This is a genomic window from Providencia sp. PROV261, assembly GCF_028477945.1.
Lineage (GTDB): Bacteria > Pseudomonadota > Gammaproteobacteria > Enterobacterales > Enterobacteriaceae > Providencia > Providencia stuartii.
The window spans coordinates 115343-173013 of sequence record NZ_JAMPMC010000003.1; the positions used below are offsets into that span (position 1 = coordinate 115343).

Here is a 57671-nt window from a genome sequence, read left to right on the forward strand (position 1 = left end):
CCACTGCGACTGTTTGAAAAGCCTCTTTTTTATCTTCCGTGAAAAAAAAGAATGCGATACCAATCGCAATTAAAATAACCAGTAAAGAAACCAGCCACTTCTTACGTGAATTTGCTCTCATTCAATCTATACCTATACCAATAAAGAGAGGGCTACGCCCCCTCATAAAATTTACCTATTTAGCCGAGCATTCGTGAATAATTTAGTAAGCTTTACCTCTTGCTAACCAAGCTACCCGAGAAAACATATTTTTGAGTTGTGATGGGATAGAATCTGGCCCTAATTCTGCTGCTCGATTGACAATAGCGATAGCAAGATCAGGTTTGGATGTTTTGGAAATTGCTTTAATAATCACACGTCGAGTCGAAACTTTCGCGTTATCCGGTATCCCTGATATCTCATGATAAAGATGTTTAAATCCTTCGCGATATAAAAAATGCTCCATATCCGGTGCCGGCAATCGAGTTAATCGGTCTCGTTCCGTGTCATGCATTTTTTCAGCGTAACTCAGCGCGGTGGCGGCATACTTCTTACCAGCCTCATCGCCATCAACAAGTGTATGCCATTCTATACCCATTTTGCTGGCAAACTTTAACAAAGGCTTAAGACCGCTTTGTGCAAACTCAATCACTTTGATGCCTTCTGTTTCAAAGTAATAGTTACACTGCCGCGCTAACTCATTCATTAACCAAATTTCAGTCTCGCCTTCAACCAATAACCAACAACGCGCAAACATCGCTGATGGCCGGTTAAAGCGGATGTGAAAGGAGATTTTCCGAATTTCCTCCGCAGATAGCTCATTCTCACCTAAGCGATAAGCCGAAACTTTGCCGGAATCGCGCACCAAGCGGCAAAGATTTTCAATCGGCACTTGCGACAGAAGCTCCCCGGAGTTCGTTGTGGTCAAGCGTTGTAAAGAAAAGAGATTGAGTAGACCCCAAGCAATCGACAACATAATTGGATGCAGGCGTGTTTCGGGGTCTTCTACAATAACCAAAGGGCGTGCATATTTATCGAGTTGGATATTGCCTTTTGACTGCAATAAAGAAGAAAACATGCCTAAGATAATTAAACGGATATTACGCTGATTTGGTTTTGCAATAATACGGCTAATATTATCTAAAGCATGCCAGCCTCTTTTGCGTGGTTCAAACTTAATTGCTGCTTTATGCTCTTGAAACAGATGGTTACTTTGCCCCGCAAAATAATGACTGAGCAGTTGCTGCATCGCATCCACCCCTTCAACCAACTCCTCGTCGCTCAAGCGTTGCGGATTATTGATTAATGCACGAGTCAGCTCTTCCATTCGCGAGTTAAAAATATCGCGTACCTCTTTTTCACCCGCAACAATCGTCTCAGTATTTAATGTGCGCAAAAAACGGGCATCACGCAAACGGATCACTGGATATAAGCGAATAATTTCTTTGATATATTTACCGACATTATCCAATGACAACTTATTTCCCCCTGCATTGAGGAAACTGCGGTCAACGCTAATGCTGCCGTCTTCTTTTAGTTCAGCACTAACGCGGTAAAAGATATGCTTAAGATCATCACCGTTATCGACCCAAACGGAGGTAAGATTACGAAAGCGAAATGAGCGATGTCGGCCTGGGCGGTTTTCACAAAATTTCAACACTATCTGCAATGAGCGAAATCGAGAGGCATCATCCCCTGTTGGATGATGAAAATCATGCTTATTAAATTGGTAATTTTCTTGTTCAGGCGAAAGTAAAATCGTCAGTGCATCCAAAAGGCTCGACTTTCCCCATGAGTTTTCACCAATTAACACCGTATTATTATTTAAAGCTAATGAGAGCCGGTTAATCCCTCTAAAACCGTAGATTTCCACTCGTTCCAGATACATACACCCTCTCCTTGCTATTAATCTATTTTTAGAGCTTACCTCTTAACTGCTGGTATGACTATAAGACAGCTCGAAAATTAAATATATTTTTACACTCAATAACTAAAGTTGTATTTCGGCAACAGACGCGGCTGGCTCGTCCGTAAAGCCACTTGACGACGTATCAACGGCAGATAACAATAGAGCTGACTAAGTTGAGCCTCCATTTATAGTGTTATAAAATAGTTAAATTTTATTTTTTAGTCTTTTTATCCTATTTTTTAGCCATAACTGGAGAAAAAGACGCTATCTTAGAACCATCTGCCAGACTGATAAAACAGCAAATAAATGAAATTAATATCAAATATAATAATTAATATATAACCCCTTGTTAATGGGATAATTATAAGGATGCAAAATGTATTCAGGACTACTCATTATTTTACTACCGTTAACGCTAGGTTATCTTATCCCTATAAAAAATAAAAAGATTTTAGATATTATACATCGAGCGTTAAATTCAATGGTTTATATCATTCTCTTTTTAATGGGGATTACACTCGCTTTACTTGAAAACTTAAGTGTTCACCTATTTTCAATTTTAATCTACGCACTCACATTCTTTGGTTGTATATTTTCACTTAACCTTATCTCACTACTGCTATTAGATAAGTTAGATCCTTGGAAAATCCCTAAGCATAAACAAGAAAAGCCTCCATCACGTTTAAAAATGGTATTTGAATCATTGCAACTGTGTGGTGTGCTATTGATTGGTTTCTTAGTTGGCTTAACTGGATTTGATTTCCTGCACTATGCCGATAAAGGCAGCCAAATTGCGTTAATGATGTTACTGCTTCTTGTCGGCCTGCAACTTCGCAATAGTGGCATGAGTATTAAACAAATCTTAGTTAACCGCCGAGGAACCACAATCGCCTTTGTGATGGCAATCAGCGCGCTAGCTGGTGGCGCAATTGCCGCATTATTACTAGGTTTACCCGTAAAAATGGGGCTAGCATTGGCCTCTGGGTTTGGCTGGTACTCATTAACAGGGATTGTATTAACCGATGCCTATGGCCCTGTCATGGGGAGCGCCGCGTTCTTTAATGACCTCGCTCGTGAACTCGCTGCGATTATGTTGATCCCTTTAATTATTAACCGCTACCGCTCAACCGCATTAGGTATTTGCGGCTCAACATCAATGGATTTTACCCTCCCAGTCCTCCAGCGAAGTGGTGGCGTCTCTATCGTACCGGCCGCTATTGTGCATGGTTTCGTGCTCAGCCTCGTTACCCCGATCTTAATGGCATTTTTCACTTAGCTATATTTCACTCACAGATTGCCACTTATTTATAACATGATAGATAAGTGGCAAGTCCTAAAATGACTATAATTAACAGCACTTTACATAAGTAGAATTTCAGTCACAATAGCGACAGATGAGAGTGAAACAGGAAACCAAGATGAACGAAAAGCAACGTGTTTTAGTATTGGGCGCCAGTGGCTATATTGGGCAAAATTTAATCCCCGAATTAATTAAGCAAGGCTATCAAGTGACAGCCGCTGCTAGGCGGGTGGATTGGATGCTCTCACAAGGCTGGCAAGATACACAATGTGTTTATGTTGATCTGCAAGACCCTGAAACACTCAAAGACGTGATGAAGGAGATCGATATTGTCTATTTCCTCGTTCATAGCATGGCTGATCATGCCAACCTGATTGAACGTGAGCGCACGGCGGCCCGCCATGTTCAGCAAGCGCTTGATCAATCGAATGTTAAGCATGTTATTTATCTCAGTTCACTACAACATGGTCACAGCTATTCTCAACATTTGATCTCTCGTCGATTAACAGGGGAGATTTTACGTGAGAGTCAGGTGCCAGTCACAGAGATCCGCTCAGCAATCATCGTTGGCTCAGGATCGGCGGCTTTTGAGATCATGCGTGATATGGTTTACAACCTCGCTATCTTAACCCCACCGCGTTGGGTACGTTCAAAGTCTTCACCTATTGCGCTGAGTAACATACTGCATTACTTAACTGAATTAGCAAAACGCCCCGTGACTGAAAGTAAAATTTACGATGCGGGTGGCCCTGAGTACATGAGCTACCAAGAGCTATTCAAGCGCTTTATAAAAATCAGCGGTAAGCGTAGATTGCTGATCCCTATCCCTATTCCTATTAGCATGATCTCCGTCCACTTCATCAGTTTGATCACCTCAGTTCCTCCGGCAATTGCTAAAGAGTTGATCCAAGGATTACAGCATGACCTGCCTGCCGACGATAAAGCCTTACGCGAACTGATCCCACAAACGTTGGTTTCATTTGATGAGGCGGTCAAAACCACCTTAGCTCAAGAAGCCGATGCTATCGACAATGCAGATTGGGGTTATGATCCTGAAGTCAAAAAACGCTGGCGACCGGGTTATGGTTTTTACCCTAAACAGGCCGGTGCCACACTCGGTACTTCGGCAAGTACAGAGTCGCTATGGCATGTTGTGCAGCAAATCGGGGGTAAAAATGGCTATTTTTATGCCAACGCACTTTGGAAAACCCGTGCCATTATGGATGACATGATGTTAAACAAAGTGAAATATGGTCGCCCCGCTCGTGAAGAGCTGCAATTAGGTGATGAAATTGATGGTTGGCGCGTCATTAATTTGGAGCCTAATAAACAGCTTAGCCTGCTCTTTGGGATGAAAGCGCCTGGGCTAGGCCGCCTGACTTTCACCATTCACGATAGCGGTAGCCGCCGTTCAATTGATGTACGTGCATGGTGGCACCCCGCAGGATTTAGTGGGTTGCTCTATTGGTTTGCCATGATGCCTGCCCATCTATTTATTTTTAAAGGCATGGCTAAACGTATTAGTGAATTGGCGTTTGAGCGGGATAAACAACTTGCAGGCAAGTCATCAACTGGGCAACAGCCGCCAAAATGATGATTGCTTAATAACAAAAAACCAAATTTTTATGCATATATTATTGCATAAATATGCTTACGGGATTAATATCTGTGTCAGTTAAACAAGGTATTATTGGTAAGCATGAGCATTCAATTAAAAAATATAAACTGTTTTTACGGCTCTCATCAGGCGCTCTTTGATATCAACTTAGAGTGCCCTGCCGGAGAAACCATGGTATTACTCGGGCCTAGCGGTGCAGGCAAAAGCTCTTTGCTACGTGTACTGAATTTGTTGGAGATGCCACGTTCAGGTGTACTTAACATTGCAGGTCAAAATTTTGATTTTGCCTCAACCCCTGATGCCAAAGCTATCCGTGCATTACGTCAAAATGTCGGAATGGTTTTTCAACAATACAATCTATGGCCTCATCTCACCGTCATGGATAATTTAATTGAAGCGCCGTGCCGAGTTTTAAAGCTGTCACGTCAAGAAGCAAAAGCAAAAGCGGAAAAATTATTAGAACGTTTGCGATTAACACAATTTGCAACGCGTTTCCCTTTGCATTTATCTGGCGGCCAACAGCAACGTGTTGCCATTGCTCGTGCATTGATGATGGAACCACAAGTTCTGCTATTTGATGAACCAACGGCAGCCCTTGACCCCGAGATTACAGCACAAGTCGTCGATATCATTCGCGAGTTGTCTGCAACAGGAATTACACAGGTAATCGTGACTCATGAAGTTGAGATTGCCCGTAAAGCCGCTAGCCGTGTGGTGTATATGGAAAACGGTCATATTGTTGAACAAGGGGATGCCAGCCATTTCACAGCACCTCAAACTGAAGCATTTGCAAATTATCTGTCACACTAATAGATATAGGATTAAGCAATGAAAAAAATTATATTAGCTGCACTACTTGGCGCTGTAACCCTATCTGCAACTGCGGCGGAAAAAGAGACCATCCGTTTTGCAACAGAAGCGACTTATGCCCCATTTGAAATGTTTGACAAAAACAACCAAATCGTGGGTTTTGACGTCGACCTTGCCAATGCGATGTGTGAAAAAATGAATGCAACTTGCACATTCACCCATCAATCTTTCGATAGCTTGATCCCAAGTTTGAAATTCCGTCGTTTTGAAGCATTGATGGCAGGTATTGATATTACGCCTGATCGCCAAAAACAAGTGGACTTCACCGACACTTATTACCCTAATTCGGCTGAGTTTATTGCCATTAAAGAGAAAGTCTCTTCTGTTGATCAGTTAAAAGGGAAAAAAATTGGCGTTCAAAATGGCACAACTCACCAAAAATATATCATGGAACAGCATAAGGATATGACGACCGTTCCTTATGATAACTACCAATCAGCTATCCTTGATCTGCAAAATGGTCGTATTGATGCTGTGTTCGGTGATACTGCTGTTGCTGACGAATGGCTAAAAGCCAAAGGCAACGAAAACTTAGCGCCTGTTGGTGAAAAAGTCACTGATCCACAGTACTTTGGTATCGGCTTAGGTATCGCGGTTCGTAAAGGTAATAAAGAGTTGTTAGATAAAATGAATAAGGCATTGGCAGAAGTAAAAGCTGATGGAACTTATGACGTTATCTATAAAAAATGGTTTGAACAATAATCGATACTGTTAATGAACAATTTTCTTTTTCTAACAAGTGCCGCCGGTATCACCGTCGGCCTTGCTGTTTCTGCTCTCATATTGGGCCTGATCCTCGCCATGTTATTTACGGCATGGGAGTCCGTGCGTTTTAAACCTATCGCTTTTTTAGGAACGTGCTGGGTCACCTTGATCCGCGGTCTACCTGAACTGCTGGTTGTGTTATTTGTCTATTTCGGCACACTGCAACTGATTAATATTTTAGGTGATGGGATAGAGATCAATCTGGGTTTCTGGCAAACCACCTTACAGATTGATCCGAGCATTTTCTTTGCAGACAGCGGTGAGTTTGACTTTACCCCCTTCGCTTGCGGTGTGGTTGCATTAGCCCTTCTCTATGCGTCCTACGCATCACAAACCCTACGCGGCGCCTTAAAAGCGGTGCCTTATGGGCAGTGGGAAGCAGGTTTAGCGCTTGGATTAACCAAACGAACCATATTCTTTCGTTTTATCATGCCACAAATGTGGCGTCATGCGCTGCCCGGCTTGGGCAACCAATGGCTGGTATTACTCAAAGATACCGCACTGGTTTCTTTAATCAGTGTTAATGATCTTATGTTACAGACTAAGACCATTGTTAACCGTACCCATGAACCTTTTACATGGTACGCTATTGTAGGGCTTATCTATCTTGCGATTACCTTATTAAGCCAAGTTATTTTGAAACGAATTGAATTGCGTACAACTCGCTTTGAAAGAGGTGAATCGCAATGATTGATTTAATTCTCGATATTTTACCTGGCTTACCAACGAGCTTATCGTTAACCTTCAGCGCATTATTTGTGGCATTTATATTGGCCGTATTATTTACGCTCATTTTGTCATTAAAAACGCCAATTATTTCGCAAGCCGTCAAAGTCTATATTACCCTATTTACCGGCACACCATTATTGGTGCAGTTCTTCCTGATTTATAATGGCCCTAGCCAATTTAAATCATTACAAAACTATCCTGTACTGTGGGAGTTTATTTCAACGCCTTGGGTATGTGCGATGATTGCATTAGCCCTCAATAGTGCTGCTTACTCAACATTACTCTTTCATGGTGCCGTAAAAGCAATTCCATCTGGGCAATGGCAATCATGCCAAGCATTAGGTATGTCTAAAGCCCAGACCATGCGGATTATTCTTCCCTATGCGTTTAAGCGCTCTTTATCATCTTATTCGAACGAAGTGGTATTAATCTTTAAAAGTACCTCACTCGCCAGTACGATCACGATGATGGATATTATGGGTTACAGTAGCCAAGTATTTGGTCAAAGTTGGGATGTAATGGCATTTGTGGCTGCGGGGATCATCTACCTCGTTGTTAACGCAATTTTGACGATCATCATGCGATTTATTGAACGTCACGCTCTTGCATTTGAGCAAAGGAACTAACCCATTTTATTTTTGAATTTAACCTATCGCAGTCATAAAAGGGCTTATGAAAATAAGCCCTTGAGGCTTGCTGATAAACAGGGATAAAACCCTAGTTTTTCCCTCTTCGTGTTATCAGCAGTCTGTTTGATTCACCATCAGGGCTAGCGTTTTACCGCTTTTAACACTAAAAATGGTGCATAACGGGTATAGCGTTCAAGATCAGGGCGCTCTTTTAGCGCACTAGCAAGCGGTTTAGGCTCTTTCAACCCTTCAAGCGTAAAACCACAATCAAGTAAGATTGAGACATAATTTTCCACCATACGATGGTACTTGATGACGTTCTCCACAAACCACGTTGTGTTCCTGCTTGATTGTTGTTGATAGCAATCAACAGGTAAATAGCGAAAATTACCCCGTATATTCGTGCAGGTATCGGCTTGACCAACCTTAAATATAATTCCAGCTATCAATATAGAGAATGGGATCCCGAAGGGAGATTAACGGATGATGTTCATTGTCTAAATCTAAAACGAAAAACAATTTTGCTTGGCGCTTAGGTTTAGAGGTTCAATATGCCGTTAATGACAATCTGTCAATGGATTTGAGTTACCGCTATCGAAGATGGCTGCACCTTTAAATCCAAAATTAAAGCTCAGTCTAATGATATTTTATTAGGTGTCACCTATCATTTCTAATTAACATTATCCGGCAGCTTATCTTTTAATAAGCTGCTTTAATTATCACACTATTCGATTAATAAAAATGTTCTAAATAATTCGCTAGGTAAGTTGTTTAGTTTTTGACTAATAATGCAATCACTTCGTAGTGCGCAGTATGTGGGAACATATCAAACAACTGCACCTTACTCACAGCATAGCCTTCCAATTGCTCAATATCTTTTGCCATGGTCTGAGCATTACAGCTTGAATATAAAATATAGTTAGGCCGCATAGTCGAAAGATATTCACATAACTCTTTACCTATGCCTCTCCTAGGTGGATTGACTAATACCAATTGAGGAATATTTCCTTTAGCCGTTGCAAACTTCGTTGAATCTAATGCTTGAAACTCAACATGTTGTAGTCCAAGCTCTTGCGCTGATTGCTTGGCACAAGCGATCGCAGGAGCACTAATTTCAATTCCCGTTAACTGAGTTTGCTTTTCCGCACAATGTAAGCCAAATCCGCCAACACCGCAGAAAAGATCCCATAAGCTAGTGATATTAAGCTTTTTAACCCACTCACGCGCTGTTTGATATAACCGAGCAGCCACAACAGGGTTCGTTTGAAAAAAACTGTGCGGCCGTATAAACAGTGGCACTTGATTTAGCTGTTCCCGTAAAACCTGCTGCTCAGTGAGATAAATTTCTTGTTCACCTTCTAATATCGCCATATGGACAGGCTGCAAATTAACCGTGATCACCGCCAATTGGGGTAATTGCTGCTGCAACCACGGTAACGCATTTTTTAGCTGCTCAACTTTTTTTTCTGAACGCAAGACAAATCGCAACAGAAACTCACCCGTATGCTGGCTTTGCGTTAATAATAAGTATTTTAATTCGCCACGTTTACGTTCAATGTTATAAGGCGTTAAACCTGCTCGCGCAATAAAAGGTTTAATGACATCAAAAACGGCTGAAAATGGCTCAGGATAAAGCGGACAATCCGTTAAACTAATTGCCTGCCCTTGTGAATTCACAATGCCCAATATTGGTTTTTCGACACTTCCACTCACCACCATTTTGGCTTTATTACGAAACCCTGATAAAGGGCTGGCAACTGGCGATTGAAATGCGTCGGCAGCCACCATTGGTAATAAAGAAACTAGGTTTTCCTGTTTTAGTTTGAGTTGTTGATCAGCTGGTAGTTCAAGCCATTGACAGGAACGACATTCGCCTGCCTCATATTTCTCACAATGCATAATATAAAAATTTAATGGAGCGTTACGGAAGGGTTATCATCAATATCAAGGTCAACAGTTTCTTCATCAAACTCATCTTGGTTCGAATACAACAAATTATTGCTATAAATTTCAAAAATGATCGATGATATTTGATCTTCTGCTTGCTGTAAGAAATGGCAAAATTGGCGATAAGTCATCCCAGCTTCAAGCGAGAAGGATTGGCTGACGATTAACTTAGGTAAGTTTTCATTATTAATTTCAAGAAAGACTTTGGCTGTCAGTGAGCTAGCGTTGATTTGGCTGATATTGGCCACTAAAGTCACGATCGCCGTTGGCTTAAGCTCCGCCAGAGCGGAAAGGACAAGAACATTATTAATAATGTCGAGTTTGGCATCAAAAATGCCCTCTATATTTTGCATATGCGGCAAATGTAGAGCAGCACAAGAATCACACTCGAAATAAGAGGTTTTGAGTTGATCAAGCCATTCACGAAGCTGTGATATGTCAGGGTAACAAATAGAATCCATGGGTAATAACCTTCTTCAACTCAAATAAAAACTAATAGAATAACACTTACCTAACCAAACCGAATTTTTTTGGCTAGAAAAGCGGATAATTTTCACACATTGGTGGTGAAAACACCAGTAAAACCATGCTCACTCCCCCTTTTTCTCCTCTTTATCATCATCGTCATCTTGCTTTTTCTTTCTTCCCGGCCTAGATGAGTTTTGATTATCAATACCAAGAAAGCTTAATCCATGTATCGCTCGCCAAACAATATTGATAGTGGCTGGTATCAAGCAACCAATCCCAACCATAACAATCGCGACTAAAACATTTTTCTGCATCAATGGCTCAGGTAAGGTCAGATAGCCATTCATCGCAAGTAAGACAACAATAAGCAGTAAAATCCCTACTGCTTCTAAGATGAGAATCGGCTTAGGGAGATCGGATAGCGAACGCATTTCTCGCTGTGGTTTCTTATTCATCAAGTCCCCTTCTAGAACAATAACTATATACCCCCAACCGAATAAACAGCACTACAACGGGGTATTGTTTAGCGATGCAGTATACCCCATATACTAGCGGATTCTGCATCAGAGCTATACTAGCAAAAGGTAAAATCACCATTTATTTCTAGCTTATTGTCTGGCAAATCATTCACCTTATTATTCCCCTCAATAAGTGCACGGTGACAAAGACAAATCAATAAAGCTGCATCTTGAAGTATGACGAGTATGGAGGCATAGTATTGGGCATTGTGGATAAAAAAACTGTGTTAGTCTTATAGGAGATACTATGTACACTGTGATTTTTGGTCGCCCTGGCTGCCCATACTGTGTTCGTGCTAAAGAGTTAGCTGAAAAACTGAAAAATGACCGCGATGACTTTGACTACCGCTACGTCGATATTCAAGCAGAAGGCCTCACCAAAGAAGATCTATCTAAAACAGTCGGTAAAGAAGTGCTGACTGTGCCACAAATTTTTATCGATGAGAAACACATCGGCGGCTGCACTGATTTCGAAGCTTACGCAAAAGAGCACCTCGATCTCTATAAATAAGCAATAATCCCCATGGGCGGCTCAGTCTCTAATCCGAGTCGCTTCCTTTCTCAATTTGTGCTATTTCCTTCCCATTGCTAAAAAATAAAGCAAATTTTTTTTCTCTATGCGAACTTTCTTATTTAGGGGGGGTCTTAATTTATGCCACTGCTTTTCTTTGATGTCCCCATATTGAGGAGCCCGATAGCCAACTTACGTTTTATCGCTATCGGGTTTTTTATTGCTTAACCGTTCTATTCCCCTTGCAATGTCAGAACTATTTTGCGTTCCCCACCATAATTTCGATGTTCACATAGGTAAATTCCTTGCCATGTCCCCATGTTCAGACGTCCTCGACTCACAGGAATAACCAAACTCGCGCCTAAAATACTCGCTTTAAGATGGGCAGGCATATCATCACTTCCTTCATAGTTATGCTGATAATAAGGCTCATCTTCAGGAACAGCATGGTTAAAGAAGCTTTCAAAATCCTGTCTTACCGTATAGTCTGCATTTTCATTGATTGTCAGTGAAGCCGATGTATGTTGAATAAAGATATTCAGCAGCCCAACTTGGATCTGTTTCAACTCAGGAAGCTGTTGTAACAACTCATCGGTCACTAGATGAAACCCTCTGCTTTTTGCTGTTAATCTTATCTCTTTTTGAAACCACATAAGCTATTCCTTTATCGCACCTTAAATTTGTCTTATCGCTATTGAGTAAATCATCAACAAAACGTCAACTTATCGCTCTATTTAAGTAATATTAAGATAAAGGCACTTTACCTGCCATGTAAGAGACTTTACTCTCTCGCTTTATCGTCTTATTTATCACCCATTTTCTGAGGTATACACCCGTGCTGGAACAACTTAATCAAGATCTCTTTAATCTCATTAATGCGGCCCCAGCGTCTGCAAGTGGTACTATCGCACTTGCAACCGTTATCGCTAAACGCTTAATTCTCCTTTTCCCTCTGTTTACTGCGGCATGCTGGTTATGGGGTGCCAAACAGGATATGACCCGCCAAAGAGCATTCGTCTGCAAAACAGCATACGCCTTAGTGATCGGTCTGTTTATTTCATGGTTGATTGGCTTAGTTGCACCTCATGAACGCCCTTTTGTTATGGGAATAGGCACCAATTTCCTTGAGCACGAGCCAACCGCTTCTTTCCCTAGCAATCACGGTACTATCGTCTTTACCTTTGTTTTCGCATTTTTGTTCTGGCTAAGAACATGGGTTGGTTTATTGATGCTCGTTCCCGCTATTGCAATTGCATGGTCACGTATCTATTTAGGCGTCCACTGGCCTTTAGATATGATAGGGGCATTTATCTTGGGTCTTATCGCGTGTGGTTTAGCCCAAATTCTTTGGGGACTTATCGGCCATAAAATCCAAGCCCCGCTCACACATCTTTACCAAATCATATTTTCAGTTCTTATTCGCAAAGGCTGGGTACAACCCTAATTTTTTCATTAATCAGTACTGGCGTTATTTACGCCAGTACTTAAACAATTTAAATTTTGCGTTGAATCAATATTTAGTTTTATTTTTCCATTCTAAAAATGAATAAAAAAGCCTTTTCACCACCAGAATAAACAACATTTAATTAACAAATATTTTGTTACGCTTTTTAATTATTTTTTCCTTCGAAAAATAAGTATTCAACCGCTCTTTAAACCATCTTATTATTCATTAATGTCTTTAGAATAAAAAAACTAAAAAAATAATAATTAATCACTAAGTAAACAACTATAACAAAACAAAATAAACACATTAAAAACAACAAGTTAAATAACTCAAAAACAGTGTATAATTGGTTTTGATTCAATATTAATTTCTGGATTTAATTCATTTTCCTACTACTTCAATAAATCCATTCTATTCATTAATATAATAATATTCCTCCACACAAATATAAATTGACACATAACTACTCTCCATTGGTTATTCTCCGATATTAAAAGCTTCCCTCCCCTTATTAATCTTAAGGTAAATTTCTTAACAATTTTATAAAAATCGAAAAATAATCACGTTAAAGACATTTTTCTCTTTTGAGAGTATGATCACGGTGATTTATACTAAAAATAGGTACATTTGCACCATCAAAAGTGGTTTATCAAATCTACCTACAAAACTAACAAAACTGATTGAAAATAAATTTACTATCAGTTTTATATTTATTTCCAATCAGATTGTTAGGTAGAAACAAAACTGCACATTATATTTGGCGATAATTTGTTCGTACCAAAAGATTAAAACATCAGTGATGGCTTATGCCTTCACCGAGATGCCTATTTTTTGACTTTTATTTCGGAGACTATTATGGATACAACTCGAGTTGGTTCCATCGATAAAACAGCCTCGCAAATTGGAAATGCCCTTGCTTGGCGTAAAACAGATACTGTATGGATGCTTGGTTTATATGGTACAGCTATCGGTGCTGGAGTCTTGTTCCTACCTATTAATGCAGGAATGAGCGGCCTACTTCCCGTCCTGTTGATGTTAGTACTCGCTTTTCCAATGACCTTCTTCGCTCACCGTGGTTTAACACGCTTTGTTCTTTCAGGTTCAAAGCCTGAAGGTGATATCACTGAAGTGGTTGAAGAACATTTTGGACGTACTGCGGGTAACTGGATCACCCTGCTCTATTTCTTTGCAATTTATCCAATCCTCTTGGTGTATGGTGTTTCTATCACCAATAATGTGCACAAATTCCTGACAGAACTCATGGGCTTTACCGCACCACCACGTTGGTTGCTAGCGTTGGTTTTGGTGGGTGGCATCATGGCCATTGTGGCATTCGGTGAAAAATATATTGTTAAAGTGATGAGTATGCTGGTGTTCCCATTTATCGCCGTGCTACTCGCTTTCTCTTTATATATGATCCCCCATTGGAATGGTGCGGTACTTGATACCTTAACCATAGAGGGCATCACAGAAGCGGCAAAACACAGTGGTGGTCAGAGTATCTGGGTAACTATCTGGTTAACCATTCCTGTTATGGTGTTCGCATTCAACCATTCACCTATCATTTCAGCGTTCTCTGTAGCGAAGCGTGAAGAATATGGTGCACAGGCTGAACAAAAATGCTCACGTATCCTCGCATCTGCACACATCTTAATGGTATTCACTGTTATGTTCTTTGTGTTTAGCTGCGTGTTCACCCTGTCTTCGGCAGATTTGGCTCAAGCAAAAAAACTGAACATTAGTATCCTTGACTACTTATCTGGTTACTTTGATCAACCTTTCATCAAATTTGCTGCCGCAATTATCGCTTTCGTTGCTATAATTAAATCATTCCTCGGACACTATTTAGGTGCACGAGAAGGCTTTAATGGCCTCGTTGAGCGCGCTTATCGTGCGAAAGGCAAAACAATTGACGTTCGTAAATTGAATCGTGGTACAGCTATCTTCATGTTAGTCACCACTTGGTTAGTGGCAACATTAAACCCTGGCGTACTGGATATCATCGAAAGTCTAGGTGGCCCAATCATTGCTATCTTACTGTTCTTAATGCCTATGTATGCTATCAGTAAAGTTCCAGCAATGCGTAAGTACTCAGGTAAGTTAAGCAATGCATTTATCGTTATCATGGGTTTGATTGCTATCTCAGCCGCAACTTATAAGTTGTTCTTCTAAGTCAGCCTTTATCGGGAGGCGGGATCCACTCCGGCGGGTATGCCTCCCCTTCTCAAATAAGATGCCGGAAGATACGGCATCACATGCCTAAGAAATTAAGACTTTATATAGGAAGCGCTGAATATGATTAGCGTATTTGATATCTTCAAGATTGGTATTGGTCCATCTAGCTCCCACACCGTCGGCCCGATGAAAGCGGGTAAACAATTTGTTGAGGATTTAATCCAACAAAACCTTCTGACAGCCACCTCACGAATTGCGGTTGATGTCTATGGTTCTTTATCATTGACAGGGAAAGGACACGCAACTGATATCGCGATTATTATGGGTCTCGCTGGTAACTTACCTGATACTGTTGATATTGATGCCATACCCAACTTTATCCGTCACGTTGAGCAAAGTGGTAAATTGCTGTTGGCTCAAGGGCAGCATGAGGTTGACTTCCCCATTGAAGGCGGGATGAATTTCCATTCAACCAATTTACCTTTACATGAAAATGGCATGACCATTAGTGCATTTAATGCCGATAATAACGTGATCTACAAAAAGACCTACTACTCTATCGGTGGGGGTTTTATTGTCGATGAGGAGCATTTTGGTCAATCGACTGAACAATCAGTACAAGTTCCCTATCCCTATAAATATGCAGCAGATTTACAAAAGCATTGTAAAGAGACAGGCCTATCCCTTTCTGCTCTCGTGATGCAAAATGAGTTAGCCATACACAGTAAAGAAGAAATCCATCAATATTTAGCGGCTGTCTGGGATGTCATGAAGGCGGGTATTGAGCGTGGCGTCACCACCGAAGGGTTATTACCGGGGCCACTACGAGTACCTCGTCGTGCCGCAGCATTACGCCGTCAACTTGTGACTAGCGATAATACCAATATTGACCCAATGGCAGTAATTGACTGGATCAATATGTTCGCCTTAGCCGTCAACGAAGAGAATGCTGCGGGAGGCCGTGTTGTCACCGCGCCAACTAATGGCGCATGTGGCATTATCCCTGCCGTTTTAGCTTACTATGACAAATTTATTCGTCCTGTAAATGAGAACTCCTATACTCGCTATTTCTTAGTATCAGGTGTTATCGGCTCATTATACAAAATGAATGCCTCTATCTCTGGTGCAGAAGTTGGTTGCCAAGGTGAGGTCGGTGTCGCTTGTTCAATGGCAGCAGCAGGCCTTGCCGAGTTGATGGGAGGAAGTCCAGAACAAGTTTGTGTAGCAGCAGAAATCGCGATGGAGCATAACCTTGGCTTGACTTGTGACCCTGTTGGCGGACAAGTTCAAGTGCCTTGTATCGAACGTAATGCAATAGCCGCAGTAAAAGCGGTCAACGCGGCACGCATGGCATTACGCCGTGTGAGTGACCCGCGAGTTTGCTTAGATAAGGTTATCGAAACCATGTATGAAACGGGTAAAGATATTAATGCCAAATATCGTGAAACGTCACAAGGTGGTCTAGCAATTAAATTGGCGCATTGTGAATAATTACCCTGTTTTTAATCGACAGTAATGTCACTTTATATGCCTGCTTTTAATATGAGAAATCTTATCATAAAGCAGGCATAGTATGGATGAACAAAAACGTAACTATTTCCCCTTTAAATCCCCAATCGTTTTGACTTAACATACCCGTTCAACTTTGTCGTGTTGTGAGAGAAAAAAGTATAATTGTATCCTCATTACAATATTGAGGATATTCTTTAAAAAAAGAATAAAAATGCATAGTTCTAGGTATCATACATTATTTTCCCTTTTCACAAGAATTTCACCATATTCTTCCGCTTTTATCAAACAGCTAATACATATTTTCTCAGGAATAAAAGGAATATCAGGTAATGAACTTTGTGGGATTGAAGTCCCTAATATTTTCACAACATCAGGTAATTGTCCTTCCCCCCCACCACTTGAAGGTGCCCCAGTACCAAAATTAATCATTTTACTAGATGTAATTCCGCCAGCATCAATCTTAACAAAGTTCCCTGCTGCCTGTAAGGTTAATTCGCCCCCTGCATCAATAACCACTTTTACTCCCGCTTTTAGTTCCTTTCTTTTCTGTTTTTCTTATCCCGAGTTCAGGTTATTTACTTTTACATCCTGTTAAAACTTGACCGCTTCCGTCAGGAAGTCTGAATGAAAGTATCCCTAACCTTTTCATATAACCAATATGAACATCATCTTTATCATAGAACAGTTCATCACCCTCTTTCCCTTTTTTCTCTTCAAGCCTTGGAGTTACATAATCTCCAAGATTCATTCCCTTTACTGTAACTACTCTATTGTCAATCACAATGACGGCTTCTGACAAATTACTAGGGAATTCATATTCATTACCCGTTAGATCCGCAGCACGGTTTATATCCTGATCTATAATACAGACGTATTCTCCATCATACGTTACATCTTTCCCACCGCAGCCAGCCAATGAGACAGCAAAAATTCCTAACACCAACCCCTTTTTCATACATCACCATATTTTAGTTAAGTACGTAAATACTAGGATAGATGCAGGTTTCAGGCAATCATAACCACCCGCAAAGCGGGTGGTTTTATGTTTAAGACGTTAACGCGACTTAAACTGGCTAAAGTCATAAAAAAACAGGAGTCAGCAATATACTGACTCCTGTGTTTCGTTAATTTTATTATGATTACGCGATATCTGATTTAACCAGCATCGATACCGATTGTGCTCTTTGCTTCACCTCATTTACAATGCCGTTTGCAACGCCTTCGATTCTACTCCCCATTGAACTGATTGACTCTCTCAATGTACTTACAACCGTGTCCGCCTTACCATCTACATTAATATTTATCTCATTCTTCATCACCATAGATTGGCTATTGCTATCGCCTGCTTTAATAGTACCTGAGTTTATACCTAGGTTTTCAGCATTACCGCCCGTCACAGCAGGAGCCATTTGCTCTTTAATATCCCCCAATGGATCGGCAGTATTTGAAATTGTCACTGTGGTAGTTTTGCTGCTCGTCGTCACTATAGAATCCGATAGCTCTTCTTTACCTTCATTAGCCAGTGAAGCTATTTGCTCTAAAAGAACTTCCAGTTTTTTACCAAACTCCTGCTGTTTTTGGCTGTATTCTGTTTCCATTTTGGTGATTTTAATATTCAAACGAGAAATGGTTTCTTCTCTTTTTGAAATTAAGGATTGGTTATTTTCTAATTTGTCTTGTGTATCATTAAGTTCTTTTTTCAATGATGCAATCGCTTTATTGAGCTCTTCTTTATTAGCACAATCGTCATTTAATTGCTGCTCTAACTCAGCAATTTTAGATTCCTTATTATGGATATCCGACTGTAATGCTTCAATACGGTCATTTGCTTTAATTATTTTTTTATTGATATCAACAAGTCTCTCTTCAAGTTTATTTTTATCTTCGATAGCTTGTTTTATTTTTATTGCCATCGATTTTATCTCTTGATCTTTATCAGACAATTGAGATACCAAATTATCAATTTTCTCAAGGTCACTACTTATAACTTCATTTAATTTTTTAATTTCCTCATTTTTTTCTTTTAGTAATGTCTCATATCTATCTTTTTCCGATTGAGATAGCGCGCTACCATCAGCTTGCATATCACTGAAACTTTCTTTTATTTTGGCAAAATCGTCTTTCATCGCTTTAAGCTGCTTTTGATTTCCATCATAAGTTTCTACACAGTGCTGTAGTTCCCTGACGGCATCCCCCCCTTTTAAATAAGAGTATTTTGTATTAACCGAACCAAATTCGTTATTCGCTAAACCGCCTTTTAACGTATTTTTGTTTATACCATAATTACTGCTATGACCCCCACCGATATCACCATTGTTTTTACCATGATTAATGGCGGCTCCAGCTTCAATAATATCTTCATTATGGTTATTATTAATTGAGCTACCACCTTTAATTCTACCATTACCTAACCCACCATCGTGAGCTAAGCCACCTTCAATAATGCCTTTATTACGGCCATGATTAGTAGCATCTCCGCCTATTGTCGTGTTCTCACCCAATCCTTGTGTTGTTTGTTTTCTTTCTAGCTGTGCTTTTCTTTCTTCAATTGTCATAGCCATAAATATCATTCTCCGTATTAAATACACTAATTAAATCCATTTATAAATAAAATACTTCATATCGGTTTGGCAATTCCATTGAATAAATTACATTCATAAAAATAATTAAACACCAAACGATTAATATAATTATTGAATTAAAAATAAAATATTGCAATTGAAGTTTATCTGTAAAAAATAATTATAAATTAAGACTAACTCTATTTAAATATTCAAAATTACGATAAGTTAATAATCTTTCATTTGTAAAATAGCGTTTTTCAATCCAAGATTATACCTAAGTGCCTTAAGGCCCTCACATCCTCGTATTATATCGTTCACCCGCCATGCAATTCAGAAACGCAAACTCTTCCTGAACGATGATTCTGTACGTAGAGTGATTTATTTAGTGATTGAGTCGGCCTCTAAAAAATGGAGCATGCTGATCCAATACGGGAAACAAGCATTAAGTCATTTTATTATTGCGTTCGGTAACGGCCCAAACGGCCACATTTAATGAAAGGCGAATACATAGAATGAGTTACAGGGGAGTTGCTGGTGCTGTACTTACAACACCAGCACACCATTCAAAAATAATATGGTGACCGTTGCACACATCTAACAAAAAAGCCTCAGCAATCCAATCGTTAATTGTTCACCATCGGCTAATTGAGCTTTGCAACAGCGCCACCTCAGCGTGCTTTTAATCAGAATTTAACCAAAAATAGCATTCCACCAGCCACTGACCGTTTTTACGATATAGTCCCAAATACGCCCAAAGAAGCCCGCTTCTTCAACTGATTCTTTGACCACGAGTGGACGCTGTTCAACAATTTGATCGTTTAAGATAAAATTGACTGTTCCAACCGCTTGATTTTTAGCCAGTGGTGCTTCAATTGATGGATTCGTCAGCGTATAACTCACTTTCAAATTCTGTAACTGGCCTTTTGGTATCGTGATAGCAGTGTCTTTTTCAACGCCAAGTGCTACCTCTGATTTATCACCAAACCAAACGCGCTGTGTTTGCAATGTTTGATCGGCTTTGATTGGAGTCACCGTTTCAAAGAAACGGAACCCCCATGTCAGTAATTTTTCACTTTCCGAAAAACGTACTCGGTCACTCGGAGCACCAAGCACCACAGAAATCAGACGCATTGGGCCATCCGTCGCGGAAGCAACTAAATTATGCCCTGCCCCACTGGTATGACCCGTTTTCACACCATCAACATTGAGATTTTGGCTCCATAACAGACGGTTACGGTTAGGTTGACGGATTTTGTTAAAAGTAAACTCTTTTTCTTTATGTAAAGCGTACTCATCAGGCACATCACGGATCATCGCTTGGGCTAAAATTGCCATATCACGAGCAGTGCTGTATTGCCCTTCAGAATCTAGGCCATGCACTGTTTTAAAATGGGTATTTTTTAACCCTAACTGCTTCACATATTCATTCATCAAGCTGACGAACGAGTCTTGGCTACCAGCGACATAATCCGCGAGCGCGATACTGGCATCATTCCCTGACTGAATAACGACCCCTTTATTTAGATCCAATACCGAGACACGATCTTTAGGCTTTAAAAACATCAGTGATGAGCCTTTTAGGACGGGATTGCCCGTTGCCCACGCATCTACACCTACCGTGACCATATCCTGTGGCGTGATTTTACCCGCTTTAATTGCTTGACCGACCACATAGCTGGTCATCATTTTCGTCAAACTAGCAGGATCTAAACGCTCATCTGGATTACCTGACGCCAAAATTTTACCGCTGTCGTAGTCCATCAATACAAAAGCTTTTGCATCAACCTGTGGAGCAACCGGTGTTCCTGCCGCGTAAGCAAAATGACTTACCGCAACTAAAAGGCCTAATCCAGTTCCTAGGTATCGCGCCTTTAAGGTGAAAAATTTTTTGTTCATCGGTTACTCCTTTACAAATACTAAAACGGTTAATTCATTATTAATGTAGGGCTTTTTACACAATTAAGCTACACACAACAAATAAAGATTGTTCCCATAATACGATTTCATCTATCTTAATTAGGGTAAACAACGAAACATCAAATCATGGGGAAAACTATGTTAACTGTATGGGGTCGTAAAAACTCATCAAACGTCAAAAAAGTACTTTGGTGCCTTGAAGAATTGAACGTTGCTTATCATCAAAAAGATGTTGGCGGCCCTTTTGGGGGGCTTGATACACCTGAATATAAAAAAATGAATCCAAACAGCACCATTCCAACTTTACAGGATGATGACTTTACCCTGTGGGAATCAAATACCATTTTACGATACCTTACGGAAAAGTTTGATCATTCTCACTTATTGGTCCCACAAAACCTTCAAGAAAAGGCTGCTGCCGACAAATGGTTAGATTGGGGATGTGGAAGTTTGTTCGATAATATCAAACAGATGATGAATAAAATTGTCCGCGTTTCCCCTGACGAACGAGATCCAGAAACAGTACGTACCATTTATCACAATATTGAAAAGTTGCTCAAAATTGCCGATGAAGCCCTAGCGACTCAGCCCTATTTTAGCGGTCAACAATTTGGGATCGCTGATATCGCTATTGCTCCACTGTTTTACCCATGGCACGAAATCGTCACAGAACGCCCTGAATTCCCTCACTTAGAACGTTGGTACTCTCAGTTAACAACCCGTCCTGCTTTCCAAAAAATTGTGATGATCCCGCTTAAATAGTCATCGGCATCTGCATTGGGTTTGGGTATTGATACTCAAACCCAAGTTCTTGACAGATACGTTCACCTTTAACGATTTTCCCTGCGTTTTCTGCCGGTTCAGTGCAAAATTCAGGTGCCTCCAAATTTAATGATTGAGACGCTTGGCGGTAGAAATCCGCGCGTTGAGGATGTTGAGGAGCACATAAATTATAGATATGTCCTCCTTTGGGCTGACTGAGTAATAATAGGATGGCAGCAATCACATCATCCTGATGAACAAGATTAACAGGCTGTGTTGCTCCTTTTAGGGATTTTTTGCCCGCAAGGAAACGCCCTGCGTGACGATTTTCTCCTACCAACCCCGCTAGCCGTAAAATATCCACTGAAATGTTCGGCAGTGCATGAAGCCAGTTTTCAACCTCAATCAAGGCTTGCCCTGACGCGGTTTCTGCATGTCGCTGGCTATTTTCATCAATTTCACCAATCGCATTACCGTAAACAGAAGTCGATGAGGTAAAAATCACACGAGGAATTTGAAAGGTTATTGCCGTATCAACAAGCTGTTCGATGGCGTTGACATAAGCTGATACATTCACTTTTGAAGGCGGTAGTAAAATAATTAACGCCTGAGCCTCTTCCATTAATTGCTGTAAGTCATCACCATCACACACTAATTCGGGAGTGAGCTGCAAATGATAACAATCAATTCCTACAGCACGAGCGGCAGCGATACCATCCGTGGTCGTTTTTGTGCCAGAGACTTCAATCCCCTCAGCCAACAACGCTCTCGCAAGGGGTAACCCTAACCACCCTAATCCAACAATTGCGACCTTTTTCATCATTCCCCCCTACATACCGACAATAACTTAATTCTGCTTAGCTTATCGAAAAACCTTTTAACTTCCGAATATATTATTCAGGCGATTATTCACTATAAAACGGCACTATCCAATTATTATCGATTATTTTTAAAAAAAGAGTTGCATTCTAGTGATGAAATCGGATAGGTTGATGAGTAGTGAATGTTTAAGCAACTAACAATATTATTATCGGAAGCTATTATGACTCGTATTTCTCGCAACCATCATCATCACCATCATCCTGATTAGTCTTTCGGGCGATGTGTGCTGGAAGACGTTCAATAACTCTTCCGGTGGCTGAAATGCGAAATAGAGAAAACCCTCGGAAGAATATCTTCCGAGGGTTTTTTTATTATTAATCAAAAATATATTACAGAATAAGCAGGGTAAAATTATGTTGGATAAATCACGGTTAAGAATTGCTATTCAAAAATCAGGTCGTTTAAGTGAAGACTCACGAGAACTGCTTGCCCGCTGCGGAATTAAAATCAATTTACAACAACAGCGATTGATTGCTTATGCAGAAAATATGCCTATTGATTTACTTCGTGTACGCGATGACGATATCCCAGGGCTAGTTATGGATGGTGTCGTTGACCTTGGTATCATTGGTGAAAACGTCCTTGAAGAGGAGCTATTAAGCCGCCGTGCTCAAGGCGATAATCCCGCTTATAAGACACTGCGTCGCCTTGATTTTGGTGCTTGTCGCTTATCATTAGCCGCGCCTCTTGACTTTAACTACACAGGTGCAGAGTGCTTAAATGGCTCTCGTATTGCCACCTCTTACCCGAACTTATTAAAACGTTACTTCGATGAAAAAGGCATTCAATTTAAATCTTGTTTATTAAACGGCTCTGTCGAAGTCGCCCCTCGGGCAGGTCTTGCCGATGCTATCTGTGACCTTGTTTCAACAGGGGCAACATTAGAGGCCAACGGCCTAAAAGAAGTCGAAGTGATTTATCGTTCTAAAGCTTGTTTGATCCAACGAGACGGGGAAATTTCAGCAGACAAGCAACAACTGATTGATCGCATGATGACACGCATTCAAGGTGTTATCCAAGCCCGCGAATCCAAATACATTATGCTACACGCTCCAAGTGAGCGCTTAGAAGAGATTATCGCATTACTGCCGGGTGCAGAGCGCCCTACTTTGTTGCCTTTAGCGGGAGATAAAAACCGTGTTGCAATGCACATGGTCAGCAGTGAAACCCTGTTCTGGGAAACCATGGAAAAACTCAAGGCATTAGGCGCAAGCTCCATTTTGGTTCTACCGATTGAAAAAATGATGGAGTAATACCGATGGAAATGGGATTTAATCAACCGATTCGCTGGTCATCATGTCATGCTAATGAACAAAAAGCGCTACTGACACGCCCTGCCATCGCTGCGTCTACAAACATTAGCGCTGCTGTCACCCAGATCATTGAACAGGTCAAAGCCCGCGGTGATAGTGCATTAATCGAATTTAGCCAACGTTTTGATAAAACAGCTATTTCAACTATTCGTGTTTCACAAGATGCTGTTGAACAAGCCGCAACACGCCTTGATGACAACATCAAAATTGCGATGCAAACGGCCATCGGCAATATCCGTCGTTTTCATGAGGCTCAGAAACCGGCGGCTATTCAAGTTGAAACTCAACCTGGGGTTGTGTGCCAACAAATTACACGCCCGATCGATTCCGTGGGTCTCTATATTCCTGGAGGCTCGGCCCCCCTTCTCTCAACGGTAATGATGTTAGGCACACCCGCAAATATTGCAGGCTGCCGGCAAGTGATCCTTTGCTCACCGCCACCTATTGCAGATGAAATACTCTATGCCGCTAAATTGTGCGGTATTACCGATATTTTCCAAGTTGGGGGAGCACAAGCAATTGCCGCTATGGCATTTGGAACCGAAAGTATTCCCGCCGTTGATAAAATTTTTGGCCCGGGCAATGCCTACGTGACAGAGGCCAAACGCCAAGTCAGCCAAGATCACGAAGGGGCCGCAATTGATATGCCAGCGGGGCCATCAGAAGTGTTAGTCATTGCTGACAGCCAAGCCAACCCTGCTTTTACAGCGGCGGATCTATTATCGCAAGCAGAGCATGGCCCTGATTCACAAGTCATATTGTTAACCGACAGCCAAACATTTGCTCAACGTGTTATTGATGAAACGGAAAAACAGCTTGCAGAGCTATCGCGTGCTGATATTGCAAGAGCAGCATTGAGTGCCAGTCGTGTCATTATTGCTGACTCCATTGCACAGTGCGTTGAAATAAGTAACCGCTACGGTCCAGAACATTTAATTCTACAAACACGCAATGCCGACGAATTAGTCGAAGACATCACCAGTGCGGGATCGATTTTTGTTGGTGACTGGTCACCTGAATCCGCGGGAGATTATGCATCTGGAACTAACCACGTGTTGCCGACTTACGGTTATACATCAACCTATTCAAGTCTTGGCCTTGCTGATTTTATGAAACGTATGACAGTGCAAAAACTCTCGCCTCAAGGGCTTCTAGGGTTAGCGACTACCATTGAAACGTTAGCGCAAGCAGAAAGCCTAACGGCTCACAAAAATGCCGTGACCTTACGTGTCACTGAACTGAACAAACAAAAATAGGAGTGAGTGATGAGCGAAACCTTTAAAGCCGCTAGCCTTGCACGTAACAATGTCAAAGAGATGACACCCTATATGTCTGCTCGCCGTTTAGGCGGTCGTGGTGATGTTTGGTTAAATGCGAATGAATACCCAATTGCGCCAGAGTTTCAGTTTAATGAACGTAATTTAAACCGCTATCCTGAATGCCAGCCTACCGATGTGATCCTCAATTACGCGGCGTATGCAGGGGTTTCTCCTGAGCAAGTGTTAGTTTGCCGCGGCGCTGACGAGTCAATCGAGCTGCTGATCCGGGCCTTCTGTGAACCCGGTAAAGATGCGGTGATGTTTTGTCCACCTACCTATGGCATGTACAGTGTCAGCGCTGAAACTTTTGGTATCGAACAGAAGAAGATCCCTGCTCTGCCAGACTGGTCACTCAATGTGGATGCTATTCGTGAAAACTTGAGCAACACTAAGCTGATCTATATTTGCAGCCCTAATAATCCAACCGGCAATATTATTGATAACAAGGCACTGGTTGAAGTCCTTGAAATGGCGGCAGGTCGAGCGTTAGTGGTTGTTGATGAAGCTTATATTGAATTTTGCCCTCAATATAGCGTAGCCAGTTGGCTCAACAACTACCCTAACCTAGTCGTATTGAGAACTTTATCAAAAGCATTTGCACTAGCAGGCCTGCGTTGTGGCTTCACATTAGCCGCCCCCGATGTTATTGAAGTTTTGCTAAAAGTGATCGCTCCTTATCCGCTTTCTACCCCTGTGGCGATGATAGCGGCTCAAGCGCTGAATATGGAGGGGATAGCGACCATGAAACACCGTGTTACGACAATCACCAATAACCGCATTGCGCTTTCAGAAGCTTTACAGGCATTGCCTATCGTAGAAAAGGTTTACCCAAGCGAAACTAACTATATTTTAGTGCGCTTTACTGACGGCAATAAGGTGTTTAAAGCCCTGTGGGATCAAGGCATTATTTTACGTGATCAAAGTAAACAGCCAGGACTTGCCAACTGTTTACGTATCACTATCGGCACAGAAACCGAAAATGTACGTGTTATTGACGCTATTGAAGCCCTTTGCTAAACCTGAAAATAGGAAACATTCATGAGCCAAAAAATACTTTTTATTGACCGTGACGGAACATTAATCACTGAGCCACCTACTGATTTTCAGGTCGATAGCCTAAGCAAATTAGCATTTGAAAAAGCGGTGATCCCGAGCTTACTCGCGCTCCAAAAAGCCAACTACCGTTTAGTCATGGTCACTAACCAAGATGGCTTGGGAACGGATAGCTTTCCAACGGCTGACTTTGAGCCACCTCATAATTTAATGATGCAGGTTTTTGAATCTCAGGGTATCCAATTTGATGAAGTGCTGATCTGCCCTCACAAACCTGCGGATAACTGCAACTGCCGCAAGCCAAAGTTAGGCTTAGTCGAAAATTATCTTGTTGAAGGTAAATTAGACAAAGCAAACAGCTATGTGATTGGCGACCGTGAAACCGACATCCAATTAGCTGAAAATATGGGTATTCAAGGCCTACGTTATAGCCCTGAATCACTTGATTGGGTCGCTATCACTGATAAGTTAACCAAACGCGATCGTCATGCCTTGGTCGAACGAGTCACAAAAGAGACCCATATTCGCGTCGAAGTCTGGCTTGATCGCGAAGGCGGTAGCCAAATCAATACCGGCGTTGGCTTCTTTGATCACATGCTTGACCAAATCGCGACTCACGGTGGTTTCCGTTTAAATATCGACGTTAAAGGTGACCTATTTATAGACGACCATCACACCGTTGAGGATACAGGTTTAGCCCTTGGTGAGGCACTGCGTGTTGCGCTAGGTGACAAACGTGGTATTGCGCGTTTTGGCTTTGTGCTACCGATGGATGAGTGCCAAGCACGCTGTGCATTAGATATCTCTGGCCGCCCACACCTTGAATACAAAGCAGAATTTAAATACCAACGCGTTGGTGATTTGAGCACTGAAATGATCGAACACTTTTTCAGTTCACTCTCTTATGCGATGGGTTGTACGTTACACCTGAAAACTAAAGGGAAAAACGATCACCATAAAGCAGAGAGCCTATTTAAAGTGTTTGGTCGCACCTTACGCCAAGCGATCCGTGTTGAAGGGGATACTTTGCCTAGCTCGAAAGGGGTTCTCTAATGAATGTTGTGATCCTTGATACGGGGTGCGCTAATTTGTCATCGGTCGCTTACGCCGTTAAGCGTTTGGGTTACACCCCAAAAATTAGCCGTGATACTAAGACGATTTTACAGGCTGATAAAGTGTTTCTACCGGGAGTCGGCACAGCAAGTGCCGCCATGGAACAACTGAATGAGCGTGAACTCATTCCGTTAATTAAAACGCTGACTCAACCTGTTTTAGGCATCTGCTTAGGTATGCAATTAATGGGCAGTGTGAGTGAAGAAGGTAAAGAATTGATCCCATTACTGGGCCTCATTGATAGCCCGGTCAAAAAAATGGATGCGAACGGTTTGCCTGTTCCGCACAGTGGCTGGAACCAAGTTAAAGCATTAGCAGGCCACCCTTTATTCAAAGGGATCCGTGAGGATGCCTACTTCTATTTTGTGCATAGCTATTCGATGCCAATTTCAGGCAATACCCTAGCTCAAACCTTATATGGGAACCCATTTAGTAGTGCTGTCAATCAGGATAACTTTTACGGGGTTCAATTCCACCCTGAACGTTCGGGTGCCGCAGGCTCCCGTCTGATCCAAAACTTTTTGGAGATGTAATTGAGATGATCATTCCTGCTTTAGATTTAATTGATGGTAATGTTGTTCGCCTACACCAAGGAGACTATGCCAAGCAAACGGCATACGGTAATGATCCTCTCCCTCGCCTGCAACAATATGAGCAAGAAGGGGCGAAATTACTGCATTTAGTCGATTTAACGGGAGCCAAAGACCCACAAAAACGCCAAATTTCCCTACTCAAAAAATTATTAGCTGGCGTTTGTGTTCCTGTACAAGTTGGCGGTGGTATCCGCACTGAAGAAGACGTAAAAGCGCTGTTAGACGCGGGAGCGACGCGAGTGGTTATTGGCTCAACCGCGGTCAAGCAACCCGAATTAGTGAAAACTTGGTTTGAACGTTACGGCGGTGAAGCTATCGTGCTTGCTCTGGATGTTCGTATCAATCAACAAGGCGTTAAAGAAATTGCCATCAGTGGCTGGCAAGAGAATTCAAACCTTTCTCTGGAACAGGCCATTGAGATGTATCAGCCATACGGGCTAAAACACGTTTTATGTACCGATATTTCGAAAGATGGCACCTTGGCGGGTTCCAATGTCAACTTATATCGTGAAATCAGTCAAAAATACCCTGATATTGCTTTTCAAGCTTCAGGGGGTATTGGCTCTTTAGCTGATATCGCCGCTATTCCATCATCAGGAGCGGCAGGCGTGATTGTTGGTCGCGCCCTACTTGAAGGTAAATTCACTGTCGCGGAGGCAATCGCATGTTGGCAAAACGCATAATTCCTTGTCTGGATGTTCGTGATGGGCAAGTGGTTAAAGGTGTTCAATTCCGTAATCATGAAATTATTGGTGATATCGTGCCGCTCGCCCAGCGTTATGCCCAAGAAGGGGCAGATGAATTAGTTTTTTATGATATTACTGCATCATCTGACGGCCGTGTGGTCGATAAGAGTTGGGTTTCCAAAGTCGCCGAAGTCATTGATATCCCGTTTTGCGTGGCTGGTGGTATTAAAAGTGTCGAAGATGCAGCACAAATCCTGTCATTTGGCGCAGATAAAATTTCCATTAACTCACCTGCATTGTCTGATCCAACCTTAATTAGCCGTCTCGCTGAGCGCTTTGGTGTTCAATGTATTGTGGTTGGTATCGACACTTGGTTTGACCATGACAGCGGAGATTATCTGGTTTATCAATTTACTGGGGATGAAAAGCGCACCACACAAACCCGCTGGAAAACCTTAGATTGGGTTAAAGAGGTTCAACAACGCGGTGCTGGCGAAATCGTTCTAAACATGATGAACCAAGACGGTGTACGCCAAGGCTATGATCTGCTACAACTGAAAAAAGTCCGCGAAATCTGCCAAGTGCCTTTAATTGCCTCTGGTGGCGCGGGTGAAAAAGTACACTTCCTTGATGCTTTTTGCGATGCAAACGTTGATGGCGCACTTGCTGCTTCTGTGTTCCATAAGCAAATCATCAATATCGGTGAATTAAAGCAATACCTTGCAGAAAATGGAGTTCAAATTAGAGTATGTTAACCACAGAACAATGTCACCAACTTGCTTGGCAAAAAGTCGATGGGCTAATGCCTGTTGTTGTACAACACGCCACCTCTGGTGATGTACTAATGTTGGGTTATATGAACCCTGAAGCCTTACAAACCACCTTAGAGAGTGGCAAGGTCACTTTTTATTCAAGAACCAAACAGCGCCTATGGACCAAAGGGGAAACGTCTGGCCATTTTCTCAATTTGGTAGATATCTATCCAGACTGTGACAGCGATACCCTGCTCGCCTTAGTACAACCTATTGGACCAACTTGTCACAAGGGCACTGAAAGCTGTTTTGCTCCAGCCCAAAGTGATTGGGGCTTCTTATTTGAACTGGAAACCTTACTAAAATCACGTAAAACAGCAGATCCTGAAAGCTCTTACACCGCGCGTTTATATGCTAGTGGAACTAAACGTATCGCTCAAAAAGTGGGAGAAGAAGGGGTTGAGACCGCACTAGCTGCCACCGTGAATGATCGTGCTGAACTCACGAATGAAGCCGCAGATCTGATGTATCACTTGCTGGTACTCTTACAAGACCAAGATCTTGATTTAAGCACTATCATCAAACGACTGAAAGAGCGCCATCAATAATAATACGGTAGCCTGCTTAAGGTGGGCTACCCAATATAAAAAAGGTGAACTGATTATTGTTCGTCGACCTAAGCCCTCCTATTATCTTACCTATAAATGACTGTTTAGCTAATTGAGTCAATCAATTCAAGTGAAAGCCTATTTTAATAAAAATGCTATTTAGGCAATGATTTCGCTATTAACTTAAAAACACGCTCATTGCTTCTTTCAATTTTCAGATAATATCCATGGTATTTAGCTTGTTATCTAATTTTGCTACTATCTCAACTGTTTATTTTTATAAAAAAGGAACCGTCGTGTCAGAAAGCCCTATTTTTATTCAATTAACCCAGTTACTTGATAAACATAATGCCAGATACCGTGTGATGGAACACCCAACCGCAGGTAAATCTGAGGAAGTCGCTAAAGTACGAGGAACCCAATTAGGTCAAGGTGCAAAAGGTCTGGTATGCCATGTCAAAGGAAATGGGATCCGCCAACATGTTTTAGCTATTCTTCCTGCGGATAAACAGGCTGATTTAAGCAAAATAGCCCATGCCATTGGCGGAACGCGAGCCTCATTAGCGAGTCCAAAAGAAGTGGATGATTTAACCCAATGTGTATTTGGCGCCATTCCTCCTTTTAGCTTCCACCCCTCGCTAAAATTAATTGCTGATCCTTATTTATTTGCCCGTTTTGAAGAATTAGCCTTTAATGCTGGCACACTTGAACGCTCAGTTATCCTCAATACCGAAGACTATCGGCGTATTGCTAATCCCACGCTAGTTAGTTTTATTCGTGATAGTGAAACAACGTAAAATAACTTGATTTTAAGTAAAATAGGTCTCGCGCTTTTATGCGGCTGCTACACTTAGTAATAACTGTTGTTCAGTATAAAGGAGAATATCATGAGTTTATTCGACAAAGCAGAAAACAGAGCAAGAGAAGCCGCTGGCACGGCGCAGCAAGCCTATGGTGAAGTCACCGACTCTACAGAACATCAAATTAAAGGTGCCGTTAAAAAATGTGCGGCTCAAGGCTGTGATACCTTAAATTCCGCTGTGGATAGCGTAAAAAGCCATCCACTTGCCGCAGCCACTATCGCTGCCGGAGTCGGCTTTATATTTGGTTACTTAGCCAGCAAGAAGTAAATTTATATTATGCGATAAAGGGAATGACATATCATCATTCCCTATCGGTCATTGTTATGATTTGTTTTGATATTCCAACAATGCCGCTTTTAATGCGGCCAAATCAGAATGACATAAATGAGGTTTTAACGCATTGAATTGCTCTTCAGGCCAATCATAAATTCTCAATGCGAGCAGCTCACTAATAATTTCAGGCGAAAAACGGTATCCAATCTGTTTCGCTGGATTGCCCCCAACAATGCTATATGGCGCCACATTTTTTACCACAACACTATTGGCGGCAATAACAGCGCCTTCACCGATATGAACGCCGGGCATGATGAATGCTCGCATACCAATCCATGCGCCATCACCAATTATCGTATCTCCCTTCCCTACATAGGCTTCATTAATATGCTCAATAAAAGGATACAGGCAAAACCAGTCCATTCGATGAGTGTGATTTCCTCCCATCAAAATCACGGCTTCACTGCCGATACAGACATAATCGCCAATATAGAGTTGATCGACTTGCCAAGGAAGTTGCCAGTCACGACTCCCTTCATCTCCTTGTAGGTAACGAACAACGGAGGCTTCAAAGCCATTATCCCAACAGTCACTGTAATAACTGTGACGCCCTTTAATATGGATATTGGGGTTTTGGACAACTTCGTGTAATAGTTGATATTTTGACCAATGCTTTTGATTCATGGTAACAATCCTCGTCGTAAAATTATTATTACCATAGAACGCTGTCTATGGTGATGTATTCGCGCTCAAAAACACATCACCTTTAGCAACCCTTGGCTGTTTTAATAAGGGATTTATCATTTATGCTGCCTCATTCTGTGCGGCTAATTTTAAGCTGACATTCCTTGCCACCAGCGCAATGATACAGCCTAACAACATTAAAATAGCTAGCGCCCACTTTGCTGGTAAGAAGGCATTAATCGCCAATAAACTTAACCCCGCACCAACCGCCATTTGAATAAACCCGACCAGTGCAGAGGCTGTTCCAGCCTCTTTTTCAAAAGGTTCTAACGCGTAACTGGTTGCGGTTCCCATCATAAAAGCGAGTCCTGTACAGGCACAAGCAACAGGTAACATATAGACTAACCAATGGTTTTGTAACGCATAGGGCAGTAACATTAAGCCTAATACGAGGCCTAAACACCCGATCCCCATAAATAAGCTACCTGCTTTTAAGCAATTAGGGCGACCAATTTTCGGGATATAGTGGTTAGCAATATAGCTAGCAAACATGATCCAAAAACCATTTGCCCCAAACACAAGCGAAAATTCTAGCGGGGTTAGCTTTGAATCCCCCATTAACACGCTCGGTGCAAAGGAGACATAAGTCAGTACCATTCCCATACTACCCGCATTAACCAATGCAAAAATCATAAAATACTTATTACGCAAAATGTGCAGATAATGGTTAAGTTGCAGTTTTTTCACATGTTGCAAACTTGCAGGGCGAGTTTCAGGTAAAAAAGCTATCACCAATACTAAGAGCAGTAATGCATAGAGGGCAAGGAACCAAAAAGGTGCGCGCCATCCCCAATATTCTGCCAAAAAGCCACCTAATAGCGGAGCAAGCGCTGGCACAATGTTTAATGTGCCATTCAGGAAGCCAAATGCACGCGCCGCTTCTGTACCATTTAAACGGTCTCGCACCCCACTAAAAGCAACTACACCTGTGCAGCAGACCGCGACGCCTTGCAGCACTCGCGCAGCAATAAAGATCTCCACCGCAGTGGATAATGCTGCAACTGTCGACCCGATGATATAAATTAAGATCCCTATGATGGCGATAGGTTTACGTCCATATCGATCAATTAAAGGCCCTGAGACCAACTGCCCTATACCAAAAATTAAAATAAACAGCGCGATTGTTGATTGTATCAGTGACTCTGGGGAGCCAAGGGCAATCGCAATAGCAGGGATTGTCGGTAAATATAGGTCAATCGCCAGTGGGCTAAGTAGTACGAGTAACAGTAACAGGACAAGGAACTTTCGCATAAATAGAATTCTTAGTGAACAATCATCAAATGATCAATCTAGGCTTTGCAGTGAAGCTTTCTCAGCCTAATAATAAAAATGAACTGATAATTCTATCAGTAGAATCAATCAAAGCGATACCCGATTTTCTTGTCCGAATATCTTTCAGCATAAAAAACTCACCGTTAAGTAAATTTAACGCTTGAATGCAGAGTACAGATGCTCTGTTAGGCAGCTTATGATCCTCTAACTATCACTAAGTAAACGAGTATTTTAGACTAAGCGAATGAACAGCGTCGTATCAGTCACTCCCCGCAACGTAATAGCCAATTGATGAATACCAGTTCATTTTTTATAGTGTTATTAGTTATGGTTTGTTATTCAAAACTCTTCTCTTGCGGATCCATCAGGTAAATAATCGCTATGTATTATTCCTAGTCGAAGCCTATTTTCTCACCCTATCGTAGAGTAAGCTCACTTCAATAAAAATAGTATTATCATCAATTCAATAAGGCGATATTCTCGAGTAATGGCAATCCATGAAGTCACACCATAATTTGCATAAGCCTTCTATTCCCCTTACGCTGTCTCTTGCGAGTTCTTGTCTAATTTGTTTTAGCTGACAACCCCAGTTGATTTACCTACATTTATGACATTATCAACTTTGAGTTTTGACGAGTATTAGCATAATAAGAGAGCGAACTGAGAAATAAATACTTAAAAAATGAATAATAATCTAATTACTCAATTACAAAATTGGTATAAATCTCAATGCGATGGAATTTGGGAGCATGAATATGGATTAGACATCAGTACGTTAGACAATCCAGGCTGGCGAGTTCATATTAATGGTGAGAGTGGAAAAAATAAATCAAACCTTATTGTTAATAATAGCAATGATGATTGGTTAAATATCATTACAACTGATAAAGAATTTAAAGGCTATGGAAGCCCACAAAATTTAAATATCATCTTAGATTACGCTATTAAATGGCTTAATGGGTCATAACAGTATATCTCCTTCAGCCTAGCATAATGTTTTTAATATTCATGACTTCCCCTGCCTAATAGGGGGAGTTGTATGCATAAAAAAAGGGGCTGGTTCACCAGCACCCTTCACTTATGTAACTCATTGTTTTAATGAATTACTCCATCCATTCGGTATGAAATACGCCTTCTTTATCAGTACGTTTATAAGTATGAGCACCGAAATAATCGCGCTGTGCCTGAATTAAGTTAGCAGGCAATACCGCTGAACGATAGCTATCATAATAAGAAATTGCGGCTGAGAATGTGGGTGTTGGAATACCGTTTTGTACACCATAACAAACCACATCACGTAACGCTTGCTGATATTCATCTGCGATTTGCTTAAAGTATGGCGCTAATAACAAGTTCGCAATCTGTGCGTTTTCATTGTAGGCATCTGTAATCTTTTGCAAGAACTGAGCACGAATAATACAACCAGCACGGAAAATCTTCGCGATTTCACCGTAGTTAAGATCCCAGTTATATTCGTCAGAAGCCGCTTTTAATTGCTGGAAGCCTTGAGCATAAGAGACGATTTTACCTAGGTATAACGCGCGGCGTACTTTTTCGATAAACTGTTTTTTATCACCTTCAACCGCTTTTAATGCCGGACCAGTTAACACTTTAGAAGCAGCAACACGTTGATCTTTTAGGAAAGAGATATAACGTGCGAATACCGATTCAGTGATAAGTGTTACTGGAATACCTAAATCTAAAGAGCTTTGGCTAGTCCACTTACCTGTGCCCTTGTTTGCCGCTTCATCCAAAATAACATCAACAAGATATTTGCCATCTTCATCTTTTTTCTTAAAGATATCAGCGGTGATTTCAATCAGATAGCTACTTAGTTCACCTTGGTTCCAATCTGCAAAAATCTCTGCAAGCGCTTCATTGCTTAGGTTTAAAGCACCTTTTAATAATGAATAGGCCTCAGCGATAAGTTGCATATCACCATATTCAATACCATTGTGAACCATTTTAACATAATGACCAGCACCATCTGGGCCAATATAAGTCACGCAAGGCTCACCTTCTGCTTTAGCGGCGATTTCTTTTAGAATTGGTGCAACCAGTTCATAAGCCTCTTTTTGTCCACCCGGCATGATCGATGGGCCTTTTAGTGCACCCTCTTCACCACCAGAAACCCCTGTACCGATAAAGTTAAAGCCTTGCTCTGATAGCTCACGATTACGACGGATTGTGTCTTTATATAGCGTATTGCCACCATCAATCAGGATATCGCCTTTGTCCAAATGCGGAGTCAATGCAGCAATCGTTTTATCTGTCGCTTCACCTGCTTTCACCATTAGCAGGATACGGCGTGGTTTTTCCAGAGAGTCGACAAACTCTTCAATAGTGTAGCTGGGAACTAATTTTTTCCCTGGATTTTCAGCAATAACTTCATCCGTTTTATCTTTAGAACGGTTGAAAATAGAGACGGAATAACCACGGCTTTCAATATTTAGCGCAAGGTTGCGCCCCATGACAGCCATACCGACAACGCCAATCTGTTGCTTTGACATGAAAAACTCCTGTCTGATTAGGACCTAAGCCAGCATTTTACTTGCTGGCAATTCTGTTAACAGGATCACATGTTAACTCAGGTTTGTTCTGGTGGGTAGTTATTGATGCAATCGATGACGCAAACGGAATATTATTTGTAGATTATCGTCTCATTAACGTGAATTTTTATTGAAATTTGAGTAAACAAACCGCATTATTCACCAGTCGGCATATGCCGTCATATCAGAAGGTAAAACAAACTGTATGGAATGGATCGCAGATCCTTCGATTTGGGCGGGGCTTGCCACCCTTATCGTTCTAGAAATCGTTCTTGGTATTGATAACCTCGTCTTTATTGCCATTTTGGCAGATAAGCTTCCGCAAAAATTGCGTGATAGGGCTCGTGTAACGGGTCTGATGCTAGCACTAGTGATGCGAGTCATTCTGCTATTTAGCTTGTCTTGGCTAATCACGCTCACCAAGCCTTTAATTACACTATTCGATCATCCATTTAGTGCCAGAGATCTGATCATGTTGGTCGGCGGTCTCTTTTTGCTATTTAAGGCAACAATGGAGCTTAATGAACGGCTAGAAGGTGGGGATGAACACGCGCATACCCAGCGGAAAACATCGAATTTCTGGGCTGTTGTGGCACAAATCATCGTCCTTGATGCAGTTTTCTCACTCGATTCGGTAATTACCGCCGTTGGGATGGTTGACCATATTGGTGTTATGGTTGCTGCTGTGACGATTGCCATGATGTTGATGATATGGGCAAGTAAGCCACTAACTGGTTTTGTTAACAACCACCCTACTATCGTTATCCTGTGTCTCAGTTTCTTGTTGATGATAGGCTTTAGCTTGGTTGCTGAAGGCTTCGGTTACTCGATACCGAAAGGCTATCTATATGCTGCGATTGGTTTCTCCATCATGATTGAAGTCTTAAATCAGTTCGCACAATTTAACCGTCGCAAATTCCTAAAAGGTAGTCGCCCATTACGTGAGCGCACAGCAGAAGCGGTGCTACGTATTCTAAGCGGTAACCATGAACGTGCGGAATTGGATGCTCATACATCGGACTTGATAGCGGATAACCAATCTGTTTTTGATCCACAAGAGCGTCAAATGATTGCCCGAGTTTTGGGAATGGCGGAACGTAATGTCGAAAGTATCATGACATCACGCCATGATGTGGAATATTTAGATATCAATAAATCAGCCAGTGAATTACTACAATTGCTGGAAAAAAATCCGCATTCACGCTTTGTAGTGATTGATGAGAACATCAGTGATGAGCCTGTTGGTGTTATCCATGTGCTTGATTTAGTTAAACAGCAGCTCAGTGGTCAACCTCTTGATTTACGTGCTCTTATTACTCAACCTCTGATCTTCCCTGAAGGCCTTTCGCTGCTAAAAGCGCTAGAGCAGTTCCGTAAAGCTCAAACACACTTTGCCTTTGTCGTCGATGAGTTTGGTACTGTTGAGGGTGTCGTCACCTTAACCGATGTAATGGAAACCATTGCTGGTAACTTACCAGATGGGGAAGAAGAAAATGATTCGCGTCATGACATCCAAAAGTTGGAGGATGGTCACTGGATTGCCAATGGTTTTATGCCATTAGAAGACCTGATCTTATTTGTTCCAATGGAATTGGATGAAAAACGTGAATACGAAACCATTGCAGGCCTATTGATGGAACATCTTCAACGTGTTCCTGAAGAAGGTGAACAAATTGAGGTGAACGGTTGTATTTTCCAACCGCTTGAGGTCAAGAACCACCGTATTAGCAAGGTGCTGATTATTCCACCTAAACAGCCTGAAGAAGATGAAGAAGAGTAATTAAGCTTCATTTAGAACCATACCGGCCAGTGAGCCGGTATTTTTTTACATAAATATTTAAAGTTGCTTTATCCGATGTCTTAAAACACAAAAATGGTAGCGTTTTTTAAAAGAATTAATTATTGAGTTGTTCAATAATTTAGGCAACTTAATAATGTTATTCGAGGTTAGAGATGAAAGTATCTAGTCAAAGCATCCATAATGTTCAATCGCAACAAAATATTCAATCGCCCCCAATTAAAGCGAATAATTCTTCTATTGCCAGCTCTACATCAAATGTTAGTAATACATCAAACCAACAACCTAAAATTGTCACAGCAGAGAAAACTGTACATGTAAAAGATGTTAAACAACTTAATACGAAAATTAAAAATAGTATTAAAAAAATTGTGAGCCAGCTAAAAACCGCTCAAAGCGGCGATGTTTTTAGTCGAAATGGTGTCAATATGAAAGATATTTCAACAACATTGTCTTCATTAAAAAATGAGATTAAATCTTACCAAACTAAATTAGATAGTTCTTCTTACAAACATCATACAAGTAAGAAAGAAACAATAACCAAGCTGAATAATTTAGTAAAAAGCACTGAAGGTAAAATTCATCTGGCGGAAAATAAATTCCAATTTGAACGCCGACAAAACAATACTATTGGATTAGATAGCCAAGAAAAAATTAATGAAAGAATAACCCAAGAAGCTAGCAGATCAAAGTATGAATAATAATGTAACTTATTGATAGTCAATAATAGATAAAGAAGAGCTCCCGCTTATAGCCGGAGTTCTTCTGATTTATAAACTATAATGCGTTCAACAAATCACTTAGCCCTTTTTGTTCTTCCTTCTTCAAAAAGTTACCTAATGCCTCTTTTGCTTGTGTCTTTAATTCGTTACGTAGCAATTTTTCGACATTCAATTGATATTGCAGATTGCTCCATCCACCATAAATACGCAGTGGAATAGTCATCGCTTGTAACTGCTGAATAAAGCGAGAATCACCGCCCCAACCTTTAGTGATTTGTACGCCCAAATTCACATCTAGGGTTTCGGCTGGTACATTTGCCCAACCTTGTCCGGTAATCGAGATGAGTGGAGACGTTGCATTCATTGAGGCAATATTGACGGTTCCTTTATTTAAACGACCATTAACGGTGAACAATTCAACTTCCGTATAATTTCCCGTATTGACCGGCGCATTAATTTTATTAGTCACCCGTGAAATAGATTGTTGGATCAATAACGGAATATTTAAGCCCGCTAAGCGTGCATTTTGTAAACTGAAACTCACAGGACCTTGCCATAAATGTTTCACGGCATAATCATCATAACCAGGCCCCGATAAATCCGCATTGATAGTCACAATACCGCTCAATTTTTCGGGCATATTAAATGCCTTTAATAACGGCGTTAAATTAATATTTTGGATATTAGGCTTCGCCATGACTTGCGCGGGGATCGCAGCATAATTAATGGTCACAGGCAGTGAGAATAGTCCCCCAAACGCCTTCCCTTCTAACTGAGAAATGACTAATTGAGGCGCTTGATTTTGTGCTGCAAGTTTTACTGCGCTTACCTCCATTCCACGATAAATCAAATTATCGATATTGAGATCAATATTGGCAGTAAAGGATTTTAAATTCGATAAATCATATTTTTGGGTTTCTTTCCCAGAAATAACAGGTTTAACCCCCACTCGAGCAGGATTATCGGACTCATTCGCATTATGGGAGCCTGCATTTGTATGCGGTGTACCCAGTAATTTATCTAAATTTAAGCGATGAGAAGATAACTGAACACGAACATCAGGGATATTGCCTAATTGTGCTGCGATTTTACCGGTTAATTCACTTTCATTCGCCTTAATGACAATGTTATTTAAACTGGCTGTCGCAACATTCTCTTTAATGTAAGCAAAATCACTGGTGAATTGACCCGTTATGCCACCTTCAGGCAAATCAACACCTGTAAAGGTGTAATCAAATTGAGTTAATTGCCCACTAATTTGATGTGAAAGCTGGGAGAGATCAAGCTCTGCTCGCGCATCAAAGCGCAGCTCCTGCTGGTTTTTATTTAAATTACCGCTGAATTTAGCCGTAATTTTTCGCTCATCATTTTTCTTTAAGGAAAGGTTGATATTGCGTAAGTTGTACTCATCATTCTGAGTTTTCCAGATCACTAAACTATTTGATACTTCAACTTTTTCAATATCCAATAGCCATTGGCTCTTCTCCGTAGAGCTTGGTGTTTGCTTGTTACCTGCTGGCGCAATCGGTGAGTTAGCATCAGTTTGAGCTTCGCTTTCTGGTGTATGACGAATGACTGCACCGTCTAAAACAATTTGTTCAACAGATAAACGATGAGAAAGCAAAGGCCACAATTCTACGTCAAGGCGCATATTTTCAGCGCTCAAGACAGGTTGGCTTGCATTAGGTGCGGTGACCGAAACAGGTCCTGTAATAATGCTAAGGGTCGGCCAAACATGCCAACGCATATCGCCTTTAAAATCGAGCTGATAGCCGCTCTTTTTCTCGACTTGCTCCACAAGATACTGTCTAAAGTCGTTTGGATTCACTAACATGACCAACGCTGTTAGCCCAACTACAATCACGACTAGCAAGATGACCAGTGTCGTCAGAAATCGTTTCATTCTTCCCTCACTCAAGTTATGTCTGCTACGCCACACAAAAGGCTCACACTACACCTATCCCTGCACAATATGCGGAATTACCTCAAATTAAACATAAAGATAATTCCGCAATACTTCTCGTTATCAATCTTCACTGATACGACTACCGACCGCCCCTTGCTGATTTTTATATTTTGCATCTTGTCGGCTATTATAAGGACGATCTGCGCTGCCAGATAATGGCTCAAAACTTAAAGCGCCAATCACCATACCAGGGCGCAGGGCCAATGGGAGTTTACCTGAATTATAAAACTCTAACACAATTTGCCCACACCAACCGGGGTCGATTCGATGAGCAGTAACATGCACCATTAACCCCAATCGTGCTAACGATGAACGCCCATCTAACCACCCCACTAGGTTATCAGGCAGGGTAACAGACTCGAGAGTGACTGCAAGTGCTAATTCCCCTGGATGGAGGAAAAAAGGCTCATTGTCTTTGAGAATTATTTCATCACTCATGACACGGTCAAGCGCCGCATTAACTTCATCTTTCGGGCCACTTAGGTCAATAAAGGCTGCGGTATGCCCACGGAAAACGCGGAATTGGTTTCCTAGGCGCACATCCGCCGTTGCTCCATTGATCCGTTCAATAGGTGGACGTGGGCTAATGACTAATTTTCCCTCATCCATCCATTGAATAATATCGCGGTCACAAAGACGCATGATGGTATCCCCCCTTTCATTATTTTCCATCGCCAGACTGTCTAATGCTGTTTAGTCTTGGCAAAATTCGCCGATTTTCGCTTTTAAGATATCAATGGCAACGCGGTTTTTACCGCCACGAGGCACAATAATATCGGCATACTGTTTTGACGGTTCAATAAACTGTAAAAACATCGGACGAACGGTTCTATTATATTGTTCAATCACAGAATCCAGCGTTCTGCCTCTCTCATTTACATCACGTTTTATCCGTCGCATCAAGCAAATATCAAGCGGAGTATCGACAAAGATCGAAAAATCCATCTCTTCACGTAAACGTTTATCTGTTAGTAGCAAGATCCCTTCGATAATAATAACTTTTTTAGGTTTGAAGTGAATGCTGGTTTCTTTGCGTGTGTGAGCGACATAGTCGTATTGAGGAATTTCTACTGATTTACCGCTTTTGAGCGCTTTGAGGTGTTGATACAGCAAGCTGTGATCCATGGAATTTGGGTGGTCATAATTGACTTTTAACCGCTCTTCCATTGGTATATCTCTTTGATCTTTATAGTAGCAGTCTTCTGGTATAACACCGATATTATGATCACCAACCTTTTCCCGTAACTCTCGATATAACGTACTCGCGATAAGGCTTTTTCCGGATGCAGAAGCTCCTGATATACCAACAATGGTACAGTGATGCGCTATGTCAGTCATAAAATGATAACCTGGTTAAATAAATCTGAAATGAAATGCATGACTTCATATTGATGAAGTTATGGTTGCCGGAATTATAGGAGTTAATGGCGTGAGGTTCCAGCTTCACAAAGCAAACTCGCTAAAAAAACACTAAATAATAAGAAGAAATATCCATAAAAGGGGAATTCAATTGCGGTTAGATCCCTGTTATCGGCATGCCGTTATTTATCAACCTACAGCAGGCACAATTAAAACGTTTTACGCCCTTCTCCCTCTAAGATAGTTATTATCCGTTATTTTTCGCTCATCGTTTTTAAGGGAAGGTTGATGTTACGTAATATTATACTCATCATTCTGAGTTTTCCTGAGCGCTAAACTATTTGATGCTTCAACTTTTTCAATACCATTGACTCTTCTCTATAGAGTTTGGTGTTTGTTACCCATTGGCGCAATCAGTGGGTTAACATCCATTTGAGTTTCACTTTCTGGCGTATGATGAACGACGGCATCGTTTAAAAACAATTTGTTCAATGGATAAACGATAGAGATAAACGATAAGAAAGCAAAGGCCATAATTCTACGTCAAGACGCATATTTCAGCGTTCAAGACAGGTTGGCTTGCATTAAGAGCGGTGTTCGAAGCAAGTCCTGTCATCATACTAGGGGTCGACCAGACATGCCAACGCTGTTGGCCTAACTATAATCACGACTAGCAAGATGACCAGTTCCGTCAGAAATCATTTCATTTTTTATCTGCTACGCACCACAAAAACTCACACAATACTAATTTCTGCACAATAGGCGGAATTACCTCAAATTAACATAAAGATAATTCCGCAATACTTTTCTTATCAATCTTCACTGATACGATGACCTACCATTCCTTGATGATTTTAATATTACACATCTTGTCGGCTATTATAAGGGCGGTCTGCACTACCAGATAATGGCTCAAAACTTAAAGTGCCAAACACCGTCGAAGAACGTAGGATCAATGGAAGTCTCCCTGCATTATAAAACTCTAGCTCAACGTACCCACTCCAACCGGGGTCAAGTCGTTGAGGATTAATATGCACCATTAACCCCAATCGTGATAATGATGAACGCGCTTCTATCCACCCCACCAGATTATCAGGCAGGGTAATAGACTCGAGAGTGATTGCAAGTGCTAATTGTCCAGGATAGAGGTAAAAAGGCTCATAGGCTTTGAGATGTATTATATCACTCATGACTCCTCTAATTCCCCTACTAAGAACATCATCCGGCTCACTCAGGTCAATAGTAGTTGAAGTATATCCATGGAAAATGAAATATTCGCATGATAGGTGCACATCCACAGTTGCTCCATTGATCTGTTCAATAGATGGACGTGGGTTAATCACTAATTTTCCTTCATCCATCAATTGAATAATATCGCGGTCACAAAGACGCATAATTGTATCCCCCTTTCATTATTTTCCATGCCAAAACAGTCTAACGCTGTTTAGTCTTGCAAAATTTACCGATTTTCGCTTTTAACGCGGTTTTTACCATCACGAAGCTCGGTAATATCGGCATACTGTTTTGGCGGTTCAATAAACTGCAAAAACATCAGGTGAAACGGCTCTATTGCATCATTCAATCGCACAATAAAAACATATTCCTTTTTATTATAGTACGTTTATCCGTTTTATCCCTTTTATCAAACAAGTACCGACAAGATCGAAAAATCTCTCTCTTCATATAAACGTTTATCTGTCAGTAGCAAGACCCCTTCGATACCAACTTTGTTAGGTTTGAAGTAAATGCTGGTTTCTTTGTATGTATAAGCGACATAGTCGTATTGAAGAATTTCTACTGATTTACCGCTTTTGGATGCTTTGAGGTATTGATGCCGCAAGCTGTGATCCATGAAATTTGCGTGGTTATAATTGACTTTTAACCGCTCTTCCAATTGGTCTATCTCGTTAATCTTTATGTTCGAAGGCTAATAGCTCAATTGGGTCTCATCGTTACTCAACGTATCGTTTATAAAATGGCTACCAAACGCAAACACAGTGATGCCGTGGCGGATAATTTGCTGAATCAAAATTTTAATCTTGTAGCCCCTAATGAAGTCTGGGCAGGTAATTTACCTTAAGGAAAGGCACTTGGTGCTGCCACAAAAAAACGCCCCAGAGAAAGAGGCGCATCAGATTATGGGTATGTAATCAATCACTGTGAAGATTATGCTTTTATAAATGATTGCACGGTGGTCACTGTCAGTCGGGTCAGTGCGGAGTAAAATGGACTATTTCCGTGCGTGTCCAGACGCTGCGAATAACGCGGTAGCCAACTCATCAGGTGCTGACTGAGCAGTGTATTAACCGCCACCTCTCGCATTTCAGATGCCAGTACCGCCGCCTGAAATAAAATCAGCCCGATGTGATCAGCGGGTTCCGGATACGGGGTATTTAGTTTTAGCCGCTCCTGTTTTAGAAAAGCGCTCAGCGCAAGAGTCGAATCCCCCTGCAACAATCCTTCCGCATCAAGATACACCGAGCCCCAAGGTGGCGCCGGTAACGTCCCAGGCCCGACGAACAGAGATTGCCATGCCGATTTCAGTACCTCCGCCCCCTCTGCGGCCGTGCGGCTCAGTTGCATGCAGAGTGTACTATCCACCTCACACGGCCACTGCTGGGCAAATCCCGGCAGGGTAAACAGACGCATCGCCATCCGGTTGCTGTCATCATCCGGCGGGAACAGATAGCAGATCCCCAGTACATTAAACGCGGCCGCATAGTGAGCTGTCTTATTCATTACATCTCCCTTCAGATATGAATATAATAGAACACATAACGCAACATAAATTCTGCCGCAATAGTCAGTAAACAGCCGGTGATAAACCCGCCGCAGACCGATACGCCGTTGTGTGCTTTTTTCTGCGCTCGAACAAGAGATATACAGCAGAGTGCCACACCAATTGTGGCTGCCGCTAGGACACCAATCCGCAGCTCGGCGATACTGTCATACGCATCAATCGGTGACAGCGGAAATGTAATGGATTTGTGAGTCAACTGTGTGAGGGTCAGGTAATGCTCATAAAATGGCTGATACAGCAGACGACCAGCTAGGCTTACCACCATCATCCCCCACAACAGCCACAGCTGTGATAATGACAATGTATCAGCGGGCAGCGCAATCCCAACTCTGTGTCCGGTTTTCTCAACTATCACCACCAGCAGAATAAACAGCACTGCACCAAGTGTCAGCGTCGTACCGTAAAACATCAGATAGGTATTGATATCATTCCAAGTCAGAATCGAGGTATAACGGTAAATCGATGCCATACAGAAGATATCGAACAGCCCGATCGCCATCGCTCCACCATATAACAGAAAAGAAAATTTGCCCGTCTTCCACAACCAGAGAAAACTGATACCCAATACGCCAACAAATGATGCGGTAACCACTACTTCACGGCTAAGCCAAGCACTGAATACATTATTAATGGCATTCGGCGCATTGAGTGGCACGCCGAGGTGAGTAATTGATGCAACAGATCCCATACCCGCAATACCGCAGATAATAAAAATCATCAGCATCATAAAACGCTTAAAGCTGTCTGTCGGGAGGCGATGGCTGAAATGCATGGCAAATACCCCACTCACAACGCACAGCCCCACCGCCGCATTCATCATGTAAGTGAAAATTAAAAGTGACCACTCATTCATTTTTCTTTTCTCTCACTGTTCATATCATCAAAGTTCGCGCCCCAGTGCGGGTTAATCACCAGATTCGGATGAGTTATTGACGGATCTGGTAGCCCAGTCACGTAATCAAGGTCGCCGTATTTCGCCCTCAGTTCGTCTATTGGGCCGAACTGAATCGCCCCGAGTGGACAGGTGCTAACGCATACTGGCTGTTCACCTTTTTGTTGAAGATCGATACAAAAATCGCATTTCGACATCTGCTTTGTTTCCGGATTCATCTGCGGCGCGCCGTACGGACACGACCACGCACAGGCACCACAGCCAACACATTTATCAGTATTGACCATCACAATGCCATCCCCTTCGCGTTTATGCATCGCAGTTGTCGGACAGTTGCGCACACAGATCGGGTCTTTACAGTGATTACAGGAAATAGAAAGCGTATAGGCGAACACGTTATTAATCAGTGCGCCGTTTTGATTGCGGCTATACCCGCCGCCGGTCATTTCATACACCCGACGGAAGCGGCGGCCGACATCAAGATTATTTTTGTCCTTGCACGCTACCTGACACGCTTTACAACCGGAGCAACGGGCGGAGTCAATATAAAAACCTAACTGTTTGCTGCTGACTGCCGGATAAACGATGAATTTGCTCATGCTTTTTCCACCTCAACCAATAATGTTTGGTGCGCATTGCCGTGGGCGAGCGCGGTACGGCGTGACGAGGTGAGCACGTTGGCACATCCGCCCTGATCAATGCCATTGTTGTCCGGCAGCCACCAAGCTCCGGCTTGTAATGCAACCACACCGGGCATAATGCGCTGTGTGATTTTTACAGGGATCATGGTGATACCGCGATCGTTATGTACTTTCACTTTTTCACCGTCACTGATACCGCGATCCGCCGCATCAAATGGATTAATCCACAGCTCCTGCCGCTGCACTTCTTGCAACCACGGGTTAGCGAACTGCGTGGAGTTCGCGCGGTTGCGGCCTTTCCAAGTGATCAGCTGTAACGGGTATTTCGCGGTAAGGCTATCTTCCGGTCCTTCGATGGCTGGAACATAATGAGATAGTGCGGGAATGTCCGGATTGTGCATGTCATACAGGCGTTTGGAGAAAATCTCGATTTTGCCGGACGGAGTCGGGAACGGGTTGTTCTCAAAATCCTGAATATTTTTTTCAAAAGCCACATTTTGGGTATGCGGACGATGAGTTAATAAATGACGGCGTTTTATCAGCAGCTCATCAAACGTCGGAATATTATCTTCTGGGCGCTTTTGTGCTGCATCATTGACGAGGAATTCTATCCAGTCACGATCTGTCTCATGCCCTTCGGTGAATGCATCACGAACCCCCAGTTTTTCCGCCACGTCGCACAGCCAGTCGTAATCGGTACGACGTTCAAATTCCGGTTCAATTGCTTTTTCAGATAGGATCAGGTAATCGCCATAACTCCAAGTGCCACCGATATTCCAGCGTTCCAAAAAACTGGTTTCCGGCAGTAGCAGATCCGCATATTTCGCACTCGGGGTAAGATAGAGATCGCTACAGACAATAAATTCGACTTTCGATTCATCCTCCAGCACTTTTGCGGCATGGAGAATATCGGTATTTTGGTTGGTCAAATAGTTACCCGCCATTGAGAAAATCATTTTGATTTCGGTGTCGAGTTTGTCTGCATTTTTCAGTCCGTTATCCGGCGTGACCAGATTTTTGTCCTCACACGCCTGCACCCAGTTGGTGATGTTGATTTTGGCTTTTACTGGGTTATCAAACAGCTTTGGTCCGGCGATGGTTTTGCGCAGTTCCGGATTCAGTGCCATGCCGTAACCTGCCGCCCAGCCGCCGCGCACGCCGACATTACCAGTGATGGTTGCCAGCAGCGTTGCACCGCGCGCACTGCGTTCACCGCAGATATGACGCTGTGGTCCCCAGCCCTGCATCAGCACCGCCGGTTTGGTTGTGGCATATTCACGCGCCAGCTGACGGATAGTTTCCGCCGGAACTTTAGTGATTCTCTCTGCCCATTCTGGGGTTTTGGCTATGCCGTCTTTTTTACCCGTTAGATAGGCCACCAGTGATTCATTATCCGCTACACCTTCCGGCATCTGCTCTTCGCTGAAACCCAGCGTGTATTTATCAATAAACGCCTGATCATGTAGATTTTCTGTGACGATGACATACATCATCGCATCCATCATGGCGTTATCTGTCGTCGGCAGGATCGGGATCCATTGATCAGCCAATGAGGAGGCGGTATCGGAATAGCGCGGATCGACCACAATAAACCGAGTGCCGTTCTTTTTCATCTTCTGGAAATAGTGGTTACTGTGCCCGAAAATAGTTTCGTTCGGGTTATGCCCCCACAGGATCACCAGTGGGGTATTTTCTAGGGTATCAAGTGTGCTGCCGCTGGCGGCGGTGCCGTAGGTATACGGCGTGGCTGCCATGGTGTTACCGTTACTGACGGAATGGTAGTTTTCCAGAAACCCGCCCGTCAGATTAAACAGACGACGCAGCATATTCGCACCGGAAAAAATCCCGCCGGTCACGCCTGTACTCAGGCTAACAAACCGTGACGCAGGGCCGTATTTGTCACTGATACGTTGCCATTCTGCGGCGATCAGGCTGGTTGCTTCTTGCCAGCTGATGCGCTCAAAACGCCCTTCACCGCGCTTACCGACCCGCTTCATCGGGTATTTCAGGCGGTCTGGGTGATAAATAAATTTCCGGTAACCACGTCCGCGCACACAAGCCCGCATGATCGGCATATCTTCATTCAGTTCCGCATCCGGTCGGGTACTGATGCGGATGGCTTTTCCGTCTTTGATATGTGCCCGGATATCACATTTCCCACCGCAGTCAAAACTGCTGCATGTCGGTACAATGCGAACCCCGTCATCCGTTTGATGAACAGGAATCTGTGTAGGATCGGACGGAACGGATGCAATACTTTCGGATGCCAGAAACGGCACCGCAGATAATACAGAACTGGCCTGTATGAAACGGCGTCGGCTTATTTCGCCGAGAGTGCCGGATTTTTCATTATCGTGACCGGATTGATGACTCATAATGGATTTACCCTGAGTGAGAAATACAGTGCGGCATTTAAAAATCAGGAAATAATAAATATTATTTAATTTCAAATGACCGGAAATAACATTACGCCACCGGCAATCGCTTAATAGCCGGTAATAATTAAAGTCTGTATAAACAGAATGGCGGCAGCAAAATAGTAATGGATTAATATATTGCCGCCATGCGAAAATCAGACAACGGCATTTGAATTCCGGCCTGATCCCTGCTCCTGTTAACTGAACGTTTTATATTTGTTGCCGTAAAAATACAGATATGGCACTCAGTTCTGTTATTGCCATAAAAGACCTGTTTTACGGTAACAGGATCTGATATAACACCCTCTAATTTTTCTTTCCGTTAGATAGGGAGCGCGGCCTTCATGAGAAATATTCCGTTAAAAAGCGTGGATAATATCGCGCGGGATGTCATTGCTCTCGGTACAGATTATTTGCCCGATACCCTACTGGAATACCACGCGCACCGTCGGGCACAATTTTTATATCCGGCCACCGGACTGATTGAAATCAGCACCGCAGACGGTGAATGGGTGATCCCACCTTCCTGCGGAGTGTGGATCCCAGAACAGGTCGCCCATGAAACTCGGATGCTGAATGTCAGCACACGCAGTTTGTATATCGAACCAGCAGCAAAGCCGCGCCACGCCGTCAGTTGTGAGGTGGTGAGTGTCTCTCCGCTGCTGCGTCAGTTACTGCTGGAAGCAGTGGACATCCCTGCGGAGTATGATATTCAGGGGCGTGACGGGGTGCTGATGCAGCTGATTCTTTGCGAACTGGCACGTATGCCCCCACTGCCGTTTTTCGCCCCGATCCCGCGAGATGAAAAGCTCGGCCGCCTCTGCCGTGAGTTTATGCGCAAACCGGTTATTACTTCGCAACCGGGGGAGTGGGCAGAACAGCTGCACAAAAGCGAGCGCTCCTTCAGCCGTTTCTTTCGTACCCAGACTGGCATGTCGTTTTCAGAATGGCGTCAGCAGGCATGCCTACTGAACTCGCTTTCCCATATTTTGTCCGGGAAATCGATTACCGAAGTGGCTTATGAGTTGGGTTACAACAGTGCAGGGGCATTCTCAATTATGTTTAAAAAACAGATGGGGCAATCCCCTTCTCATTTTAAAAATGACGATTCGGATATCCACCATTTTTAACTTGTTTTTTGACAAATACAAATTCAACCTTTGCCGATATTTTCCCCACGATTTTTTACAACTAAATAATAATGAGGATGCGCTCAATTTTAGCCGCAGATGGTTATTTAAGGTTTGTGCCATTGGGCGCGGTGGATGTTAGAGATATGTCTGTGTTATCAAGGAAACTTGTGCAGAACACTCTTCTGGTATAACCCCGATAACTAAAAAAACACTAAATATTAAGAAGAAATAGCCTGAAAGGGGAATTCGATTGCGGTTAGATCCCTGCTGTAGGCATGCCGTTATTTATCAACCTACAGCAGGCACAATTAAAACGTTTTACGCCCTTCTAAGGCAGCAATACGATTTTCAATCGAAGGATGGGTCGAAAACACGGAATCCCCCTTATTAAAAATATAGGCCGCACTACGATAAGCATCTCCAATACTCGAATGATCATAGTCTGTTTTCTCATGCTGACCGGAGATTTTTCGTAAGGCGCTGATCATTGCTTGGTTATCGGTTGTTAAATCAACGGCTGCCGCATCTGCCATATATTCGCGCGTTCGTGAAAGATAAAAATAGAGAATTTGCGTTATCCACGGCAGAATAAAATTAAGCGCTAATAAAACCACCTGTGCTTTATTGGATGCACTATTTCGGCTACGTCCTGCCGTACGAATAAAAATTTGGCTAACTATGTTTGTGATGGTCAAAATCACATTCGCCAAGATACCAACATACAGTGTCAATTTAGAATCGCCGTGAATAATATGGCCAACTTCATGTGCCATCACCGCCTGAATTTCATGGCGATTGAGCGTTTGTAATAAACCACGCGTAACACCAACCAACGCATTTTTAGCACTCCAACCCGCAGCAAAAGCATTTGGCTCGTCGCTATCTAAAATATACAAACGCGGCACATAACGTAAAGTCGCACTTAAACTTAGCTCTTCTAATATATTATAAAGCTGCTTTTCTTCCGCGGTACTGGCATTTTCCGCAGTAATCTCTTTAGCATTCATACCCGCTAACATCATTTTGTGTCCGCGAAAATGAATATAAATTAATCCTAAAAAAGTAAGTCCTAAAATAATTAATGTAGCAACGGGAAAGCGTTTAAAGGTCGCAAATGCCAGCATATTTTCAAAAAAACCACCCCACTCATCAGGATGTGTCGCTGTATCCACTAATAATCCAACAATCAGCATAATGAAGATATAACTCACCACGACTAATCGTGTACGGATATTGTTTTTGCGTATGACGTTTCTATAATCCATAACACTATACCCTGCCTAACTTTTCAGGGAGCATAAGGCTCCCTGATAAATACAATGGATTTGTTATCGTTAATCAAAGTTAATACGGCGGGACTCTTCACTTTTTATGGCTTCTTCATCAAGACGCCAATAATCTTTATCAATTTTTAAACTCGGAATGAGGTTAACGATAAAAACGGCTGGCATTGAGGCAATATAGGCTTTATACGCTTCCAATGCTCGGTTATAACCGCGTTTGGCAAATGACAGTTTATTTTCAGAGGAGACGATCTCCTCTTGCAAATTAGCCATGATGGCATCAGATTTCAGCTCAGGATACGCTTCTACTGCAACATTAATCGCACCACTAGAGACCATTTTAGACAAGGCATCTTCCGCTTCTTTCGCCTGAGCCCCTGTTGCTGTTTTCGCCTGAGTTCTTAATTCAGTAATTTTACTGAAAACTTCTGACTCATGGCTTAAATATTTTTTGACCGTTGCTAGTAAACTATCAAATACTTTTCCACGGCGGTCTAATTGTACCGAAATCTCAGTTTCACTCGATATAACAGCCTCACGCATTGCCACAATTCGGTTATAAAAGTAGATAACAATCAATACTAATACGACAATCAAAATTAAAAATTTCATAATCACCTTTTAGGCATCCGCCATAGGAAAAAAATGCAATATCAAAGCCCTAACGAGTAAGCATTAATAAAAAACAGATAGTAAACATTCTACGCTATCATAATGAAATAGAGAAATACGCAAATAACAAATAAGAAAAGTTGGAAAGGGATTGGTCGATAAGGCGTATGGTTAGTAGATTGAAATATAAGGGGCTATCCCAGAAAACTGAAATAGCCCCTTCAAATAGAGACCGATATTAAACTGCTCGGAATGAGATCTCGGTCGGGATCTTTTCCCCTTCCCAATACATCAATGAAGAGATATTTGAGGCAATTTCACGGTAAATATCCGCAAATTCCCCTTCAGGATCACGCATCACAGTAGGTTGACCACGATCCAAATCTTCACGTAGAGAAATATGTAAAGGAATTTGCCCTAACAATTGCGTGTTATATTTCTCAGCGAGTCTCTCTGCGCCGCCTGTGCCAAAAATAGGTTCCACATGACCACAATTGCTACAGATATGTGCACTCATATTTTCGACGATACCAAGAACGGGTACATTGACTTTTTTGAACATCACAATCCCTTTCATTGCGTCCACCAGCGCAATATCTTGCGGCGTAGTGACAACAACAGCACCTGTAACAGGAATGTTTTGTGACAGTGTCAATTGGATATCCCCCGTTCCCGGTGGCATATCGATAACCAAATAATCTAAATCAGGCCATAAGGTATCTTGCAGCATCTGCATTAGCGCCTTACTTGCCATTGGCCCGCGCCACACCATTGCATTATCATCGGTGACTAAGTATCCAATAGAGTTTGTCGCAAGACCGTAGGCCATAATCGGAGCCATGTGCTGACCATCTGGTGAAGTTGGTCGCTCCATGGTGGTTCCCAACATATTTGGGATCGATGGGCCATAGATATCCGCATCAAGAATACCGACTTTCGCCCCTTCTTGGGCAAGTGCCAACGCTAAGTTGACAGAGGTACTGGATTTACCGACCCCACCTTTACCGGAACTGACGGCCAAAATGTTACGAACACCGTTAATACCCGGCAAATCATTTGCCCGTTTTAACGTGGTAATATCGTGACGCAATTTCCACTCAACCGCATGAGCGCCAGTCGCTTGTTTCAGTTCCGCCGTTTTTTCGCTGATCAGAGTCTGAAAAGGCCCCTTCCATACGAATGGCATAACTAGTTCAACATGCAACACATTATCCAACATTGCACAGTGATGTAATGCTTTGATAGAAATCAGATTACGCTTCAGTGTTGGGTGTGTAAATGAAGCCAAAACGGTGGAGACTTTTTCAGTCAGCAGTTCTGGATTGTTCTGCTCGGGGGATTTATCGTTCATCCCGGCTCCTTTATTTTATATTTTTAACACTATCGTTCTTTCACTGCTATTTATCATAACAGAGAACCATCAAAATAGTGACCGCCTTACTAACGAAAAGCCACTAAGAGTAAAAAATTCCTTTTTCACATAAATTACGGATTAATATTTTATTACCCTAGCCGCGAAACAATTGATCGGTTAACATCAAAGTCCCTTTTCAATAATGGAAGTAAGAAAGTTACTATGTCTCAAGTCGCGAATAAACTACTGGTAACCTGTGCGTTACCCTATGCTAACGGTTCAATCCATCTCGGTCATATTCTGGAACATATTCAGGCTGATATTTGGGTCCGTTATCAGCGAATGCGCGGCAAAGAAGTTCACTTTATCTGTGCGGACGATGCGCACGGCACACCAATCATGCTGAAGGCTCAGCAATTAGGTGTTTCTCCTGAAGATATGATTGCAGCAGTGAACAAAGAGCATCAGGACGATTTTGCTGGTTTTGCGATTAGCTACGATAACTATCACTCAACACACAGTGAAGAAAACAAACAGTTATCCGAGCTCATTTATAACAAGCTTAAAAACAACGGTTTTATCAAAAATCGCACTATTTCACAGCTTTACGATCCTGAAAAAGGCATGTTCTTACCCGATCGCTTTGTAAAAGGTACTTGCCCAACCTGTAAAGCAGAAGATCAATATGGCGATAACTGTGAGGTTTGTGGTGCGACCTATAGCCCGACAGAGCTGATTAACCCACGTTCCGTAGTTTCTGGTGCGACACCAGAGATGCGTGATACTGAGCACTTCTTCTTCGACCTGCCTGCATTTAGTGACATGCTACAAGCGTGGACTCGTTCAGGTGCCCTGCAAGAGCAAGTCGCCAACAAAATGCAAGAGTGGTTCGAATCAGGCTTACAGCAGTGGGATATTACCCGTGATGCGCCTTATTTTGGTTTTGAAATTCCAGATGCACCGGGTAAATACTTCTATGTGTGGCTAGACGCGCCAATTGGTTATATGGGGTCATTTAAAAACCTGTGTGACAAACGTGGCAATATCAATTTTGACGAATTTTGGAATAAAGATTCAAAGACCGACCTCTACCATTTTATCGGTAAAGATATTGTGTATTTCCACAGCTTATTCTGGCCTGCAATGCTTGAAGGCAGTGGTTATCGTAAGCCAACTAACCTATTTGTTCATGGCTATGTGACCGTTAACGGCGCCAAAATGTCTAAGTCTCGTGGTACCTTTATCACAGCGCGTTCTTATCTGGATCACCTAGATGCCGACTGCCTACGCTACTACTATGCCGCGAAACTTTCATCGCGTATTGATGATATCGACTTGAACTTAGAAGACTTTGTTCAACGCGTTAACAGCGATATCGTCAATAAAGTGGTTAACCTAGCATCACGTAATGCGGGCTTTATTGCAAAACGCTTTGGCGGGAAATTGTCCGATAACATCGCAGACCCAGCGCTCTATCAACAATTTATTGACGCGGCACAAATTATTGGTGACGCCTATACAAGTCGTGAATATGGTAAAGCGGTGCGCGAAATAATGGCTCTCGCCGATCTAGCTAACCGTTATGTCGACGAAAAAGCCCCTTGGGTTGTCGCTAAACAAGAAGGTAAAGATCAAGAGCTTCAAGATATCTGTTCAATGGGCATCAATTTATTCCGTGTCTTGATGACTTACTTGAAACCTATTTTACCAGGGCTGGCAAAACGTGCAGAGGCTTTCCTCAATATCGAGCTTACATGGGATTCTATCACCACGCCGTTAACTCACCACGATGTTGCGCCATTTAAGGCACTATTTACGCGTATTGAAATGGCGAAAGTCGAAGCTATGGTGGAAGCCTCTAAAGAGAGCATTAAGCCAGCTAAGGTGTTAACAGGTCCACTGGCCGATGATCCAATCCAAGAGACGATTACCTTTGATGATTTTGCCAAGATCGATCTACGCATCGCGCTTATCAAACAAGCCGACTTTGTTGAAGGCTCTGACAAGCTATTAAAACTGCAATTGGATATTGGCGGTGAAACTCGCCAAGTGTTCTCTGGTATTCGCAGTGCGTACCCTGATCCAAAAGTATTAGAAGGTCGACTGACCGTGATGGTGGCAAACTTGGCACCACGTAAAATGCGTTTTGGTCTGTCTGAAGGTATGGTGATGGCTGCAGGCCCTGGTGGTAAAGATATTTACCTGCTAAGCCCAGACAGCGGTGCTCAACCGGGTATGCAAGTAAAATAAAATAACGGTTCCCAAACGGGAAAGAGTTAATTATTAAGCGAAAAGCGGGGAATGATGAATTCTCCGCTTTTTTTATGCAGTTTTAACTGTGATCTATAGCACAATTATAAAGTTAATTGTATGATGAATACACTTAGCATAATAGGACGAGTCTCATGTCATTAAAATATGTGCTGATAACCGGATGGCAGTATTTGCGCGCTTTTGCGCTGCTTTATCTCTGTCTGATCGTTGGGAACCTGTTATCAACACTGCTTCCATTTACTGTTCCCGGTAGCATCATCGGTATGCTAATACTGTTTATGTTGCTAGCTCTACAAATTATCCCAGCCCACTGGGCGCAACCTGGTTGTTCCATTCTTCTCAAAAATATGACCTTGCTGTTTGTACCAATAGGTATCGGCATCATGAATTATTATGGTCAATTAAGTCAGCAACTGGTTCCTATTCTCGTTTCTTGTTTTATTAGCACGCTAATCGTCATGGTCGTGGTGGCTTTTAGCTCCCACTATATCCATAAAGAGCGCCAAATTGTTGGGGTTAAACCTGATGAAGTTCCCCTCCCGCCTGAAGACACTATCAGCGTGACTAGCGATACTGAACAAAATAAGGGGAATGACAAATGCTAGAACATATCTGGTGGTCGTTACCACTAACAATTATTGTGTTTTATATTGCGAGAAAATTGTCAGTAAAATTAAAACTGCCTTTATTGAATCCATTGTTAGTCGCAATCGCCATCATTGTTCCATTACTGATTTTCACCAATACGCCTTATGAACACTATTTTGCGGGAAGTAAGATCTTAAATGACTTATTGCAACCTGCTGTTGTTGCATTAGCTTTCCCTCTATACGAGCAGATGCACCAAATTCGAGCGCAATGGAAGTCATTATTGAGTATCTGTTTAGCAGGTAGCCTAGTTGCTATGTTTACAGGTACTGCAATTGCTTTATGGCTCGGCGCAACACCGGATATCGCCGCCTCTGTCTTACCGAAATCAGTCACAACGCCGATTGCTATGGCGGTTGCTGATTCCATTGGTGGGATCCCTGCTATTAGCGCCGCCTGTGTCATTTTTGTCGGGATACTAGGAGCCATGTTTGGTCACGCCTTATTTGATGCATTGCGCATTCGCACTCACGCCTCACGAGGGCTAGCAATGGGAACCGCTTCTCATGCGCTCGGTACAGCTCGATGTGCTGAAATCAACTATATTGAAGGCGCATATAGCTCTTTAGCCTTAATGACCTGCGGGGTGATTACCTCACTGCTCGCCCCCTTTGTCTTCCCTGTTATTCTTCATCTTTTCGGCTAGACTCAAAACCAATAGAGGCTTATTTGCCTCTTTTGGTTTTTACCGCGTCAAAAATTTGAGATACATCTCTCAATTATAAGATGAGTTTCATTTATTTCATTTGAAAAGTGATATTGATCACATATGGTTTAATGATTTATTACATAGAATGTAAATAAGTGATTAGGGAGGTATCTCATGCATTCAAGATTTAAGTCCGCTTGGTCTCAACTTCCAGAAAAGTTGCAAACCGCACTCAAACCCATTATTGATACGCCAGACTTTCAAGGGATGCTGAGTGCTGAACAAGTTAATCAGCTTAAAGCTGATTGTGGTTATAGTGATAGTGAATTGGCATTTTTATTATTGCCCTTCGCAGCCGCTTACGCCGTCACACCAATTTCCCACTTTAATGTCGGTGCGATTGCTCAAGGCATCAGTGGCAACCTCTATTTCGGTGCTAACATGGAATTTAGCCATGTCGCTATCGCACAAACCATCCATGCGGAACAGTGTGCCGTCACCCATGCATGGATGAAAGGTGAAAAACAGCTCACTTCCATCACCGTAAACCACACACCTTGTGGCCATTGCCGCCAGTTTATGAATGAATTACGCGGTGGCGGTAAAATCGCAATCCGTTTACCTGAGCGCCAGCCTGCAACATTACATGACTATTTACCCGATTCGTTTGGACCGGCTGATTTAGCAATCACAACGCTGTTAATGGATAGTGTTGATCACGGCTATAGCACACCAAGCCGTAATCGCTTGTTATGTGCTGCTATCGAAGCGGCAAACCAGTCTCATGCCCCTTATAGCCAATCTCACTCAGGCATTGCGCTACAGCTAAAAGATGGCTCATTATTCACGGGTCGCTATGCTGAAAACGCAGCATTTAACCCAAGCTTACCTCCTCTACAAGCCGCGTTGATTATGGTAAACATGGCAGGTAAAGACCTACACGCTATTGAGCAAGCGGTACTTGTTGAAAAACAAGATGCTATCGTTAAACAGTGGTGTATCACTGAAAATACATTGCAGGCACTAGGCTGCCAACAAAAAGAGTTAATTTATCTTAATTAATCGTTTTATCGCTGATTGCCGCCAGAGAGTATGGCGGCAATTTGTTATATAGCCCTTCTCTACTTTTTAGTGTACTGCCCAATTCGACTTAAAGATTATCAATTGATTTATACGATCTTTTAATATTTCTATAAAACCATTCTTATCAAAAATATTAATACTCACAAAGCTCGCTGCGATTAAAATAAAAAATTCGTAAGATAAAGAATAATATTTATCGCTTAGAAAAGGTTAACTCTATAATTTTTCTTATGTATATTTAACACATTGCTCTAATTGAAAACATCTTACTTAACCTACACTTTGCTTCCCTACAATTGAGCTAGATAGGCCATCCCTTCCATTTGACAAAAAGTAAGGGCTAAAAAGACCATTCCAGTGCAATTTCTTTCCATGGTGAAAAAATCGATTATATTATTTA

At 42.2% G+C, this 57671-nt stretch carries 58 protein-coding genes, 2 pseudogenes and 1 other annotated feature (1 of these 61 cut by a window edge); of the genes and pseudogenes, 31 read left to right on the plus strand and 29 right to left on the minus strand.

Features of this window, described 5'->3' with window-relative positions:
* Both macA and PR675_RS00945 read right to left on the minus strand, forming a co-directional pair.
* Positions 1-121, minus strand: the start of a protein-coding gene (gene macA, locus PR675_RS00940) for a macrolide transporter subunit MacA (protein WP_004918062.1). 983 nt of this gene lie to the left of the window's left edge; 121 of the gene's 1104 nt are visible here — the first part of the coding sequence; it begins with the start codon at positions 119-121; the stop codon falls past the left edge of the window.
* Positions 122-202: 81 nt separating this feature from the next.
* Entirely contained in the window at positions 203-1867 is a 1665-nt protein-coding gene (locus tag PR675_RS00945) for a DUF2813 domain-containing protein (protein WP_004918060.1), read from the minus strand.
* A 397-nt stretch (positions 1868-2264) separates the two neighbouring features.
* Here PR675_RS00945 and PR675_RS00950 point away from each other — a divergent pair, with 397 nt between their 5' ends.
* The 6 genes from PR675_RS00950 to artM all read left to right on the plus strand — a co-directional run bounded on the left by PR675_RS00950 (position 2265) and on the right by artM (position 7796).
* Positions 2265-3164, plus strand: coding sequence for a lysine exporter LysO family protein (locus PR675_RS00950; protein ID WP_004918058.1), 900 nt, complete (start codon positions 2265-2267; stop codon positions 3162-3164).
* A 142-nt stretch (positions 3165-3306) separates the two neighbouring features.
* On the plus strand, positions 3307-4782 hold the full coding sequence (locus PR675_RS00955; RefSeq protein ID WP_014657826.1) for a DUF2867 domain-containing protein: 1476 nt from the start codon (positions 3307-3309) through the stop codon (positions 4780-4782).
* Positions 4783-4887: 105 nt separating this feature from the next.
* Positions 4888-5616: an arginine ABC transporter ATP-binding protein ArtP gene (artP, locus tag PR675_RS00960; protein WP_004918053.1), complete on the plus strand. Its 729-nt coding sequence runs from the start codon at positions 4888-4890 to the stop codon at positions 5614-5616.
* Positions 5617-5634: 18 nt separating this feature from the next.
* Positions 5635-6378 carry an arginine ABC transporter substrate-binding protein gene (gene artJ / locus PR675_RS00965; RefSeq protein ID WP_004918052.1) on the plus strand — a complete coding sequence of 248 codons (744 nt, stop codon included), beginning with the start codon at positions 5635-5637 and terminating at the stop codon, positions 6376-6378.
* A gap of 12 nt (positions 6379-6390) precedes the next feature.
* Complete coding sequence (gene artQ, locus PR675_RS00970; protein ID WP_004918050.1) at positions 6391-7131, plus strand: arginine ABC transporter permease ArtQ; 741 nt, start codon at positions 6391-6393, stop codon at positions 7129-7131.
* Entirely contained in the window at positions 7128-7796 is a 669-nt protein-coding gene (gene artM, locus PR675_RS00975) for an arginine ABC transporter permease ArtM (protein WP_004918049.1), read from the plus strand. The genes artQ and artM overlap by 4 nt, the downstream gene beginning before the upstream one ends.
* 143 nt (positions 7797-7939) lie before the next feature.
* Here artM and PR675_RS00980 read toward each other — a convergent pair whose 3' ends face one another.
* The 4 genes from PR675_RS00980 to PR675_RS00995 all read right to left on the minus strand — a co-directional run bounded on the left by PR675_RS00980 (position 7940) and on the right by PR675_RS00995 (position 10669).
* On the minus strand, positions 7940-8248 hold the full coding sequence (locus PR675_RS00980; protein WP_131728118.1) for a hypothetical protein: 309 nt from the start codon (positions 8246-8248) through the stop codon (positions 7940-7942).
* Positions 8249-8570: 322 nt separating this feature from the next.
* Positions 8571-9698, minus strand: coding sequence for a 23S rRNA (uracil(747)-C(5))-methyltransferase RlmC (gene rlmC / locus PR675_RS00985; RefSeq protein ID WP_053110306.1), 1128 nt, complete (start codon positions 9696-9698; stop codon positions 8571-8573).
* An 11-nt stretch (positions 9699-9709) separates the two neighbouring features.
* Positions 9710-10207 (minus strand): YbjN domain-containing protein, encoded by a 498-nt coding sequence (locus PR675_RS00990; protein ID WP_004918042.1) that lies wholly within the window; start codon positions 10205-10207, stop codon positions 9710-9712.
* 129 nt (positions 10208-10336) lie between these two features.
* Positions 10337-10669 carry a DUF1418 family protein gene (locus PR675_RS00995; protein ID WP_004918040.1) on the minus strand — a complete coding sequence of 111 codons (333 nt, stop codon included), beginning with the start codon at positions 10667-10669 and terminating at the stop codon, positions 10337-10339.
* 310 nt (positions 10670-10979) lie between these two features.
* On the opposite strand from PR675_RS00995, the gene PR675_RS01000 reads away from it, so the two are divergent.
* Positions 10980-11243: a GrxA family glutaredoxin gene (locus PR675_RS01000; RefSeq protein WP_004918038.1), complete on the plus strand. Its 264-nt coding sequence runs from the start codon at positions 10980-10982 to the stop codon at positions 11241-11243.
* A 233-nt stretch (positions 11244-11476) separates the two neighbouring features.
* On the opposite strand, the gene PR675_RS01005 is transcribed toward PR675_RS01000, so the two are convergent.
* Positions 11477-11896 (minus strand): secondary thiamine-phosphate synthase enzyme YjbQ, encoded by a 420-nt coding sequence (locus PR675_RS01005; protein WP_004918036.1) that lies wholly within the window; start codon positions 11894-11896, stop codon positions 11477-11479.
* 182 nt (positions 11897-12078) lie between these two features.
* On the opposite strand from PR675_RS01005, the gene ybjG reads away from it, so the two are divergent.
* From ybjG to PR675_RS01020, 3 genes are all read left to right on the plus strand, one after another.
* Positions 12079-12687, plus strand: a complete 609-nt coding sequence (gene ybjG / locus PR675_RS01010; RefSeq protein ID WP_004918034.1) for an undecaprenyl-diphosphate phosphatase — start codon at positions 12079-12081, stop codon at positions 12685-12687.
* An 858-nt stretch (positions 12688-13545) separates the two neighbouring features.
* On the plus strand, positions 13546-14862 hold the full coding sequence (locus PR675_RS01015; RefSeq protein ID WP_014657823.1) for a serine/threonine transporter: 1317 nt from the start codon (positions 13546-13548) through the stop codon (positions 14860-14862).
* A 123-nt stretch (positions 14863-14985) separates the two neighbouring features.
* Positions 14986-16356, plus strand: coding sequence for an L-serine ammonia-lyase (locus tag PR675_RS01020; protein WP_036943586.1), 1371 nt, complete (start codon positions 14986-14988; stop codon positions 16354-16356).
* A gap of 249 nt (positions 16357-16605) precedes the next feature.
* Here PR675_RS01020 and PR675_RS01025 read toward each other — a convergent pair whose 3' ends face one another.
* The 3 genes from PR675_RS01025 to PR675_RS01035 all read right to left on the minus strand — a co-directional run bounded on the left by PR675_RS01025 (position 16606) and on the right by PR675_RS01035 (position 18938).
* A complete protein-coding gene (locus PR675_RS01025) occupies positions 16606-16893 on the minus strand; it encodes a hypothetical protein (RefSeq protein WP_004918029.1) in 288 nt (95 codons plus the stop codon).
* A 55-nt stretch (positions 16894-16948) separates the two neighbouring features.
* A complete protein-coding gene (locus tag PR675_RS01030) occupies positions 16949-17332 on the minus strand; it encodes a hypothetical protein (protein ID WP_004918027.1) in 384 nt (127 codons plus the stop codon).
* 184 nt (positions 17333-17516) lie between these two features.
* A complete protein-coding gene (locus PR675_RS01035) occupies positions 17517-18938 on the minus strand; it encodes a hypothetical protein (RefSeq protein WP_042116421.1) in 1422 nt (473 codons plus the stop codon).
* 313 nt (positions 18939-19251) lie between these two features.
* Here PR675_RS01035 and PR675_RS01040 point away from each other — a divergent pair.
* A pseudogene (locus PR675_RS01040) lies at positions 19252-19434 on the plus strand (IS256 family transposase); the annotation flags it as partial.
* Between the two features lie 197 nt (positions 19435-19631).
* Here the strand turns inward: PR675_RS01040 and PR675_RS01045 are convergent.
* Positions 19632-20837, minus strand: coding sequence for a serine hydrolase (locus PR675_RS01045; RefSeq protein WP_004918021.1), 1206 nt, complete (start codon positions 20835-20837; stop codon positions 19632-19634).
* 159 nt (positions 20838-20996) lie between these two features.
* Between PR675_RS01045 and PR675_RS01050 the strand changes: the two genes are divergently transcribed.
* The gene (locus PR675_RS01050; protein ID WP_014657819.1) at positions 20997-21620 is read left to right on the plus strand and encodes a glutathione S-transferase family protein; all 624 of its coding nucleotides are present in this window, start codon (positions 20997-20999) and stop codon (positions 21618-21620) included.
* On the opposite strand, the gene PR675_RS01055 is transcribed toward PR675_RS01050, so the two are convergent.
* Positions 21613-22440 carry an SDR family oxidoreductase gene (locus PR675_RS01055; RefSeq protein WP_060560688.1) on the minus strand — a complete coding sequence of 276 codons (828 nt, stop codon included), beginning with the start codon at positions 22438-22440 and terminating at the stop codon, positions 21613-21615. The two genes, PR675_RS01050 and PR675_RS01055, sit on opposite strands and share 8 nt — an antisense overlap.
* A 245-nt stretch (positions 22441-22685) precedes the next feature.
* Positions 22686-22814, plus strand: a sequence feature (His leader region).
* Between the two features lie 41 nt (positions 22815-22855).
* On the opposite strand from PR675_RS01055, the gene hisG reads away from it, so the two are divergent.
* The 10 genes from hisG (at position 22856) to PR675_RS01105 (ending at position 31069) form a co-directional block, all read left to right on the plus strand.
* On the plus strand, positions 22856-23755 hold the full coding sequence (gene hisG, locus PR675_RS01060; RefSeq protein WP_004918014.1) for an ATP phosphoribosyltransferase: 900 nt from the start codon (positions 22856-22858) through the stop codon (positions 23753-23755).
* 5 nt (positions 23756-23760) lie between these two features.
* Positions 23761-25071, plus strand: coding sequence for a histidinol dehydrogenase (hisD, locus tag PR675_RS01065; protein WP_004918012.1), 1311 nt, complete (start codon positions 23761-23763; stop codon positions 25069-25071).
* Positions 25072-25080: 9 nt separating this feature from the next.
* The gene (hisC, locus tag PR675_RS01070; protein WP_004918010.1) at positions 25081-26151 is read left to right on the plus strand and encodes a histidinol-phosphate transaminase; all 1071 of its coding nucleotides are present in this window, start codon (positions 25081-25083) and stop codon (positions 26149-26151) included.
* Between the two features lie 21 nt (positions 26152-26172).
* A complete protein-coding gene (gene hisB, locus PR675_RS01075; RefSeq protein ID WP_004918009.1) occupies positions 26173-27240 on the plus strand; it encodes a bifunctional histidinol-phosphatase/imidazoleglycerol-phosphate dehydratase HisB in 1068 nt (355 codons plus the stop codon).
* Entirely contained in the window at positions 27240-27833 is a 594-nt protein-coding gene (gene hisH / locus PR675_RS01080) for an imidazole glycerol phosphate synthase subunit HisH (RefSeq protein WP_060560687.1), read from the plus strand. The genes hisB and hisH overlap by 1 nt, the downstream gene beginning before the upstream one ends.
* Positions 27834-27838: 5 nt before the next feature.
* A complete protein-coding gene (hisA, locus tag PR675_RS01085; RefSeq protein WP_004918006.1) occupies positions 27839-28576 on the plus strand; it encodes a 1-(5-phosphoribosyl)-5-[(5-phosphoribosylamino)methylideneamino]imidazole-4-carboxamide isomerase in 738 nt (245 codons plus the stop codon).
* Complete coding sequence (hisF, locus tag PR675_RS01090; RefSeq protein WP_004918004.1) at positions 28558-29334, plus strand: imidazole glycerol phosphate synthase subunit HisF; 777 nt, start codon at positions 28558-28560, stop codon at positions 29332-29334. The genes hisA and hisF overlap by 19 nt, the downstream gene beginning before the upstream one ends.
* On the plus strand, positions 29328-29939 hold the full coding sequence (gene hisIE / locus PR675_RS01095; RefSeq protein ID WP_004918003.1) for a bifunctional phosphoribosyl-AMP cyclohydrolase/phosphoribosyl-ATP diphosphatase HisIE: 612 nt from the start codon (positions 29328-29330) through the stop codon (positions 29937-29939). The genes hisF and hisIE overlap by 7 nt, the downstream gene beginning before the upstream one ends.
* Before the next feature lie 365 nt (positions 29940-30304).
* Entirely contained in the window at positions 30305-30736 is a 432-nt protein-coding gene (locus PR675_RS01100; protein ID WP_223854886.1) for a YbaK/EbsC family protein, read from the plus strand.
* A gap of 90 nt (positions 30737-30826) precedes the next feature.
* On the plus strand, positions 30827-31069 hold the full coding sequence (locus PR675_RS01105; RefSeq protein ID WP_014657814.1) for a glycine zipper domain-containing protein: 243 nt from the start codon (positions 30827-30829) through the stop codon (positions 31067-31069).
* A gap of 54 nt (positions 31070-31123) precedes the next feature.
* On the opposite strand, the gene PR675_RS01110 is transcribed toward PR675_RS01105, so the two are convergent.
* Together PR675_RS01110 and PR675_RS01115 are read right to left on the minus strand one after the other, a co-directional pair.
* Positions 31124-31759: a CatB-related O-acetyltransferase gene (locus PR675_RS01110; protein WP_036943574.1), complete on the minus strand. Its 636-nt coding sequence runs from the start codon at positions 31757-31759 to the stop codon at positions 31124-31126.
* 120 nt (positions 31760-31879) lie between these two features.
* On the minus strand, positions 31880-33070 hold the full coding sequence (locus tag PR675_RS01115) for a multidrug effflux MFS transporter (RefSeq protein WP_014657812.1): 1191 nt from the start codon (positions 33068-33070) through the stop codon (positions 31880-31882).
* A 703-nt stretch (positions 33071-33773) separates the two neighbouring features.
* Here PR675_RS01115 and PR675_RS01120 point away from each other — a divergent pair.
* The gene (locus PR675_RS01120) at positions 33774-34058 is read left to right on the plus strand and encodes an Imm53 family immunity protein (protein WP_004917993.1); all 285 of its coding nucleotides are present in this window, start codon (positions 33774-33776) and stop codon (positions 34056-34058) included.
* A gap of 136 nt (positions 34059-34194) precedes the next feature.
* Here the strand turns inward: PR675_RS01120 and gndA are convergent, their stop codons facing one another.
* A complete protein-coding gene (gene gndA, locus PR675_RS01125) occupies positions 34195-35601 on the minus strand; it encodes an NADP-dependent phosphogluconate dehydrogenase (RefSeq protein ID WP_014657811.1) in 1407 nt (468 codons plus the stop codon).
* Between the two features lie 244 nt (positions 35602-35845).
* On the opposite strand from gndA, the gene PR675_RS01130 reads away from it, so the two are divergent.
* Together PR675_RS01130 and PR675_RS01135 are read left to right on the plus strand one after the other, a co-directional pair.
* Positions 35846-37420, plus strand: coding sequence for a TerC family protein (locus PR675_RS01130; RefSeq protein ID WP_004917989.1), 1575 nt, complete (start codon positions 35846-35848; stop codon positions 37418-37420).
* Between the two features lie 173 nt (positions 37421-37593).
* On the plus strand, positions 37594-38139 hold the full coding sequence (locus tag PR675_RS01135; protein ID WP_060560685.1) for a hypothetical protein: 546 nt from the start codon (positions 37594-37596) through the stop codon (positions 38137-38139).
* A 76-nt stretch (positions 38140-38215) separates the two neighbouring features.
* Here the strand turns inward: PR675_RS01135 and asmA are convergent, their stop codons facing one another.
* From asmA to PR675_RS01170, 7 genes are all read right to left on the minus strand, one after another.
* Positions 38216-40063 carry an outer membrane assembly protein AsmA gene (gene asmA, locus PR675_RS01140; RefSeq protein ID WP_004917985.1) on the minus strand — a complete coding sequence of 616 codons (1848 nt, stop codon included), beginning with the start codon at positions 40061-40063 and terminating at the stop codon, positions 38216-38218.
* A 123-nt stretch (positions 40064-40186) separates the two neighbouring features.
* A complete protein-coding gene (dcd, locus tag PR675_RS01145; protein ID WP_014657808.1) occupies positions 40187-40768 on the minus strand; it encodes a dCTP deaminase in 582 nt (193 codons plus the stop codon).
* A gap of 51 nt (positions 40769-40819) precedes the next feature.
* Positions 40820-41464 (minus strand): uridine kinase, encoded by a 645-nt coding sequence (udk, locus tag PR675_RS01150; RefSeq protein ID WP_004917981.1) that lies wholly within the window; start codon positions 41462-41464, stop codon positions 40820-40822.
* Between the two features lie 399 nt (positions 41465-41863).
* Positions 41864-42019, minus strand: coding sequence for a hypothetical protein (locus PR675_RS01155; protein ID WP_004917979.1), 156 nt, complete (start codon positions 42017-42019; stop codon positions 41864-41866).
* A 326-nt stretch (positions 42020-42345) separates the two neighbouring features.
* Positions 42346-42879: a dCTP deaminase gene (gene dcd / locus PR675_RS01160; RefSeq protein WP_060560684.1), complete on the minus strand. Its 534-nt coding sequence runs from the start codon at positions 42877-42879 to the stop codon at positions 42346-42348.
* Between the two features lie 65 nt (positions 42880-42944).
* Positions 42945-43073 carry a hypothetical protein gene (locus PR675_RS01165; protein ID WP_272582652.1) on the minus strand — a complete coding sequence of 43 codons (129 nt, stop codon included), beginning with the start codon at positions 43071-43073 and terminating at the stop codon, positions 42945-42947.
* Positions 43074-43127: 54 nt separating this feature from the next.
* Positions 43128-43325, minus strand: a complete 198-nt coding sequence (locus PR675_RS01170; RefSeq protein ID WP_239686437.1) for a uridine kinase — start codon at positions 43323-43325, stop codon at positions 43128-43130.
* Positions 43326-43385: 60 nt separating this feature from the next.
* On the opposite strand from PR675_RS01170, the pseudogene PR675_RS01175 reads away from it, so the two are divergent.
* A pseudogene (locus PR675_RS01175) lies at positions 43386-43559 on the plus strand (IS3 family transposase); the annotation flags it as partial.
* Positions 43560-43651: 92 nt separating this feature from the next.
* Here the strand turns inward: PR675_RS01175 and dmsD are convergent.
* The 4 genes from dmsD to PR675_RS01195 are packed head-to-tail and all read right to left on the minus strand — an operon-like array spanning position 43652 to position 48193.
* Entirely contained in the window at positions 43652-44224 is a 573-nt protein-coding gene (gene dmsD, locus PR675_RS01180) for a Tat proofreading chaperone DmsD (protein WP_060560682.1), read from the minus strand.
* Between the two features lie 11 nt (positions 44225-44235).
* Positions 44236-45138 carry a dimethyl sulfoxide reductase anchor subunit family protein gene (locus PR675_RS01185; protein ID WP_060560681.1) on the minus strand — a complete coding sequence of 301 codons (903 nt, stop codon included), beginning with the start codon at positions 45136-45138 and terminating at the stop codon, positions 44236-44238.
* Complete coding sequence (locus PR675_RS01190) at positions 45135-45776, minus strand: DMSO/selenate family reductase complex B subunit (protein ID WP_014657804.1); 642 nt, start codon at positions 45774-45776, stop codon at positions 45135-45137. The genes PR675_RS01185 and PR675_RS01190 overlap by 4 nt, the downstream gene beginning before the upstream one ends.
* Positions 45773-48193 (minus strand): DMSO/selenate family reductase complex A subunit, encoded by a 2421-nt coding sequence (locus PR675_RS01195; RefSeq protein WP_004917956.1) that lies wholly within the window; start codon positions 48191-48193, stop codon positions 45773-45775. Before PR675_RS01195 ends, PR675_RS01190 begins: the two co-directional genes overlap by 4 nt.
* 386 nt (positions 48194-48579) lie before the next feature.
* Here PR675_RS01195 and PR675_RS01200 point away from each other — a divergent pair, with 386 nt between their 5' ends.
* On the plus strand, positions 48580-49365 hold the full coding sequence (locus PR675_RS01200; protein WP_004917951.1) for an AraC family transcriptional regulator: 786 nt from the start codon (positions 48580-48582) through the stop codon (positions 49363-49365).
* Positions 49366-49676: 311 nt separating this feature from the next.
* On the opposite strand, the gene htpX is transcribed toward PR675_RS01200, so the two are convergent.
* From htpX to apbC, 3 genes are all read right to left on the minus strand, one after another.
* Positions 49677-50633, minus strand: coding sequence for a zinc metalloprotease HtpX (htpX, locus tag PR675_RS01205; protein WP_053110312.1), 957 nt, complete (start codon positions 50631-50633; stop codon positions 49677-49679).
* A 69-nt stretch (positions 50634-50702) separates the two neighbouring features.
* Entirely contained in the window at positions 50703-51263 is a 561-nt protein-coding gene (locus tag PR675_RS01210) for a LemA family protein (protein ID WP_004917948.1), read from the minus strand.
* Between the two features lie 238 nt (positions 51264-51501).
* Complete coding sequence (gene apbC / locus PR675_RS01215) at positions 51502-52614, minus strand: iron-sulfur cluster carrier protein ApbC (protein WP_004917946.1); 1113 nt, start codon at positions 52612-52614, stop codon at positions 51502-51504.
* 225 nt (positions 52615-52839) lie between these two features.
* Between apbC and metG the strand changes: the two genes are divergently transcribed.
* The 4 genes from metG (at position 52840) to cdd (ending at position 57250) form a co-directional block, all read left to right on the plus strand.
* The gene (gene metG / locus PR675_RS01220) at positions 52840-54867 is read left to right on the plus strand and encodes a methionine--tRNA ligase (protein WP_004917944.1); all 2028 of its coding nucleotides are present in this window, start codon (positions 52840-52842) and stop codon (positions 54865-54867) included.
* Positions 54868-55022: 155 nt separating this feature from the next.
* The gene (locus PR675_RS01225; protein ID WP_014657800.1) at positions 55023-55496 is read left to right on the plus strand and encodes a CidA/LrgA family protein; all 474 of its coding nucleotides are present in this window, start codon (positions 55023-55025) and stop codon (positions 55494-55496) included.
* Positions 55490-56185, plus strand: coding sequence for a CidB/LrgB family autolysis modulator (locus PR675_RS01230; protein WP_004917940.1), 696 nt, complete (start codon positions 55490-55492; stop codon positions 56183-56185). Before PR675_RS01225 ends, PR675_RS01230 begins: the two co-directional genes overlap by 7 nt.
* Positions 56186-56362: 177 nt before the next feature.
* The gene (gene cdd, locus PR675_RS01235; protein WP_004917936.1) at positions 56363-57250 is read left to right on the plus strand and encodes a cytidine deaminase; all 888 of its coding nucleotides are present in this window, start codon (positions 56363-56365) and stop codon (positions 57248-57250) included.
* The last annotated feature ends 421 nt before the right edge of the window (positions 57251-57671 follow it).

Coding starts and splice junctions, on each gene's coding strand:
- PR675_RS00945 (WP_004918060.1), bottom strand. CDS start 1,867: ATGTATCTGGAACGAGTGGAAATCTACGGTTTTAGAGGGATTAACCGG.
- PR675_RS00950 (WP_004918058.1), top strand. CDS start 2,265: ATGTATTCAGGACTACTCATTATTTTACTACCGTTAACGCTAGGTTAT.
- PR675_RS00955 (WP_014657826.1), top strand. CDS start 3,307: ATGAACGAAAAGCAACGTGTTTTAGTATTGGGCGCCAGTGGCTATATT.
- artP (WP_004918053.1), top strand. CDS start 4,888: ATGAGCATTCAATTAAAAAATATAAACTGTTTTTACGGCTCTCATCAG.
- artJ (WP_004918052.1), top strand. CDS start 5,635: ATGAAAAAAATTATATTAGCTGCACTACTTGGCGCTGTAACCCTATCT.
- artQ (WP_004918050.1), top strand. CDS start 6,391: ATGAACAATTTTCTTTTTCTAACAAGTGCCGCCGGTATCACCGTCGGC.
- artM (WP_004918049.1), top strand. CDS start 7,128: ATGATTGATTTAATTCTCGATATTTTACCTGGCTTACCAACGAGCTTA.
- rlmC (WP_053110306.1), bottom strand. CDS start 9,698: ATGCATTGTGAGAAATATGAGGCAGGCGAATGTCGTTCCTGTCAATGG.
- PR675_RS00990 (WP_004918042.1), bottom strand. CDS start 10,207: ATGGATTCTATTTGTTACCCTGACATATCACAGCTTCGTGAATGGCTT.
- PR675_RS00995 (WP_004918040.1), bottom strand. CDS start 10,669: ATGAATAAGAAACCACAGCGAGAAATGCGTTCGCTATCCGATCTCCCT.
- PR675_RS01000 (WP_004918038.1), top strand. CDS start 10,980: ATGTACACTGTGATTTTTGGTCGCCCTGGCTGCCCATACTGTGTTCGT.
- PR675_RS01005 (WP_004918036.1), bottom strand. CDS start 11,896: ATGTGGTTTCAAAAAGAGATAAGATTAACAGCAAAAAGCAGAGGGTTT.
- PR675_RS01015 (WP_014657823.1), top strand. CDS start 13,546: ATGGATACAACTCGAGTTGGTTCCATCGATAAAACAGCCTCGCAAATT.
- PR675_RS01020 (WP_036943586.1), top strand. CDS start 14,986: ATGATTAGCGTATTTGATATCTTCAAGATTGGTATTGGTCCATCTAGC.
- PR675_RS01030 (WP_004918027.1), bottom strand. CDS start 17,332: ATGAAAAAGGGGTTGGTGTTAGGAATTTTTGCTGTCTCATTGGCTGGC.
- PR675_RS01035 (WP_042116421.1), bottom strand. CDS start 18,938: ATGGCTATGACAATTGAAGAAAGAAAAGCACAGCTAGAAAGAAAACAA.
- PR675_RS01045 (WP_004918021.1), bottom strand. CDS start 20,837: ATGAACAAAAAATTTTTCACCTTAAAGGCGCGATACCTAGGAACTGGA.
- PR675_RS01050 (WP_014657819.1), top strand. CDS start 20,997: ATGTTAACTGTATGGGGTCGTAAAAACTCATCAAACGTCAAAAAAGTA.
- PR675_RS01055 (WP_060560688.1), bottom strand. CDS start 22,440: ATGAAAAAGGTCGCAATTGTTGGATTAGGGTGGTTAGGGTTACCCCTT.
- hisG (WP_004918014.1), top strand. CDS start 22,856: ATGTTGGATAAATCACGGTTAAGAATTGCTATTCAAAAATCAGGTCGT.
- hisD (WP_004918012.1), top strand. CDS start 23,761: ATGGAAATGGGATTTAATCAACCGATTCGCTGGTCATCATGTCATGCT.
- hisC (WP_004918010.1), top strand. CDS start 25,081: ATGAGCGAAACCTTTAAAGCCGCTAGCCTTGCACGTAACAATGTCAAA.
- hisB (WP_004918009.1), top strand. CDS start 26,173: ATGAGCCAAAAAATACTTTTTATTGACCGTGACGGAACATTAATCACT.
- hisH (WP_060560687.1), top strand. CDS start 27,240: ATGAATGTTGTGATCCTTGATACGGGGTGCGCTAATTTGTCATCGGTC.
- hisA (WP_004918006.1), top strand. CDS start 27,839: ATGATCATTCCTGCTTTAGATTTAATTGATGGTAATGTTGTTCGCCTA.
- hisF (WP_004918004.1), top strand. CDS start 28,558: ATGTTGGCAAAACGCATAATTCCTTGTCTGGATGTTCGTGATGGGCAA.
- hisIE (WP_004918003.1), top strand. CDS start 29,328: ATGTTAACCACAGAACAATGTCACCAACTTGCTTGGCAAAAAGTCGAT.
- PR675_RS01100 (WP_223854886.1), top strand. CDS start 30,305: ATGGAACACCCAACCGCAGGTAAATCTGAGGAAGTCGCTAAAGTACGA.
- PR675_RS01105 (WP_014657814.1), top strand. CDS start 30,827: ATGAGTTTATTCGACAAAGCAGAAAACAGAGCAAGAGAAGCCGCTGGC.
- PR675_RS01110 (WP_036943574.1), bottom strand. CDS start 31,759: ATGAATCAAAAGCATTGGTCAAAATATCAACTATTACACGAAGTTGTC.
- PR675_RS01115 (WP_014657812.1), bottom strand. CDS start 33,070: ATGCGAAAGTTCCTTGTCCTGTTACTGTTACTCGTACTACTTAGCCCA.
- PR675_RS01120 (WP_004917993.1), top strand. CDS start 33,774: ATGAATAATAATCTAATTACTCAATTACAAAATTGGTATAAATCTCAA.
- gndA (WP_014657811.1), bottom strand. CDS start 35,601: ATGTCAAAGCAACAGATTGGCGTTGTCGGTATGGCTGTCATGGGGCGC.
- PR675_RS01130 (WP_004917989.1), top strand. CDS start 35,846: ATGGAATGGATCGCAGATCCTTCGATTTGGGCGGGGCTTGCCACCCTT.
- PR675_RS01135 (WP_060560685.1), top strand. CDS start 37,594: ATGAAAGTATCTAGTCAAAGCATCCATAATGTTCAATCGCAACAAAAT.
- asmA (WP_004917985.1), bottom strand. CDS start 40,063: ATGAAACGATTTCTGACGACACTGGTCATCTTGCTAGTCGTGATTGTA.
- dcd (WP_014657808.1), bottom strand. CDS start 40,768: ATGCGTCTTTGTGACCGCGATATTATTCAATGGATGGATGAGGGAAAA.
- udk (WP_004917981.1), bottom strand. CDS start 41,464: ATGACTGACATAGCGCATCACTGTACCATTGTTGGTATATCAGGAGCT.
- PR675_RS01155 (WP_004917979.1), bottom strand. CDS start 42,019: ATGGCCTTTGCTTTCTTATCGTTTATCTCTATCGTTTATCCATTGAAC.
- dcd (WP_060560684.1), bottom strand. CDS start 42,879: ATGCGTCTTTGTGACCGCGATATTATTCAATTGATGGATGAAGGAAAA.
- dmsD (WP_060560682.1), bottom strand. CDS start 44,224: ATGAATAAGACAGCTCACTATGCGGCCGCGTTTAATGTACTGGGGATC.
- PR675_RS01185 (WP_060560681.1), bottom strand. CDS start 45,138: ATGAATGAGTGGTCACTTTTAATTTTCACTTACATGATGAATGCGGCG.
- PR675_RS01190 (WP_014657804.1), bottom strand. CDS start 45,776: ATGAGCAAATTCATCGTTTATCCGGCAGTCAGCAGCAAACAGTTAGGT.
- PR675_RS01195 (WP_004917956.1), bottom strand. CDS start 48,193: ATGAGTCATCAATCCGGTCACGATAATGAAAAATCCGGCACTCTCGGC.
- PR675_RS01200 (WP_004917951.1), top strand. CDS start 48,580: ATGAGAAATATTCCGTTAAAAAGCGTGGATAATATCGCGCGGGATGTC.
- htpX (WP_053110312.1), bottom strand. CDS start 50,633: ATGGATTATAGAAACGTCATACGCAAAAACAATATCCGTACACGATTA.
- PR675_RS01210 (WP_004917948.1), bottom strand. CDS start 51,263: ATGAAATTTTTAATTTTGATTGTCGTATTAGTATTGATTGTTATCTAC.
- apbC (WP_004917946.1), bottom strand. CDS start 52,614: ATGAACGATAAATCCCCCGAGCAGAACAATCCAGAACTGCTGACTGAA.
- metG (WP_004917944.1), top strand. CDS start 52,840: ATGTCTCAAGTCGCGAATAAACTACTGGTAACCTGTGCGTTACCCTAT.
- PR675_RS01225 (WP_014657800.1), top strand. CDS start 55,023: ATGTCATTAAAATATGTGCTGATAACCGGATGGCAGTATTTGCGCGCT.
- PR675_RS01230 (WP_004917940.1), top strand. CDS start 55,490: ATGCTAGAACATATCTGGTGGTCGTTACCACTAACAATTATTGTGTTT.
- cdd (WP_004917936.1), top strand. CDS start 56,363: ATGCATTCAAGATTTAAGTCCGCTTGGTCTCAACTTCCAGAAAAGTTG.